This window comes from Macellibacteroides sp., from assembly GCF_050251695.1.
Lineage (GTDB): Bacteria > Bacteroidota > Bacteroidia > Bacteroidales > Tannerellaceae > Macellibacteroides > Macellibacteroides fermentans.
Map to the genome: position 1 here is coordinate 57,672 of NZ_JBFWMI010000001.1, position 45,663 is coordinate 103,334.

Sequence of the window (45,663 nt, forward strand, 5' to 3'; positions counted from 1 at the left end):
AGCATCGGCACGATCTACTTTCCATCCGTTGATGTTGGTATACCATTTACCATTAAACTCCCTGCTTTCTATATCAAAAGAGACGGTAACTTCCTCGCCGGATTGAATGGCATACTGATCGATCTTCTCTCCCCACAAGTTAAAGCATATCTTCTTGGGGTATTGATCATGTGTTTCCAAGATATAATCCTGCTTTTTCCACTCATTTCCACTTTTGCTGGTTCCTCCTTGAATGGGTAGAATAGCAATAATCTTTCCTGATACTTCCATGTTAGTCGCTTTTTATAAATAGGATGCGAATGTACTTATTTTCGCCTTTACGTACTAATTTATTGTCTCCAATTTTTGTTACAGCTTATTCGTTGCCGGGCTGAAGCGCATCAAAGGCCTCTTTTAATTTGTTCAGCTCTTCGCGTATGGCTTTAAGTCTGTTTACAATATCTTCCTGCCGGATAACTGTATCTTTGTTGTCTTTCAGTTTTTGTTTGGCACCTGCCAGGGTGAGTCCTCTTTCCTTTACAAGGTGGTAGATCAGCCGTACGGCATCAATATCCTCCTTGGTATAGAAGCGGGTACCTTTGGCGGTTTTTCTGGGATTGATAATATCAAATTCCTTCTCCCAAAAACGCAGCGTAGACTCATTTACCCCAAAGAGCTGAGCTACCTCGCTGATAGAAGAATAAATCTTGACATCCTTATCTTTTTTAAGTCCCATTTTTGTTTTATTAATCCATTACCTGACCATGATTTTCTGCAATCTGAATCATCCTGTCGTATTCTTCGGGTGTTAGATCCATAAAGTAATACTTGGCAGGATTGTCGTATTTACCACGTACCATAACCTCGTAATGTAAATGTGGACCGGTAGACTTACCCGTGTTTCCAACCGTACCGATAACTTCGCCGCGGGTAACCTTCTGGCCCACCCGGGCCTTAAACTTATCCAGATGGCCGTAAAGCGTCTCGTAACCGAATCCGTGTTTTATAACCAGGCAATTGCCATACCCCTGTTTCCATGAAGCAAAGGTAACCACTCCGTTTCCGGTAGCATACACATCGGTTCCCTTTTTAGCGGAAAAGTCCATTCCTGAGTGGAAACGGGGAGTACGGTAGATCGGGTCGATACGCATCCCGTAGCCCGAAGCCGTCTGCCGTAAGTCTTTATTGGATATGGGCTGGATGGCAGGGATACACTTCAGTCGTTCTTCCTGATTTTTACCCAGATGGATAAGCTCTTCCAGCGAATTGGACTGGATATAAAGCTGTTTGCTTAACATGTCCATCTTTTGAGTGGTGGAAACCACCAGATCCGGGTTGCTTAGCGTAAGCAGATGTTCGTAGCGGTTGGTGCCGCCAAAGCCGGCCTTACGTACCGACTCGGGAATCGATTCGGTCTGAAAGATTGCGCGGTACAGGTTTTCATCCCGAAGCTGAATATCGTTCAATACACTGAGAGCCTCGTTAAGCCGAAGGGATAATACCTCGTATTGTGTTTGAAGCAGCTTGTTCTCCTTTTGCATGAGCGACTCCCTGGGAGACTCCACAGCATATACCATTATAAAGAATATACCTACACCAATCGCGATACCAATGCTCAGATGGCGCAGAACAATAAAAAAGCGATCCTTGGCGGAAGGATAAACCCGCTCGTAATTAAGTGTATTAGGATTATATAAATAGTATGTTTTCCGACTTTTGAATAGTTTCATTGAATATTTATTGCGTGAACTAAGTGCAAAAATAATAATTTATGGTACTTTTGCAAATTGTTTTTCAGAATATTAACGACACTAGAATACAGATTATTGATTATGTTGACAGCAAAAGAAATCCGGGAATCATTTAAATCGTTCTTTGCATCCAAGCAACACCAGATTGTACCTTCCGCACCTATGGTAATTAAGGGAGACCCTACATTGATGTTTACCAATGCAGGGATGAATCAGTTTAAAGATATTATTTTGGGAAATGTGCCCATAAAATATCCCCGTGTCGCGGATTCTCAGAAATGTCTTCGCGTAAGCGGTAAGCATAATGATCTTGAAGAGGTAGGACATGATACGTACCACCACACCATGTTCGAGATGTTGGGAAACTGGTCCTTTGGAGATTATTTCAAGAAAGAGGCAATCAACTGGGCATGGGAATACCTTGTTGAGGTACTTAAGCTGGATCCCAACCGTTTGTATGCCACCGTATTTGAAGGAAGTGCCTCCGAAGGACTGGAGCGCGACAACGAGGCTGCAGGCTATTGGGAACAGTACCTGCCTAAAGACCGTATCATCAACGGAAATAAAAAAGATAATTTCTGGGAAATGGGCGACACCGGTCCTTGCGGTCCCTGTTCTGAAATACACGTTGATATCCGTCCGGACCACGAACGTGCCGAAGTAGACGGATTGACACTGGTTAATCAAAGTCATCCGCAGGTAATTGAAATATGGAACCTTGTATTTATGCAGTTCAACCGTAAATCAGACGGCTCACTGGAATCGTTGCCTGCCAAGGTAATTGATACCGGTATGGGTTTCGAACGTCTTTGTATGGCTTTGCAAGGTAAAATTTCGAATTACGATACCGATGTGTTCCAGCCCATTATTCAGCATATCGCTTCGATGGCAGGAGTTACTTACGGCCAAAACAACCAGCAAGATATTGCCATGCGTGTAATTGCCGACCATATCCGTACCATCGCTTTCTCAATTACAGACGGTCAGCTGCCATCCAATGCAAAGGCCGGCTATGTAATCCGTCGTATTCTTCGTCGTGCCGTTCGCTACGGCTATACTTTCCTGGGCCGTCGCGAAGCATTTATGTATCAGCTGCTGCCTACTCTTATCGAGGTGATGGGCGATGCTTATCCAGAGTTGCAGGCACAGAAAACCCTGATCGAAAAAGTAATCAAGGAGGAAGAAGAATCCTTTCTGCGTACGCTGGAAACCGGTATTCGTCTGCTGGATAAGAAGATTGATGAGGCTAAAGCTGCCGGCAAGAACATTATCAGCGGGGTGGATGCCTTTACACTGTACGATACCTTTGGTTTTCCGTTAGACCTTACCGAACTTATTCTTCGCGAAAACGGGATGGAGGTAAACATCGACGAATTTACAGCCGAGATGCAAAAGCAGAAAGACCGTGCACGTAATGCTGCCGCCATCGAAACAGGCGACTGGGTTATTGTGAAGGAAGGCGACAGTAAATTTGTTGGTTACGATCAGTTTGAATGTGATGCCGAGATTTTGCGTTACCGTAAAATCAAACAGAAAAATAAAGAACTATATCAGCTTGTACTGGATGTAACTCCTTTCTATGCCGAAATGGGTGGACAGGTAGGAGATTCAGGCTGGCTTATCTCGGACGATGAGCAGCTTGATATTATCGATACAAAGCGCGAAAACAACCTGGCGGTTCATCTGTCAGCTAAATTGCCTAAAGATATTACGGCAACCTTCACCGCTAAAATCAATACGGAAAAGAGAATCCAGTGCGAGTGTAATCACTCTGCCACCCACCTGTTGCACGAAGCTTTACGCGAAGTGTTGGGCGACCATGTTGAACAAAAAGGATCTAATGTTTCTCCGGAGTCGCTTCGTTTCGACTTCTCTCATTTCCAGAAGGTGACCGACGAAGAGATCCGAACTGTTGAAAAGCTGGTGTCGGAAAAGATCCGTTCCAACTTCTCGTTGGAGGAACACCGTTCCATGCCGATTGCTCAGGCCAGAGAAATGGGAGCTATGGCATTGTTTGGCGAAAAGTATGGCGACGAAGTGCGTGTGGTTAAGTACGGAAGTTCGGTGGAGCTTTGTGGAGGAACCCATATCCCGGCCACCGGAATGATTGGGGCATTTCGTATTGTATCCGAAGGTGCTGTTGCAGCCGGCGTACGTCGTATTGAAGCAGTTACTGCCCAGGGAGCCGAAAACTACCTGTATGCTCAACAAGATTTAATCCGCGAGTTGCGCGGCATGATGAATAACATTCCGAACCTGGTACAGGCTATTAAGAAAACAATCGATGAAAGTTCCGAACTTAAGAAACAGGTTGGCGAATTCCTGAAAGAAAAGGCTGTTGAACTTAAAAAACGTCTTATCGATGAAGCTACTGAAAGCCTAGGTGTAAAGGTGATTGTATTCCGTGGAGGCGGAAGTTCCGAAATAATGAAAGATGTGGCATTCCAGATCCGTGGCGAGGTAAAGGGTAAATTCCTGTTTGTTGCCGGTGTGGACGAAGGTGCTAAATGCCAGCTTCAGGTGATGATAAGCGACGAATTGGTTGCCGAAGGACTTGATGCAAGCAAGCTGATCAAATCGGGAGCTCAATTCATCAAAGGCGGTGGTGGCGGTCAGCCTCACTATGCTACAGCCGGAGGAAAGGATGTTAACGGACTGGCTGATGCAGTGAATGCCATTGTAGAAGCAGCCGGATTAAATTAAGAACTATGGCGGCTCAGAACGTAATAATATGTAAGAACTTACAGTCGGAGTTACAGAATTTTCTCCAGTCGGTAAAGTATGACAAACTATTCGTGCTTACAGATTCCAATACATTGGAACTCTGTTTGCCGATGCTGAAGGAGGTTCCCCAATTGCAGGGAGCGCCGGTCATTACGGTAGAGGCAGGAGATACCAATAAAAATATTGAACAGGTAACAGCAATCTGGATGCGCCTTTGCAACGAAGGTGCATCCAGAAACTCGCTGCTGTTAAATGTGGGAGGCGGCATGATCACCGATATGGGTGGTTTTGTGGCTGCTACATTTAAACGCGGAATACATTCTGTAAATGTGCCAACTACACTGATGGCTTCCGTGGATGCCGCAGTAGGAGGGAAGACCGGTATAAATTTTAATGGACTTAAAAATGAGATAGGCTCTTTTTATCCTCCGTTGTGCGTGCTGATCGATTCGTCTTTTCTGAAGACGTTAGACCGGGACAACCTGCTTTCGGGTTATGCCGAGATGGTGAAGCATGCATTAATTAGCAACATGGAAACGTATCGTGCCATCCTCTCATTTGATCTGGACCGGGTAGATTATACCCTGCTGAATCAGATGGTAGCTCAATCTGTAGCTGTAAAGGAGCGGATTGTGGAGGAAGATCCTAAAGAGATGGGCATACGCAAGGCCCTTAATCTGGGACATACCGTTGGTCACGCTTACGAAAGTTTATCTTTCAGAAAGGGAAGACCCGTATTGCACGGACATGCCGTTGCCGCCGGTTTGGTAAGCGAGCTATATCTGTCTTACAAAAAGTGTGGTTTCCCCATGGAAAACCTATCGCAGGTGGTATATTATCTGAAGAAATATTATCCCCCGTTTTTCTTTAATTGCGACGATTACGAGGCTTTGTACGAGCTTATGACGCACGATAAGAAAAATGAAGGAGGTATTATTAATTTCACCCTGCTTTCTCAAGTAGGTGAGGTTCAGATCAATCAATCGGTAACAAAAGAAAAAGTACTTGAGTCGTTCGATTTTTACCGCGAAAGTTTTGGCATTTAATAAAAAACCACTACTTTTGCACCCGTAAAGATTACTCGGGGTGTAGCTCAGCCCGGTTAGAGTACGCGTCTGGGGGGCGCGTGGTCGGACGTTCGAATCGTCTCACCCCGACTAACTGAAAATTAAGCACTTACATTAAATTGTAGGTGCTTTTTTTATGCCTTCAAGCAAAATTCTAAGTCCGATTTATGCCTTTTTATTGCTCTTAACGTTACATTCTAGTGCAAATCTAGTGCAAATGTTGTGGATTAATTACTGATAAATCTGCTTCATTTCTTATCTAATCGTCTTACAACCTCCATTGGAAAGAGTTTTTGTCAAAACAATCTGTCATCTGTCATTTTTATGCTCAAAACCCTTTATGGGAGCGGCTTTTGGAAATGACAGATGGTATGTGACGGATCTGTTTCATCTGTCATCTGTCATTCCGGGGCGAAAGCGTCTCGGAAATGTTTTCAAGATACTATCTTGTATGGTTCGACAGACTGTAATCAGACCGTTGAGTACCGCCGTAAGTCCAACTTTAATCTTAAGCGGTAGTTTTAAACGTTTTTCATTCCTGAATCAGAGGTTTTCCCTTAAGGACTTAATGTTTTTCATAACGATGATTAGTCGTTAACCTAAAGTATATTCTTCGTCTCTCATCTGAGTGATCATTGTCCTCCATCTGTGTGACAATGATCACTCAGATGTGTGACTATTGTCCCTCAGTTGGAAGACGAGTAAAGTCTGGAATGAAAACGACTAATCTATGGCATGAACGGAGTTAATCCCTTAAGGGAAAATGTAAAAACAGGAAGGGTAAATCTCGTTTAAAACCCCGGTTGTACACCCGTCTTAGCAGGAATTTCCCCACCAAGGTTTAAGTCGTGTGTCCTTTGGTTATTGCTGCATACTTTTACTGTATGGAGGCCGGTTGTAATCAAGATGTGCTGTTTGAGGGATATCAATAAATATATTAAAAACCGTTATAGTTGATTTGGATATATAAAAAAAGCATATCTTTGTTTATCAGAAATAATTGGAAAATACATATACATGAAAAAGATACTGCTACTATGTTTGGTGATGTTGATGGTGCCTGCTGTTTACGGACAGGTGTCGTTCGGGGTTAGGGCAGGGATCGGTTCTTCCGCTCTTGTCCAGAAGGTGGATGGGTCGCCTGTATCGGGAGCCCGTTTTGGCTTCAGTGTGGCTGGAATGCTGGACGTTCCGGTGTATAAACGATTTTCACTAAGGCCGGAGCTTGTATTTATAAACCAGGGAGGTTCGTACGAGGCTTTCGAAAACAGTACAACGCCTACCGCCCATTCATGCTACTACTATTCCATTCAGGTACCTCTGAATGTGGTTTACTCTATTCCTATCAATGAAGCTAAGCTGGGAATTTCTCTTGGACCGAATTTTAATTATTCTCTTTTCGGGAATATGAAATCCGGACAGGCCGATTATGATATCAAATTCGGACAAACGGAGGAAAATGACCTCAAGCCCTTCGATCTGGGTGTAAATGTTGGATTAAGTGCGATTTATAAAGATGTATTCTTTGGCATACATGCCACCTGCGGAACCTTGGACCGGTTGGCCGAAAAACCTCAGGGAGCCTCTTCCGTTTATCAGAACAATATCACCTTTTCACTAGGCTATTTCTTCCGTTAGGCTTGATTTGCTTTGAGTTGTCTGTTAAAAACATAGGCAAAAGTTTTTTTATTTAAAGAAAAGCCGTACCTTTGCAAGCCGATTATTATCAAATTGTACTAAGAGTTTAATTCTTAGCATGTTGTTACTTCATGTGTCCGAAGGAGCTCATGCAAAAGAATTTGTTTTTTGAATTATTAATTAAATTAATTTTAAGCAAGTGGATACTTTAAGTTTTAAGACCATTTCTGCAAACAAAGCAACTGTAAACAAAGAATGGGTGATTGTTGACGCAACAGGTCAGTCTTTGGGTCGCCTTTGCGCAAAAGTAGCAAAGCTTTTGCGTGGTAAGTACAAACCCAACTTTACCCCTCACGTTGATTGTGGTGATAATGTAATTATTATCAATGCAGACAAAGTCGTTCTTACCGGAAATAAGTGGAACGACCGTGTTTATCTGAGATACACTGGTTATCCAGGTGGACAAATCGAATATACTCCTGCTTCATTGATGAAGAAGGGCGAACGTCGTTTGTTCGAAAAAGTAGTGAAGGGTATGCTGCCAAAGAATCGTCTGGGTGCGAAATTGCTTGGCAACATGTACGTGTATGCAGGCACTGAGCACAAGCACGAAGCTCAACAGCCTAAAGAAATTGATATAAACTCACTTAAATAACTAGTATGGAAGTAGTAAATGCAATAGGAAGACGTAAAGCTGCAGTTGCTCGCGTATTCGTTAGCGAAGGAACAGGAAAGATTACAATCAACAAACGTGATCTTACAACTTACTTCCCTTCAACAATTCTTCAGTTTATTGTTAAGCAGCCTTTGGCAAAATTGAATGTTGCTGAACAATACGACATTAAGATTAATCTTGACGGAGGTGGTTTCAAAGGTCAGTCTGAAGCAGCTCGTTTGGCAATTGCCCGCGCGTTGATCAAGATCAATCCGGAAGACAAGTCTGCTTTAAGAGCTGAAGGCTTCGTTACCCGCGATCCTCGTTCGGTTGAACGTAAAAAACCAGGTCAACCAAAAGCACGCAAGAGATTCCAGTTCAGCAAACGTTAATGTTATTTGTGAGTTTCTTGCAAGTAAGAAGCGTTTAGTATCTAAATTGTTGGGATTTCTTTTGCATGATGATTTGCCGGAGAACTACCTGACGATTGTGTGTTAAACAGAATGTAAACGATTTTAAAAACAAAACAATGTCAAGAGTTAATTTTGATCAGTTATTAGAAGCCGGAGTTCACTTCGGACACTTAAAAAGAAAGTGGAACCCCGCTATGGCTCCTTATATTTTCATGGAGCGCAATGGTATTCATATCATTGACTTATATAAAACAGTTGCTAAAGTAGACGAAGCTGCAGAAATCTTGAAACAGATGGCTAAAGCCGGCAAGAAAGTGCTTTTCGTTGCTACCAAAAAACAAGCTAAACAAACCGTTGCTGATAAGGCTGCTTCTGTAGGTATGCCTTACGTTATCGAAAGATGGGCTGGTGGTATGCTTACCAACTTCCCAACAATTCGTAAAGCCATCAAAAAGATGACTACGATCGATAAAATGACAAAGGACGGTACATTTGATAATCTTTCAAAAAGAGAAAAACTTCAGATCACTCGTCAGCGTGCAAAATTGGAAAAGACTTTAGGTTCTATCGCAGACTTAACTCGTCTTCCTTCTGCTTTGTTCGTTGTAGACGTAATGAAAGAACATATTGCTGTACGTGAAGCAAACCGTTTGGGTATTCCGGTATTCGCTATGGTGGATACTAACTCTAACCCTAACAACATCGACTTCGTAATCCCTGCTAACGATGATGCTACAAAATCTGTAGAAGTTATTCTGGGTGCAATTTGCGAGGCTATGAACGAAGGTTTGCAGGAACGTAAAGCTGAAAAGATTGACACTGAAGCTGCAGGTGAAGGCGAAGCTGCTCCTAAAAGAGAACGCAAAGCTAAAGCTGGTGTTAAGAGAACAAGAAAAGAAGACGAAGAAGCATTGAATGCACGCGTTGTTGGAAAGTTCGTTAAGGATATAGAAGAATAATATATCATCAATACTACAATGTGTCAGTCCTGCCGCTTAATGAATCGCTTCGTTAATCTGCAAGTTGACACATTGTTTTTTTTATAAATCAGAAGATTACATACCAATAAAAATATAAAACTATGGCAGTTACAATGGCTGATATTTCTCACCTTCGCAAAATGAGCGGAGCGGGAATGATGGATTGCAAGAAGGCTTTGGAAGAAGCTGGAAATGATTTCGATAAAGCAATGGAAATTATCCGTAAAAAAGGTCAGGCTGTTGCCGCAAAACGTTCAGATCGCGAAGCTTCTGAAGGTTGTGTACTGGCAGCCGAAAACGCTGGATTTGCTGCAATTGTAGCTTTGAAATGCGAAACCGACTTTGTGGCTAAGAACGAACAGTTTGTTGCCCTTACTCAGGATATCCTGAACGTAGCTATGAGCGTTAAACCAGAAACTGTAGAGGCTTTGTTGGCTTCTCCTTTGGCTGATGGCCGCGCTATTCAGGAACACATCACCGACCGTGTTGGTGTAACTGGCGAAAAGATGGAATTAGGTTTCTATCAGTTCGTAAATGGTGCAAGCTCTGTATCTTATATCCACCCGGGAAACAAATTGGCTACTATTGTTGCATTCAACGAAGCAGTTGATCACACAGTTGCCCGCGACGTAGCTATGCAGGTTGCTGCTATGAATCCGGTTGCTGTACGTGCAGAAGAGGTTCCTCAGAATGTTATCGATACAGAAATGGAAATTGCCCGCGACAAAGCTCGTCAGTCAGGCAAACCAGAAAATCTGTTGGATCGTATCGCTCAGGGTGCTTTGCAGAAGTATTACAAGGAAAATACATTGCTTCAGCAGGAATTTATCAAGGATTCTAAGATCTCAATTGAAGAATACCTTCGTCAGCAAAGTAAAACACTTACAATTCTTGCATTCAGCCGTGTTACATTAAACGTTGATTAATCTTTGTAAGATATACATCAAAATGAAAGGGCTGCCCGTTTGGAGCAGCCCTTTTTTTGCTAGAGTGTGTTGTGTATAGTAAGCTAAAGTTTGATTGGAACGCCGTTGTAGAAATCCAGAATTTTGGCTCTGAAAATATAGTTGTATTTGGCCTGGATCTGTTCAGACAAACTTTGCGAGTATTTTGTTTTGGCTTCACTATATTCGTAAACCGTACTTTTACCTGCGTTGTATTTATCTTCTGCATAGCCAAAGGCCTCTTTGCTGGCAAGCACCGATTTATCCGCTGCTTTGTACTTTTCTTGTGCTGCAGTAGCATTAAAATAGGCCTGCTGTATCTCTTTATAGAGTGTTTTCTTTGAACTTTCCATCATCAGTTCGCGGTTCAAAATCGCAATCTTGTTACTACGTACGCTGTTGCGCACCTGGAAACGGTTGAAGATTGGAATACTTAAACTGAAACCGATGGTCTTACGTTCGTTTTGTTTGATCTGATCGCTAAACGGAGTGTTTACAATATCGTTTCCTCCCGAGTAGTGATAGTATCCGTTGCTGTAGCTTGCGTTAAAGTCCAACTTGGGCAGATAGCCTGATTTTGCCACCTGCAGCATTTTCTTTTGACTTTCCAAAAGGTATTCCTGCTCCTTAATCTGCGGCTTTACGGCAACTGCATTATTGTACACCATGTCCGGAGGCAGTATGCTGTTCATATATTTCTCAATAGCATCTTCCACAACCGGAACGCTGATGTCGAACGATTGTCCGCTACGCTCCAGTTCAAGCATCTGCGCCAGGTTCAACAGCGAAAGATTCACATTGTTTCTGGATTCGGTAAGCGAAACTACATCTTTAGCCAGCTGAGCTTTTATGTCGTACAACTGCGACATAGGAACCTTGCCTGCCTTTACAAGGGCATCGGTACGTGTAACCTGTTCGCTGGTTAGTGCAACCTGCAACTCGGCTACCGTGAGCAGTTCTTTATTATACAAGGCTTCAACAAAATAAGAAGCCACGTTGATGGCCAGGTCTTCTTTGGCTTTATTCAGATTTTCGGTAGAAGCCATCAAATCGAGTTTTCTGGCTTTGATATCGTTCGAAATCTTGAATCCGTCAAACACAGGCATGGATGTCTGCAGGTAAAAAGAGGAGTTGGCCGAGTTCTGATCAACAATCACACCCGTTTTGGATGGCGAACGGCCAAAGTCGAAGTTCTGTCCCACACCGGCATTCAGGTTGGGCAGCCAGCTATTCTTGCTCGTACTGAGGTCTACTTTTTTGCTTTCCTGATCTTGTACCTTTTGTTTAAGATCAATGTTGTGCTCGATGGCGTAGTTTATACACTCCTCGAGCGACCATTTCTTAGCTGGTTCCTGTGCCTGCGCACTCCAGCATAGGAGGAGTGCAGGCAGGTATAATTTGAATTTATTCATCTTAAGTCGTTATTAGATTATTTCTTGTTAGGCTCGATGGCAGCACCACGAATTTTGCTTTTAACGGTAAGACCTTCCGTAATTTCAATCTTAATACCGTCACTTAATCCTACTTTTACATACTTCTTTTCGAACACCTGCTCAGGTTTTTCCTGTTTTACAACCTGTACAAAGGCTGAATCACCGCTGAATTCTACAGTGCTTTCGGGTACGGTTATTACGTTTTCTGACTTTTTAAGTACGATTTCGGCATTTGCACTATATCCTGCACGGATAAATGCATCCCCCGGGATTGATACGGCAGCCTTTATCTCAAATAAGATGGCTCCGTTTTTCTCTACGCCTTTAGGAGATACATATTCCAGCATAGCATCAAATACCCGGCTTTCCATTGCTCCAACCGTCAACCGGATAGGCATTCCTTCGTGTATACGGCCAATTTCGGTCTCATCTACGGTTCCCTTAAAGATCATGTCGTTCATGTTGGCTACCGATGCAATGGTTGTTCCATCGTTAAAGTTGTTGGACTGGATTACAGAGTTACCAACCTTGATGGGCACATCCAGAATCATACCTGTAATGGTACTGCGAACAAGTGTTGTACTGGCTACTTTCGAATTCTTGGCAATACCGTCGCGTATAATCTCCAAAGCATCTTGTGCGTTCTGTGCCTCTTCCTTCGCTTTCTTGTAGTTGGCTTCAGACAATTCGAAATCTTCTCTGGCAATTACACCCTGGGTATGTAGTTGTTTGTCTCTTTTATAGGTCTCTTCAATCTGCGACAGCGTAATTTGCGCAACTTTAACGCGTGATTCGGCACTGTTAAGCTGAACCATTTCCGGTATAACCTTGATTTTTGCAATAATCTCGCCCTCTTTTACCATCTGTCCGGCCTCTTTGTTAAGCTCGGCCACGATACCGCTGATCTGCGGTTTGATAAGTACTTCGAAACGAGGTTCCACATTTCCGGTTGCTACAGTTTTAGTTACAACCGTGTCTAGTTTAGGGGTCACGATTTCATATTGGGTGATTACCGGTTGTGATTTTTTCCACAAGAAATAGAAAGTACTGAGAACGGCTACTCCTACCAACACGAGTAAGAAAGTGCGTAAAATCTTTTTCACGTTGATGCTTTTCATAATCTTTGTTTATTATTTTTATTGTATTAATCTTAATTTATTATTCTTCTCTGATGGCATCTATTGCCTTAATCTGCATGGCCCGCCACGCCGGGATCAATCCGGCAACCATACCGCTTATCAGCAGTACGATTGTGGCATACACGGCTGTGTCTATATCTACTCCCGGATTAATAAAGAATGTCTCTCGGGTAACCTCCTGCGTGGACATGGCTTTATTGATGATATCCAGGATGAATACCCCGAAACTGAGTCCGAGCAATCCAGCCATGGCTGTAAGTGCAAGACTTTCGCTCATAACCTGCGAAATGATATTGTAGGGTTTGGCTCCCAGGGCACGTCTTACTCCTATTTCTTTGGTACGCTCTTTTACAGTCACCATCATAATGTTACTGATGCCGATTACACCTGCCAGCAACGTACCCATACCAACCAGCCAAACCAGGAAGTCGATCCCGATAAACAGCATGTTGAATGTCTCGAACTGCTTGGCGATATTTACAAACTGAATGGCTTGCGGATCGTTTGGTGCAATCTCATTCTGAGCACTCAATATCTTTCTTACATCTTCAATAATGGGTTCGACCGACTGACCTGCATAGGCGCTGAAGCACAACAGGTGAAGTATATCGCCCTGGTTCAGGGTTTGCTGCATGGTGGAGAAGGGCAGGTAAATACTCTCTTCAGAACGTCCCCCCAGGTTTAGTCCGGAGGCCTTGCCTTTTATTACACCTACAATCTGGTAGTATAGTCCGTTTACCCGGATAAACTTTCCGCAGGGGTCTTGTCCCTTAAATAGTTCATCGCACACTTTTTTCCCGATATTGCAAACCTTTCTGCGGCTGTTATGGTCGATGTCGTTCAGCAAACGGCCGAAGAAGATGTCCTGACTTTCAATCTTAAAGTAATCGGGATAGATTCCTTTTACATTGTATGTGCCCGAAACCTGGCCGTAGGCCACGTTCTTGTCCGATCTGTTACCCCAGATAACCGGCGAGATCGCTTCGATTCCCTTTACATTTTTGCGGATACTCTCCACATCTCTGTTGCGCATGTTCCACGAACGGCCTTTGTTAAAGCCTTTGTATGGTTCGCTGGTCTGGTTTGAGAATACGAACACCGAGTTGGTGGCAAATCCTTTTACCCCTTGCATCATGCCGTTTTTTAATCCCGTTCCCGATCCCAGCAGCAATACAAGCATCAGAATACCCCAGAAAACGCCAAAACAGGTAAGAAGACTTCTTGTTTTGTTACGGGTGATGGTAACCCAAATTTCTTGCCATCTGTCTATATCAAACATATTTCTTTTCTGTTTTATATGAATTATTCGGCTCGCATCGCTTCAATGGCTGTGATTTTAACTGCTTTTCGTGCAGGGAAATAGCCGGCCAACACACCCGCAAGGATCAGTACTCCTGTGGATATCAATGCGATGGTAAGACTAACGGTAGGGTCCCTGAACATAGAAATATCGTCTTGTCCGGCGGCTTCACCTGCGCCGGAAGCCTGCATGCCATAGTTGATAAGCTCGGTAAGCCCGATTCCCGAAATCATTCCAACGTATCCGAAGATGGCCGTTATGAGGATTGATTCGAAAATAACCAGTTTCAGGATCGAGATGGGAGATGCCCCTACAGCTTTACGTATACCGAACTCTTTGGTCCGTTCGCGTACGCTGATCAGCATGATGTTACTTACGCCTACAATACCTGCAATGAGGGTTCCGATACCAACAATCCAGACAAAGAAGATAATTCCGTTCATCATACTATTGAACATCCTGAACTCGTTGGCTGTGTTCCACATACCGATGGCACTTTTATCAGTAGGGTCGAACTGATGCCGTCTTCCCATACGCTGACGGAAACGATCTTCGAATGCCGTTGTTTCGTCTTCGGTATTCACTCCAACCACTGTAAACGAAAGCTGATTTAAACCATAACCTGCATTATACAGGGATTGTCCGGTTGAGAACGGGATATAGCAAGGAGCATCGTTGCTTTTATTGTCATCTTTATAAACACCAACCACCTGATACATCACTGTACCTGCTTTAACGTATTTGCCTAGTCCGCTTTCCTTCTTAAACAGGATTTCTTCGATACGGGGACTAATTACAATCACTTTACGTTTTTCCACTATGTCGAGGTTGTTGATAAACCGTCCTTTACCAACCAGCATCTCTACAAAGTTGATTTTGGCATAATCGGGGAAAACGCCGTTCAGGTTACAGTTGTTAAACTCCTTCCCGTAAAACAGGGTGTCTCCATGATTGATGGTGGCCGATTTAAGGTCCACTTCAGAGTGTTCGCGGTTAAGAGCCACATAATCGTCTTCCTTGAAGCTTATCTGGCGGTTGCTTTGCAAACCTTTGTATGGCTTTGATGTAAAGCGTGGCCAAACCTCGATCTTGTTCATAGCCATGTTGCGGAAATTGTACATTACGCCGTTGCGTAAGCCGTTTCCTGCACCAAGCAGCACAATCAGCATAAAGATTCCCCATGACACGGAGAATCCGGTAAGAAAAGTACGAAGCTTATTCTTCTTGATTGTACTGAAAATCTCTCTGAAATTGTCGAAATCAAACATGGCCTTTTCCGTTTTCTATGGATTCAATCTGTCCGTCGCGCAAACGAATGATTTTTTTAGTTACATCGGCTACCGATTGTTCGTGGGTAACAATAATCATGGTCATTCCTTCCTGGTTTACATTGCGAAGCAGCTCCATCACTTCGAGTGTAGTGTGACTGTCCAGCGCACCGGTAGGCTCATCGGCCAAAATAATCTGTGGTTTGGCAATCAGCGCGCGGGCTATGGCAACACGTTGCTTTTGCCCACCGGACATCTCGTTCGGCATATGATCTGCCCAGTCGCGTAACCCTACCATATCAAGGTATTCCATTGCCAGCGCATTCCTTTTTTTCCTTTTCATACCTTGGTAATAAAGGGGTAGTGCTACATTCTCCATGGCATTTTTAAATGATATGAGATTGAAAGATTGAAAAATGAATCCAATCATCTGATTACGAAGCTCGGCTGCACGAGTTTCACTTAAATTCTGGATCAGCTGATTGTTCAGCATGTATTTGCCCGTATCGTAGGTGTCTAATATTCCCAATATATTAAGAAGGGTAGACTTGCCCGATCCGGAAGCCCCCATGATAGAGACCATTTCTCCCTTATCGATATCAAGGTCAATCCCTTTTAATACATGTAAAGGTGCACCGTTATGATACGTTTTGTTAATTCCGTCAAGATGAATCATAGTTGTAAAGTACTTTTATTTATAAGACGTATGGTTTTTAAGATAAGTTACAGAACTCAAACACTTTTTTTTATTGCACAAATATATGCACTGACTGAATACCTTGTATCACATAGTACTGCTAATTAAATAAATTTAACTATTTTATTTGAAATAGTGTAGAGGAATATGCATCCAAATTGTCCATGAATTCTATGATTCTTGTCTTTTATTGGAAATAAATTATCACATCAAGTAGAATTAAGTCAATAAGTTATAAAGCGAATAATCGTAAATTAAATAAATTGGTAGTACTTATATTTTATACTATACCTTTATCTTATAAAAAAATAAGACGGGATTGTTGTCTTCTGTTAAATCTTTAAATAATTTATCAACTATATTCTTCTCTCCAAGTTGATAGAAAATATTCCTATTTGCAATTATATTTGAGGCCCTTTCGTCTACAACAATCATGTCATCTTTGTAACGAGCTTTAGGTACACTAAAAATGCGAAAAAACGGATTACTTAAAGTCCCCGTACAGCTAAAAATTTTATCCTGTTTTTTTGAATAAATAATAAACCTAGACCAATTTTTGTAACGCTCTGAAATATTAATCATGGTTACATCCTTTAACTCTATTATTTCGCCATTAAACATAGGATTATTTTCCGTATATTCATGGTAATATTCGTTAGTCATATCAGCATTAATAATCAGAGGTTTTGTTCTATTCATATTCAAATGATATTCAGGGTGGATTCCTTTTTGAGTTAAATGATAAATAGTGTCTGAAAACGGTGGCGAATAAAAGACTTTATCTTCAAATTTTCGGAGAGGCATCATTGTAGACATCGTAAATTTTTTGTTGTAGTAACTCTTAAAACCAGAATGAAAAACATTCCCTTGTAAATTTGTAATTATCAATTGTGGTTTATATTGACTATTATTTTCTCCGTACAGAGTATTTCCTCCGTCATAATTTCCTGCGATTATCTCATCAGTTATAAATTCACAACTACTAAACCAAAAAGGAGTCTTTTTTGATTTAACAAAATTACCATCTAAACCGAAATATTTCAAGTATCCGCTTCCCATGTCAACAACAACTACCATGGACTTATCTGGAGTTAATGTAACATGTCCTAAATATGCGTATTCTCCCGGACCTTGACCTAATTTGCCTATATTGTTCAGGTATTTTCCCGATTCGTCATACACCGTAATCGTTTTGGAAACATCAAAATCAACAACAATAATTTTATTGTTTACAAACAAAATCTGCGATATCGCCCCAACGAGATTCTCTCCTGTAGTTTCAAGTTTTACAAATGAGACAAAATCCATTAAACTATCGAAAGGTAACGTGTTTTTGTCTAAGTCAATATCAAGCTCTAGCATCTTGCTTTCTTCTGTTTTTGCCTGCATAGAAGATTCTTTGTGGAATTCTTTACAAGAGAACAGGCATATACAATACAAGAATGCAAGCCATAAACAGTATATTTTCATGTGATACATAATTAGGTTAATTCTAAAATTTATTTCTATATTCGATATTTTCTTATTAAATATTATGTTACAGTTGACTGACTAAAACTCAGCATTATTTCTTTGATTCCCTTTTTTGAATACCGAATAACATAGAATGGAAAGTAAGATATTAACTATACATAAAATAATTACCGTAATCTTTTGCATATCTTTAAACTTTTATTTTGTAAAAAAATAAGACCGGATTGCTGTCTTCTGTTAAATCATGATATAGATTGTCAATTAAACTCTTCTCTCCAAGTTGATAAAAAGCGTGTTTTCCTTCTAGTATAAAAGTCGCACGTGTGTCAATGACCACCATATTTTCTTTGTATCTAGCCTTAGGAGCATCAAATAAGTAAAAAAAAGGACTATGTAGAGTTCCATCACAGGTAAATACTTGCTTTTTCTTTTTAGAATAAATAGCGAATCTAAGCCATTTTAAATGAGGTTCAAAAATATGAAATATAGCAGCATCCTTCAATTCAATAATATCTCCATTAAAGAAAGGATTCTTATTTATGTACTCATCCCAAGATTTTTTCGTTGTATTTTCATCAATAACGAATGGAGTCGTATCTTGTATTTTAAGATGATACCTAGCCTGTAATCTGCTTTGAGTTACTTGAAAAATCGTATCAGAAAAAGGAGGTGAATAAAATACCTCCTCTTCAAATTTACGTAGAGGCATTAAAGTCGTGGCAGCAAAGTTTTTACTATAATAGCTCTGGAAACCAGAATTACAAACTTTTTTTTGTAAAGTAGTGGTTACAAGCTGCGGTTTATATTGATTATTATGCCCTGGGAGTAAATTTCCGCCATTGTACTCACCCGCTACTATGTTATCAGTAATAAATTCGCAGTGGCTGAACCAAAAAGGAGTTTTTTCTGATTTTATAAAGCGACCATCAATGCTGTAATATTTCATAGACCTACTACCCATATCAAGAACAACTACCATTGATTTGTCGGGAGTCAATGCAACATGTCTCAGAAAAACATACTCTTCTGGACCTTGTCCTAATGCACCTATTTTGTTTAGGAATCTGCCCGATTCGTCATATACTGTAATGGATTTAGATACTTCCCAGTCTACTATTATAATTTTATTTTGTGAAAATAATATCTGAGAAATTGAGCCAATCAAATTATTCCCAGTAGTTTCTAATTTGACAAATTTTACGAAGGCCATCAGACTGTCATAAGGAAAGCTGTTTTTATCTAAATCAATATTAATTTCTACCATTTCTTTGCACCCTTTTGTGTTCACAGGTAAAGGGTCTTGATGTACCTCTTTACATGATATAAAAAAGATGCATTCAATACTAATTATCAGTAATTTATATTTTTTCATACCAGTTATAAGGAGTAGAATCTCACTATACATTGTTTGCTGATTAAATACATAAGTCAAGATTTGTAAGAAACTAATGCTTTTCATTAGAAAAAGATTTATATAGATCAATAATAGATTTAAGTTGAATGTTTTTTTTGCTTGGCCAAATTTTATAAGATAAATTATAGCCAATCAATCATCCCTATACAGAGGAACAGTTTTTTTTAATTTTACCCTAGTGAAAATAGTATAGAATTAGTATGTTATTTGAATTTGTCTCATTGCGATTTGAATGAGTAGCTAATTAGGCTGAATCCGTTGGACTAATGTTGTATTTCTTGCTTTATGCGAATATCAATTTCCCGATGAATAGCATTGTTTGTAGTAAATATTTTATAACTTCTTAATTGCCTTTTAGCAGAAATATCATCTGTTTCTACTTTTTTAGTAGATAAAGCGTTGATGGTTTTATATATTCATCTTATATTTGCTTCCCTAAATTCATTATTAATCATAAAAATTAGATCATGGAAAAACCTTATGTGGTAGGTATAGATATTGGTGGAACCAATTCTGTGTTTGGCGTTGTGGATGCAAGAGGTACAATCTTGTACAGTGGTTCAATTAAAACAGGTAAGTATGCCGATGTAAACGATTACGTGGCAGAACTTGCTAAGGGCCTTGAAATGGTTATCAACCAGGCTGGCGGTCACGATAAGATCAAAGGTGTTGGTGTTGGTGCTCCCAACGGTAACTATTTTAACGGTTGTATTGAGTTTGCACCAAATCTTCCCTGGAAGGGTAAAATTCCATTGGCTCAGTTGATCAGCGAAAAGCTTGGTGGAATTCCTGTGGCTCTTACTAACGATGCGAATGCAGCGGCAATTGGCGAGATGACTTACGGTGTTGCACGTGGTATGAAAGATTTCATTGTGATTACACTCGGAACAGGAGTGGGCAGTGGTATCGTAATCAACGGTAACCTGGTTTATGGTCACGACGGTTTTGCCGGCGAACTTGGTCACGTTATTATGCGTCGTAACAATGGCAGAATGTGTGGTTGTGGCAGACAGGGATGTCTTGAAGCCTATACTTCGGCTACTGGTGTTGCACGTACTGCACGCGAATACCTCGAGATTCGTAAGGACGAAAGTGTATTGCGTGAAATTGATCCAGACGAACTGACTTCAAAGGATGTTTATGATGCAGCCATGAAGAATGACAAGCTGGCAATTGAGATTTTCGAGACTACAGGAGCTATGTTGGGAGAGGCATTTGCCGATTTCGTGGCATTCTCAAGTCCTGAAGCTATTATTCTTTTCGGTGGTCTTACCAAAGCAGGCGATCTGATCATGAATCCGATCAAACGTTCGATGGATAAGAACATGCTGAAAGTTTTTGAAGGCAAGACAAAATTATTATTCTCTCAGCTAAAAGAAAGTGATGCTGCCGTATTAGGTGCCAGCGCACTGGGTTGGGAAGTGAAAGAATATTGATAAGTCATTCCAGCATATAAAAGGTGGGGAAGTTACCGGATTGTATCTTCTCTGCCTTTTTTATTTTAATCTCCTGTAGTATAACAAAATTTCCAGATCAGAAAAGTCATATCAAATGAAAGCGCTTCTTGTAACTCCTCCGCTTACGCAATTAAATACTCCCTATCCTGCAACCTGTCATCTGTTAGGGTTCCTGCATTCAAGGAATCACGATGCAGAACAGATGGATCTTGGCATAGAACTTATCGGACGGCTGTTTACCGGAACAATGCTGAAACGGATATTCGAAGTGGCGTCTCAATATAGCCGGTTGTCTAAGGCGAATCGAATCATTTTGCAACAGGCCGATTTTTATATCCGGACCATCGACCCGGTGATGCGTTTTCTGGGAGGTAAGGATGCAACATTGGCACAACGGTTTTGCGAGCTTACATTCTGGCCGGAGAGTAAACGCTTACCATCGGATGAAGATCTGGAATGGGGATTTGGCTTAATAGGAAATTACGACAGGGCGACGCATCTTTGTACGCTATTTTTGAAGGATTTGTGTGACTTTATAAATTCGACCATCGACCCTCATTTTGAGTTAATCCGATATGCCGAATCGCTATGCCTGCGTTTACCCGAATTTAGACCCTTGCAAAACGAATTGCAGAAACCGCATACCTTGATTGATACGTTGATGTTGGATATCTTCTCTCAACGTATGGCTTTGTGTAAGCCTGATCTTGTGGGTTTCTCCGTTCCCTTTCCCGGGAATTTGTATAGTGCACTTCGTTGCGCCCAATGGATCCGGCAGAATTTTCCGCAGGTGAAGATTGTGATGGGGGGCGGTTATGTAAATACGGAGCTGAGAAGTCTGACAGATCCGGCTCTTTTTGATTTTATAGACTATCTTGTTTTTGACGACGGAGAATCGCCTTTGTTGCGGATTATGGATGGGGGCGAATTGATCCGCACGCTGTATAGAGATGATGCGGGCGCGATTATAAGGGTGAACTTCGACAGTAAGGAGAATATTCCTTTTGCCGAATCGGGTACACCCAGCTACGAGGGATTGCTGCAGAATAATTATATCAATATGATTGAGCTTACCAATCCGATGCATGCTTTATGGAGCAATGGAAAATGGAATAAGCTGATGCTGGCCCACGGCTGCTATTGGGGTAAATGTGCTTTTTGTGACGGGGCGCTGGATTACGTGAAACGTTTTGATCAGGCTCCGGTTGAGCTGATTGTAGACCGGATGGAGGCTGTGATTGCTCAAACAGGACAAACGGGTTTCCACTTCGTAGACGAGGCTGCACCTCCTGCTTTACTTCGTAAATTGGCTGAAGAGATTATTCGCAGGAAGTTAACCGTATCTTACTGGACCAACGTGCGATTCGAGAAATCTTATACTCCCGAACTCTGTTACTTACTGGCTCAATCGGGTTGCATAGCCATTTCAGGAGGTCTTGAGGTTGCTTCTCCGCGCATCCTCAAAATGATAAACAAAGGGATTACAGTGGAAAGTGCCAGCGAGAGTATGCGTAACTTTACCGAAGCCGGAATAATGACTCACGCGTATCTGATGTATGGATTCCCTACCGAAACGGCCCGTGAGACAATAGACTCCCTCGAGGTGGTGCGCAATCTGTTTGCCAACGGATGGATTCAATCGGCCTTCTGGCATCGTTATGCGATGACAATCCACAGTCCCTCAGGAATCTGTCCGGAGAGCGTCGGGGCAAAGCATGTTGACCAGCCTTTAGCCCCATTTGCCAACAACGAGATCCCTTTCACCACATCTCAGGAAATCGATCTGGATTTTTATGGAAAGGGACTGAATCTGGCTACCTATAATTATATGCAAGGGGCCGGTTACGATATTCCTGTCAAAAAGTGGTTTAACAGTAAATAGTGAATTAGTCTTTCTATCTTTGTAAAAAAAGAGTTTATGCATCCTTTACATCAATTTAAATATTGTCCCAAATGTGGATCGGACGGGTTTGCCGTCAATAATGAAAAATCCAAACGTTGCTCTTCCTGCGGATTTGTCTATTACTTTAATCCATCGGCTGCGGTAGCCTGCTTTATCCGTAATGAGGTTGGTGAGTTGCTTGTGGTAAGACGGGCAAAAGATCCGGCTAAAGGAACGCTCGATTTACCCGGCGGTTTTGTAGATCTGCATGAATCGGCCGAAGAGGCTGTCCGCCGTGAGGTGAAAGAAGAGACCGGATTAAACGTAAAATCAAGCAGGTATCTGTTCTCCATACCCAATATTTATCTTTACTCGGGATTTGAAGTGCATACGGAAGATCTTTTTTTTGAGTGTTATGCAACTACTTTCGACGGACTAATTGCGGCAGACGATGCTTCGGAAATTGTTGTGTTGAAGCTGCATGAGGTGGATGCCAGCTTGTTCGGACTGACATCTGTAAAAGAGGGAGTTGTTAGATATTGTAAAGAGAATTAATTCTTTTTACAAACCTCATAGTTTTTTATTTGGAGCCTATTCTCTATCTTTGCCTATCAGAACATTCAGGCACAATCCTGTGCCTGACCAAAAAGCAAAGGAGTGATGAAAAGAATACTAATTCCACTGTGTTTAGTTGTAGGCTCTCATGCGGCCACCGGGCAACGATCTCATCAGTTTGAGTCGCCCGAACGACTTTTTGTTGAAGGAAAGGAGATGTTTGTTTTAAGGAACTATCCGGGGTGTACAGATAAACTTGAGGCATTCAAAAAGCAATCTACGGATGCCGACCTTATCCAGGAGTCCGATTATATGCTTGCTTGTGTGGCTTTTGAACAAGGCAAGGAGAATGCATCGGAGGTGTTGAAGGAATTTATGGATAAATATCCGGATACGCGTCATAGCGATGAAATCCATTTTTTGATTGCTTCGGCTCACTTCGACCATAAAGAATTTGAAAAAGCGGTATTCTGGTTTAATCAGTCTACCATCGAGATGCTTAGTCCGTCTCAACAGGAAACGTATAGTTTCAGATATGCCTATTCGCTGCTGCAGACCGGCGAAATGGACAAGGCGAGAGGGTACTTTACCCGCCTGAAGCAGATTGGAACAAAATACAACGATGCCGGTGCCTATTACGTTGCTTATATCGACTATGCCACGGGAAAGTACAACAATGCGTTGGTGGAATTCGATCGTTTGAAGGATAAACCCGAATATGCTTTGCAATCTTCCTATTATACGGCTCAGATTTATTTCATCCAGAAAAAATACGACAGAACCATTGCTGAAGGAGAGGCTTTGCTGAAGAATTATCCTCACAGCGAAAACAATGCGGAAGTTCGACGTATTTTGGGTAATTCATATTACCACCAGGGAAATCAGGACAAGGCCATTGCCAACCTGAGCAAGTATGTTTCGGATACCGATGCGCCCCTTCGTGGCGATTTGTACATTTTAGGTGTCTGCTATTTTAATAAAGGGAGTTTTAACAGTGCGGTGGACTGTTTCGGACAAACAGTTCGCGAACAGGATGCTCTTACACAGAATGCCTACCTGTACCTGGGTCAGTCTTACCTGAAGCTGAACGATAAAAACAATGCACGCATGGCTTTCGAGTCGGCGGCGAAGACTTCGTTCGACAAACAGGTGAAGGAGGCTGCCACCTATAATTACGCTTTGCTGATTCATCAGACTTCCTTTACAGGGTTTGGAGAGTCGGTTACTATTTTCGAGAATTTCCTGAATGAGTTCCCCAACTCTGTTTATTCAGATAAGGTGAACGATTACCTGGTTGAGGTGTATCTTACAACCAAGGATTACCGTTCGGCATTGGCTTCCATCGAAAAGATCAAGCGCCCGAGTACTAAAATACTGGAGGCAAAGCAGGATATTTTATTCCAGTTGGGAACGCAATCCTTTACGAATGTAAAACTGGATGAGGCGATCGACCTGTTCAACCGGGCTATTTCTTTGGGTTCATACAACCTGGAAGCCCGAAACGATGCCTATTTCTGGCGTGGTGAAAGTTACTACCGCAAAGGTGAATTTGCCAGTGCCGCCTCCGATTATCGAACCTATCTGAACAATACTCAGGCAAAAAGCGGAGAGATGTATGCGTTGGCTCATTATAATCTGGGGTATTGTTACTTCAAACAGCAACAATATGCCGATGCATTAAGCAGGTTCAGAAGCTATGTTGATATGGAAAGTAACCGTCAGTTGCCTGCCTATGCAGATGCATACAATCGTATCGGCGACTGTCTGTTCCAAAGTCGGCAGTTTGCCCAGGCTGAAGAGAGTTACAGCCGTTCGGCAACTTTACAGCCGTCGGCCGCCGATTATTCGGTATATCAGAAAGGCTTCCTGCTGGGACTTCAGAAGGATTACCGTGGAAAAATCAGTGCGATGGACCGTCTGGTTCGCGAATATCCGGAATCTCCCTATGTGGACGATGCTCTGTTTGAGAAAGGCCGGGCCTACGTTATGCTTGAAAACAGCCAGGGTGCTGCAGAGGCATTCGAAAAAGTGATAAGTCAGTTTCCTCAAAGTACACAGGCACGCAAAGCCGGTATTCAGCTGGGATTGCTTTACTTTAATGATAACCAGCCCGAAAAAGCTGCTGCTGCCTATAAGAAGGTGGTCGACAATTATCCGGGAAGCGATGAGGCAAAGGTTGCTTTGCAAGATCTGAAGTCGGTTTATATGGATCTGAACGATATCAATGCCTATGCCTCCTATGTGAATTCATTGGGCGGATCGGTTCATTTTGATGTAAGCGAGCAGGATTCGTTGACTTATCTGGCTGCCGAAAAGTTATTTATGCGCGGTGATAACGCTGCGGCGAAGAAGAGTCTGACAAATTACCTGCAGTCGTTCCCTAAAGGGGCATTTAGTTCGAATGCCAATTTCTATCTGGGAAGCATTGCTTTTGCAAATAAACAATATGACGAGGCAAAACAGCTGTTTGCATCTGTTCTTTCCAGCGGTGATACTAAGTTTGCGGAAAACGCAACGGCACGTAAAGCCGAAATAGAATACCTGCAGGAAGATTATGCTGCGGCGTTGCTCAGCTTTAAGCAATTACATGCCATCGCCGAAAGTAAGGAAAACAAAGAGGCGGCCAAATTAGGAATGATGCGTTGTGCTCAGTATACCGGTAAACAACAGGATGCCCTTACTGCTGCCGACGAGCTGCTGAAGGATCCTAAACTATCGCCCGAACTGAATGCCGAGGCGCGTTATATAAGGGCTAAAGCATATATTGCCCTGAAGCAGGCCTCCAAGGCATTACCAGATTTGCAGACGATCAGTAAGGATACCCGCACTGTGCATGGTGCTGAGGCTAAATATTTGTTGGCTCAGTTGTACTTTAATAATAAAGAGAATGCCAAGGCCGAAAAAGAGCTGATGAATTTCATTGAAAACGGAACACCTCATCAGTATTGGCTGGCCCGTGGATTTATTTTACTGGCGGATATCTATATTAGTCAGAATGATGATTTCCAGGCTCGTCAATACCTGACCAGCTTGCAGAATAATTACAAAGGTACGGATGATATAGCCGGGATGATTGAAAACAGATTGAGTAAACTAAAGAAATAAGAACTGGGATGAAAGCAATATATAATGTAAAAGCCCTCTGCCTGGTGGTTGCCTTAGGTGCTGCTGCATCGGTACATGCACAGGAAGATAAATCGAAAGAAAAGGAGCTGAACCGGGAGATGACTTTGGAACGGGAATACGATCCGTCGGTTCAGGATGCTTCGAAGGTGAATACGCTGCCAAAGATCAAGGAGCCTGTAGTGAAAAAGATGCCTATAGACTACAGCACATTTGCTGTTCCTACAGATCCACAACAGGAATTATCTTTGTTGGGGTCGGGGAGTGTGATGACTGAGATTCCTTACAGTAAGAAAAGGGGGTACCTGAATCTGGGAGCTGGTAATTACATGAACATCAACGGAGACTTAGGGTATCATATCCTGAATACAGAGAAGGACAAACTGAATGTCTTTTTATCGCATCGTTCTACCAACGGTAATATAGGTTATCTGCAGATGGACGACAAGCAGAAAGCCAAGCTTAACAATAACCTGGGTGGCATTAATTTTAGCCACGAATACGAGAAGCTTGCCTTGAAACTTGGCTTCGGGATAGATCACAGTACATTCAATTACTATGGTTTTGTGGCCGATTTAAGGTTGGTCGATTTGGATGTAATGCCTTTATTCGATTATGATACGAATCAGGCAAATACAAAGATCGGGGGGATGATTGGATTCGAATCAAAGGGTCACGGTCCTTTCGAATATGCCTTGGATCTGGATTTCAAACGATTCACTAACAAGTACGGGATGACAGGAGGTTTGGGTGGTATTGCCGAAAATACGTTTGGAGCATCTTTCGACCTGAACAGTGAGTTTAACGGAGGGATGACCATCGGATTGGAAGGTGAGGTAGAATACTTCAATTACGGTGAGACAGAGCCGGAAACGACCGTTCCCTTCGAACGTAACAATCACCTCGAGTCTACGTTAAGTCCCTATTTAAAGATGAATGGCGAACGTTGGAACTTACGATTGGGTGCCAATGCTATGATCATTACGGGCGACGAGAAAAAGGTGTTCTTGTCTCCGAATATCAATTTTGATGTTGAATTTGCCCCGAAGACTGTTTTTTATGCAACGGCAACCGGTAAAGTCAGCGCCAACAGTGCCTGGGAAATATCGGGAGTAAACAGATATATCAATCCTGATTTGATTCTGGAGGCATCGCGCACCTGGTTGGACGGGATTGCAGGGATTAAAAGCGGAGCGGGTGCCGGCTTCTGGTTCGATGTTTTTGGAGGATATAAAATAACAGACAACGAGCATTTCTTCCTTCCGCAGATATCTATGCTGACCAAGTTTGGTAATGTAAGTAATGTGGCTTATTATAACGCTAAGAAGTTCTTTGGTGGAGCCTCGTTGAAATATAGTTATCAACAACTTTTCAACATATCGTTGAAGGGTGTTTATAACTCATGGTCGGTAAGTGAAATTGAGCGCGAGGAACCTGCCGGTGAAACTACAATTACAGATATCAAAGCTTTCGGTAAGCCTAAAGCAGAGTTGTTTGGAGAAATATCGGTGGTGCCTATGGATAATATCACGCTTTCAATGGATTATTACCTGGGAACAGGAAGATATACCCATGCGAAAGGAACTAATATCAAAATGGATAATATCAATGAGCTGAATATGAAAGGTACTTACCAGCTTAACGAAACCTTTGGTGCTTATATTAAATTCAACAACCTGCTTTTCCGGAAATATGAGCTGCTTTATGGGTATCCGCAACAAGGATTTAATGCCATGGTTGGTATTAATCTGAACTTTTAACGTGTTCTGCAGTCTGTATAATCGGATTACAAATATGAAAGGGGGTACTATCACAGTACTCCCTTTCATATTTATTATATGTTGTTTAACATGTTTTATGGCAAAAAAGCTTGACAAACCCTTTGTGGGATTGTATCTTTGCATCGTGGTTTTTTCATAATAGTATTAGATTTAAGGTTAACAAAGTTGGTTAGGGGATGTCGGGATGACATCCTTTAATTGTTTATAGGGGGAGCTATCTCCCTTTTTTTATTTTGCTGGCTCCATCAGCCAGGCCAGGTTAAACCGGTAATGAAGTCTGCTGCTAACCAGATGGATGGTTTTGTCGGGCGACTGTACAGCAGCCAGGTAGCCTCTGGGTTCGGCATGTGTCGAATCCATTTCGAAGTGGCCTGTCCACGCCCCGCCGTTTAGAAAACGATACGTCCCGTCGGTGAGTAACTTTTTAACCGGCCAGGTTTTCCCTTCGTCGAACGAAAGTGCCGCATACATTCCATAACCCCTGTAAGACTTTCCGGATGCATCCGCAAAGAGCATTCCCCTATTTTCTTTTTTTGTCCGTATCGGATGGTCGGTGAATGAGATTAATAACAAAGGTCCTTCGGACAGACGAAGCAGAACAAGACGTTGTCCTCCGTCAATAGGTGGAAATTCGGACGCGTAATAGGTCCAGCTCTTACCCATATCTTTGGATATACTCATAGGCATACGCAACACGCCGTTGGCATCTGGCAGACTGTTCCCTCTGGCTAGTGCCAGCAGGTCGCCGTTCATCAGCTGTACGATTCCGGTATGTATCCCTGCGATGGTTGATCCGGTTCCATTCGGTTTAAACTCGGCTGGTTGCCCGTCCCACGGATCGGACCAGGTCTTTCCTTTGTCTTTACTGATGTGGATCGCCGCCCCGTCGTGACTTCCCGGTCCGGCATCGCAGGGTTGGATGTACCACCCTTCGCGGGTTTGAATCGTACCTGCTATTACCTGGTGACGCTTGGAATGTTCGGGAGCTATCAGATGTGGGGCCGACCATGTAGCGCCGTTATCTGTACTCTCGCGTTGTATCATGGCTAAGTTCTGCCAGTCACCGGAAGCTTCCACTCCGTTAAGATGAAGTAACCTCCCTTGTCCGTCGTTAAAAAGAGAAGAGCCTGTCATATTTCGATCCGGAACTTTAAAGAATAAAGAGGCTTTTTCCCAGGTTTCACCTCCTTTTCTTAAACGGGAACCCAGAACAACCATTTCGCGTCCGTTTTCTTCATTGGCCGAAAACCAGATGGCCAGCAGGTCGCCGTTAGGGCACCATGTAATTGCCGGCTGGTGATTATGACGATAGAAGGGGATACCCGAGTTACATGCGGGTTCAATTACATAGGGAACAGGAGGAAGAAAGAACGGCTTCCGGGTTACGCCTTTTTTCCAGTTGTATTTTGTCTGCGGAACTTTAACCGGTTGTTCCGCCTGTGCCGATACGGCAAGCGGCTCACTTTCCGGATAGTCGGCCTGAACAATTCTAAATCCTGTCTGCGCATGCTTATCTTCCGGTATCATGGCCATCCGGTTGGATGACCGGAGGTATTTTTCCGGAGTATTATGGCTTCCTCCTCGGGTAACACGATACAAACCATGCTTCATCCCAACCGGATCTGTTTGATCATCGGCAACGTAAGGTCCGTACCAGTCAAGGCACCACTCTTCCACATTGCCATGCATGTCATGTAACCCGAATTTGTTGGCAGGAGTTTCTCCCACCGCCAGTGAGACCGGTTTCATATCGCGCACTATTTGCTGATTCTTATGGAAAATACCCGGCAGTCCGTCATCCATCGAGAAGGTTAGGTAGCTTCCGGCTCTGCAAGCATATTCCCATTCTGCTTCAGTGGGCAACCTATAGGTTTTGCCCTCCTTCTCACTTAGCCATTTACAATAGTTCATGGCATCGTTGTAGCTAACATATACAACTGCTTCATTGTCATGAACAGAGATACCATTCTTTCCACGATACGCTTTGTGCGCCGGGTCGTACGCTTCATATTGTGCGTTGGTTATTTCGGTTACCGACATTTTAAAGGGTTTCGTCAGCGTTACCTTGTGTATCGGAGCTTCGTCGTAGTTGCTTCCTTCGCCATTGCCTCCCATGTAAAAGAATCCGGCAGGAATATCCGCCATTTTTATTTCCGACAATGGGTTCTGACTGTAAAGTAGTGAGTTTGTAAAAAGAAATGAAAGCAGTATCCAGCTTTTAAATGAAGAGCGTATTGTTTGATTCACAATCCTTTAATTAATGGTTATACATGTCTTTATTAAAGAAATTCATAATTTTCATCATCATGGCATGAGCCTGACGAGCCGGACTTTCGGGGTTTATCTCCATAGCTTCCAGGTAATTATTGATTGCCAATTGCATGTTTCCCTTTTTTCGCCAGGCATTTCCCCTTAAATAATAGGCTTCATCATTTTGGGGATCTGCAGCAATAATTTCGTCAAGGAGGCGGATGGCCTCGTCTGCTTTATTGTCTGATATAAGTTGTTTGATTGCTTCCATAGGTTTCTTGTTTCGAGACAAAGATAAAAAAAATGAAGAATATTCGCCACAAAGTACTTTGTTGGTCGCCTGCTGAGCCGATGTAAAAAATGGTTTTTTTATTGATTTAGTGAGATTTCGTAAATAATTATGTAAGTTTGTACCCGATTTCGAACGAGAAAGCAGAAAATATGCATAAAAACCTGGTAATAGTAGAATCCCCGGCCAAGGCTAAGACCATCGAGAAATTTCTTGGAAAAGAGTTTAAGGTGATGTCTAGTTATGGCCATATACGCGATTTAAATCCTAAAGAATTCAGTATTGACACGAAAAAAAACTATCTTCCCAAGTACGTTGTACCTGCAGATAAGAAAAAGTTGGTGTCCGAATTAAAGAGTGAAGCGAAGCAAGCGGAACAAGTCTGGCTCGCATCCGATGAAGACCGCGAAGGAGAAGCTATATCGTGGCATTTATACGAAGTGTTGGGCTTGAAACCCGAAAACACGAAACGAATCGTATTTCATGAAATTACCAAGACGGCTATTTTGCATGCTATTGAGACCCCCCGTGATATAAATCTCAATCTGGTGGATGCTCAACAAGCACGGCGAGTGCTGGATCGTATTGTGGGATTTGAACTGTCTCCGGTTCTTTGGAGGAAGGTGAGACCGGCTTTGTCTGCCGGTAGGGTTCAGTCGGTTGCTGTCCGTTTGATTGTTGAACGTGAACGGGAGATAAACGCTTTTGTGAGCGAGGCTGCTTACCGTGTGATTGCCAATTTTATTCTGCCGGACGGATCTACTGTGCTGAAAGCGGAGTTGAACAAACGTTTGAAGACAAAAGAGGAGGTTATCAGTTTGTTGAACCAATGCAAGACTGCATCGTTCCAGATTGACGATATAACGAAGAAGCCGTTAAAGAAATCTCCGGCTCCTCCTTTTACCACCTCTACCTTACAGCAGGAAGCTGCCCGTAAGTTGGGTTATTCGGTATCTCAAACCATGTCGATTGCTCAAAAGTTATATGAATCGGGGATGATAACCTATATGCGTACCGACTCAGTAAATCTAAGCGATTTGGCATTGGGAACATCCAAAGAGGAAATTGTTAACACCTACGGCGAGAAGTATTATAAATTCCGCCAATATCATACCAAATCTAAAGGAGCACAAGAGGCTCACGAGGCCATACGCCCTACATATATCGATCGGGTAGAGGCGGGAGGTTCCGCTCAGGAGAAAAAATTGTACGAGCTGATCCGTAAGAGAACATTGGCGTCTCAAATGGCTGATGCCGAATTGGAGAAAACAACTATTTCTGTCAGCTTCCCCGGATGGAAGGATAAGTTCCAGGCTACGGGTGAGGTAATCGTTTTCGATGGCTTCTTACAGGTGTATCGCGAAAGCATGGACGATGAGAATGAGAAAGAACAGGAAAACGGACTTTTACCAGCTGTTAACCTGAATGATATTCTTGTGCTGGATGAGGTGAAAGCTACCGAAAGATTTACGCAACGTCCCCCCAGGTATACAGAAGCCAGTCTGGTTAGACGATTGGAGGAGTTGGGTATCGGCAGACCTTCAACCTATGCACCTACTATTCAGACGGTACAAACCAGAGGATATGTTGTCAAGGGTGATAAAGCAGGAGAGGAGCGCAACTTTACTGTAATTTCTTTACGAAAGGAAAAGATTTCGGAAGCACAAAAAAGCGAAACTGTTGGAGCAGATCGTAACAAGCTTATGCCAACGGATATAGGAATTGTGGTAAACGACTTTTTACTTGAATATTTTCCCAATATTCTGGATTATAATTTTACCGCCAACGTTGAAAAGGAGTTCGACTCCATTGCCGACGGCGAAATGGAATGGACACGCGTTATCGATAATTTTTATAAAATTTTCCACCCAATCGTTGACGAGGCAATGACCAGTAAAACAGATCATAAGGTTGGGGAGAGAGAACTTGGTATTGATCCGAAAAGTGGTAAGCCTGTGTTTGTAAAGATCAGCCGGTACGGTCCTTGTGTTCAGATGGGACAAGCATTCCCGGACGATAAAAAAGCACCTAAACCTGCTTTTGCCGCATTGATGAAGGATCAGTCCATCGAAACAATCACTCTGGAGGAGGCATTGAAATTGTTTGATCTGCCCCGTAAGGTAGGCGAATTCGAAAACGAAGAGGTTATAGCCGCAATCGGACGTTTCGGTCCGTTTATCCGTCACAACAATAAATTCGTTACGATTCCGAAAGAGTTGAATCCATATACGATTAAGTTGGACGAAGCCATCGAGCTTATTGAGAAAAAAAGGATACAGGAAGAACAACGATTCATCAAATCTTTCGAGGAAGAACCGGAACTTCAGATTTTGAACGGGCGTTTCGGGGCCTACATTGCTTATAAGAAGAGTAATTATAAAATTCCAAAGAATACCGATCCTCAGAAACTTACGTACGATGAATGCATGAAAATCATCGAAGAAGCCCCGGATAAGAAGACTACAAAGAAAAAGGCAACACGAAAGAAAGAATAATACAATGTTATATATACAAAAGAGGCGCTACCATTGGAAGCGCCTCTTTTGTATATATAACATTGAAAAAGTTACATTCTTTCCGGAACTTCGATTCCAAGCAAGGACATACCCTTTTTAACCACCTTGGCAACATTGGCCGATAGAACCAGACGAAATACCTTAACATCCTCATTCTCTTCGCGCAAGATTGAAAAATCATGGTAGAACTGATTGTATTCTTTAACCAGGTCGTATACATAGTTGGCTATGATAGCCGGACTGTATTCGTTTCCTGCATCTTTAACAACCGATTCGAAATCTGATGTGAGTTGGATAAGTCCCTCTTCTTTTTCAGAAAGAGCGATATTCGCCGCCAGCTGGTTTGGCAGAGTGATCCCTTGTTCGGCAGCTTTGCGAAGAACCGAACAGATACGGGCGTAAGTGTATTGTATGAACGGTCCGGTGTTTCCATTAAAATCGATGGATTCTTTCGGGTTGAATGTCATGTTCTTACGCGGATCAACCTTCAGGATAAAGTATTTCAGGGAGCCAAGTCCTACCATTGAAGCGATCTTCTCGGCCTCCTGGGTTGTTAATCCGTCCAGTTTCCCTAATTCCTGAGATATTTCACGTGCTGTGGAGATCATCTCTTCCATCAGATCGTCGGCATCTACAACAGTTCCTTCACGGCTTTTCATTTTTCCTTCAGGCAGTTCAACCATGCCGTAAGAGAAATGAACCAACCCTTTACCAAATTCAAATCCCAATTTATCCAATAGGATAGAAAGTACCTGGAAGTGATAATTTTGTTCGTTACCCACAACGTATATCATCTTATTGATAGGGTAATCGTCAAATCGAAGTTTGGCGGTGCCGATATCCTGTGTCATGTATACAGAAGTACCATCTGCTCGGAGCAAAAGTTTTTCATCCAGTCCGTCGCCCGTAAGGTCGGCCCAAACCGAACCATCTTCCCTGCTATAGAACACACCCTTCTCCAAACCTTCAAGCACTTTCCCTTTCCCTTCCAGATAGGTCTGAGATTCGTAGTAAATCTTGTCGAAGTCAACCCCCATCCGTTTGTATGTTTCATCGAACCCGGCATAGACCCAGTTGTTCATCATCGTCCATAAGTCAACCACCTCTTTATCGCCGGCCTCCCATTTAAGCAACATCTCACGGGCTTCCGCCATCAATGCCGACTTAGCTTCGGCCTCTTCCTTCGAGAGTCCGCTTTCCTGAAGTTCAGCAAGTTCCTGTTTGTATTTCTTGTCGAACAAAACATAAAAATCGCCAATCAGATGGTCCCCTTTTTTCCCTGCAGATTCAGGAGTAGCTCCCTCACCCCACTTTTTCCAGGCAAGCATCGATTTGCATATATGAATTCCTCGGTCGTTTACAATATTAGTTTTAACTACTTTGTATCCGTTTGCCTTCATAATTTCAGCAAGGCTATAGCCAAGTAAATTATTGCGTACGTGACCCAAATGCAGAGGCTTATTTGTATTAGGCGAAGAATACTCAATCATCACCAATGGCGAAGTCTCCGTAGCTTCAACGGTCCCAAAGGAGGGGCTGCTGTGGATTGTGTTTAATAGCTCGATCCAGCAAGAAGCCGAAATCGTAAGGTTCAGGAAACCTTTGATAACGTTAAAGTCGGCAACGGCAGGTTCATTTTCAAGAAGATACTTTCCCAAATCCTGTGCCGTTTGTTCGGGAGATTTTCTGGATATTTTTAAAAAAGGAAATACCACCAGCGTAAGGTGTCCTTTAAACTCCTTTTTTGTTTTTCCAAGCTGAATCTGAGCTCCGTCTATTTCTGTTCCGTAGAGCTCTTTTATCCCGGATACAATTGTACTCGCAATCTGTTGTTCGATGACCATATGCTTCTGTCTATATGTTCGTTATTTTTCCTGCAAAGATAACACTTTACAGAGAGGTATAAAAAAAAAGGATGCAATTCCTATTGCATCCTTTTTTTATCATACGAAAATTTCTTACTTGATCTTGTCGGTTAGTTCAGCACCAGCCTTAAATTTCACAACTTTACGAGCAGGAATGTCGATAACTTCTTTCGTTTTAGGATTAACTCCTTTACGTGCGGCTTTTTCAGTAGTTGAGAACGAACCAAAACCAAGAAGGGAAATTTTTCCACCTTCTTTCATTTCGTTAGAGATTGTTTGGATGAAAGCCTCAACAGCTTTCTTAGAGTCAACTTTGCTTAATCCCGATTGCTCAGCAACGGCATTAATAAATTCTGTTTTGTTCATGATGGTTTGATAGTTAATATATTAAACAATGGACCGATAGCTTATTGTCGGCTTCAAAGTTACCTTTATTTTAAATATAACAAAAGATTTATAAACTTTTTTTGACTATGAGCTATTTTTTCCTTTTATTAAGGGCGTTTTTTTGATAAAAATGGCCTTTAAAAGGCCTGTTTTCTGTGGGAATAGGAGATTGTGCCTCTATAAAATGCCTACGGGTATGGCTGGCTATATAGAAAATAATTTTACCTTTGCCGTAAATATTTGCTTATGATAAATCAAGAAGGATCAGGATTCCTTAGCAGGATTCCGGTAGTAACGAAAAATATTATAATAATCAATCTGCTTTTCTGGATGGCAAGCATTGTTTTGCCGCGCATTGGGATTGACCTTATTCATATAGGAGGATTGCATTTTCCGTGGGCAACCGATTTTTATGCTTTTCAGTTTATCTCTTATATGTTTCTTCACGATACAAGTTCGTTGTCGCATGTTTTCTTCAACATGTTTGCCGTATACATGTTTGGCCGCGTACTTGAAAATGTGTGGGGACCTAAACGTTTTTTGATATTTTACATCGTATCCGGACTGGGTGCTGCGGTAGTGCAGGAGGCCGTATGGTTCTTCAATCTACGCGAACTTGTTTTTGCTTCGCAGGATTACATTAATCTGAATGGCGAACAGATCATATCCAAGAGCGAATACATGAACTATTTTGTGACAATTGGCGCATCCGGTTCTGTGTTTGGTATTTTGCTTGCATTCGGGATGTTATTCCCCAATGTCCCCCTGTACCTGATGTTTATTCCCGTACCCATTAAGGCTAAATATTTTGTAGTTTTTTACGGACTTGCAGAGCTGTTTATGGGTGTGGCTAACTTCGGCGGAGATAACGTCGCTCATTTTGCCCATTTGGGCGGAATGCTTTTCGGATACTTCCTGATTCGTTACTGGAGAAAGAATGACAATGACAATGGACGATTTTATCTCTAAAATAAAATATAACTTCAAGCAGGGCAGCATCCTTTCCAAGCTGATCTATATTAACGTTGGACTGTTTCTGATTGTAAGATTACTGTCGGTTGCATTCATCTTGTTTAATATGAATGCAGACACTGTGCTCTTCTGGTTGCAGGTGCCTTCGTCTCCAATTCAGTTGTTGTATCGCCCCTGGACGTTGTTGACCTATATGTTCACCCATTTTGACTTTCTGCATATTATATTCAATATGCTATGGTTATATTGGTTCGGCGGACTGTTTCTGAACTTTTTCAGCGAACGTCAGCTGGGTGGTTTATACGTAATTGGGGGTTTAGCTGGAGCTTTATTGTATATCGTTTCGTATAATTTCTTTCCCTATTTCAGCAATGTCGCTGCTCATAGCACTTTAATGGGCGCTTCGGCTTCGGTTATGGCAATTGTGTTTGCAGTCTCCTTCTATAAGAAAGACATGGAGATCTCTCTTTTGCTTATCGGCCGGATCAAGCTGATCTATCTTGCCTTGTTTACTTTGGGAATCGATTTGCTGGCAATAACGTCCGACAATGCCGGAGGTCACATCGCACATATAGGAGGAGCCCTTGCCGGCATTCTCTATGCTTCGCAATATCATAAAGGAAAAGACCTTACCGCTCCGTTCAATAAAATAATCGATTTTGTTGTAAATCTGATGCGACGTAAACCCAGAATGAAAGTCACACACCGACGGAGTGAGACGGATCGGGATTACAATGCCCGCAAACATCAGGAACAAGAGGTGATTGATGTCATTCTGGATAAGCTGAAACGGTCCGGTTACGAGAGTTTATCGGATAATGAGAAAAAGCAATTGTTTGATGCCAGTAAAAAATAGCCCACAGAAAGTATGAAAACATTCAAGTTGTTGTTGCATGTGCTTTTTGGAATGGGACATTTTCTGGTTGCATTCCTGTTTCTTTTATCCGCTTTCTCCGACCGCATCTCGCCAGAAAAACACTTGGTTTTCTCCTATATCGGATTGGCATTCCCTGTATTCATGGTGCTGAACTTCCTTTTTATCCTTTATTGGCTGGTTGTTTCAAACTGGAAGTCGGCTTTGATAGGGGTAGCCTCCTTTATTATCGCATGGGGACAAGTAACCTCGTATCTTCCTTTTCATAGCATGAACACTCCACTGCCTGAAGAATCATTGAAGGTGCTTACCTATAATGTGATGGGTTTTGCTTATAAAAATCATACAGCCGATTCTCCCAACCGGATAATCGAATACATTGCCGATTCGGGAGCCGACATTGTTTGTCTGCAGGAATATTCGACCAGCAGGCATGGGAATGGATTAACCACCCGGAAATTAAATAAAGCCTTGAAAATGTATCCCTATCGTTCGGTAGTGGAACTGAATGCCAATAAATATCAGAGCATCGGCATTGCCCTGTTTTCCAAATACCCCATTGAGAAGAGCCGGCGTATAAAATATAAAAGTGCCTTCAACGGTTCGGCAGTACACGAACTTACCGTAAAAGGGAAAAAAGTAACCCTGATAAACAATCACCTGGAATCATTCAAGCTTACGATGGAAGACCGTTCCAAGTACTCGCAGATAATCGGGAATCTGGGATCCGAGGGCTTGTCGGAATTGAAGGGCTCTTTGCAGCAAAAGCTGGGTACGGCATTTCAGATCAGAGCCGGACAGGCTGAAATGGTGGCAAAAGAGATAAAGGAGGCTAAAGGAGAGTATGTGCTGGTATGCGGAGATTTTAATGATACTCCTATTTCCTATGCCCACCGCACCATTCAAGGGAACCTGGTCGATGCTTTTGCTGCATCGGGAAGAGGATTGGGGATAAGCTATAACCAAAACAAGTTCTGGTTCCGCATAGATAATATCCTGCACTCTTCCAATATCAAGTCCTATCGTTGCACGGTGGACAAAGTACGTTATTCGGACCACTATCCTATGTGGTGCTACATAACGCTGGAATAGAAATTAGTTTTCAACCGCGTCGTAAACATCCGCAAACAGCGACTCTACAAAGAAATAGGTGGCGTTGCAGAATAAAACAGGGTCTTTAATGGCCGTAACCGTATTACCCTTTCCATTTCCCATAATAACATCTTCGGCCGGATATGTTTTCGCCTTAGCTTCTCCACCCGGGCTATATTGATAAGAAATGTCGGTAACCTCAACAGAATACCCGTTGTCCTGACAATTAATCCTCATTTTATATTTGACGATTGTCTTTTCCGAGTCGTTCAGCAGTAATTCAACCTTGGATCCAATGAAGAGGGTCCCTTTGTTTTTATTGGCTGAAACACTGGATATGAATACATCCTTGCCATAATTTTCTTTCGCCCATGCATGGATGGCCTGAAATATTTCTTGTCGGTCGGAATCCTTAACCTCTACCTTGTCGCTGTATAATACCTTGCCCTCGCGGGTAGGGGCGCAAGACTCCACAGTCCCTTTATGCCCCTGGGCAGCAACTATCATTGGTAAAATGGAAAACAGTAATAAAAAAAATCGTTTCATATGCAGTGTTTTATTTAATCCATACATTTTGTATTTCACCTAAAAGAATTTTGCTTCCATTTGCCGGAGCTCCTGCCGTTCCGTTTTGTTGCGACAAAGAGATTTTCTTACATTCGATAATCATCCATGCTTCAGAAAAAGCCTTGTTGCCGTTGGACGTAGTAATAAGAGTAAGTCCCGAGTTTTGAATTCTATCCGGATCTTTGCTCCGGTTATCCTTGTTCTTGTCAAGAACATCTCTGTAGGCTTCGGTATAGAACGAAAGCGTATAAGACGAAGCCGATTCGATCAGCGAGGCGATATGTTTACCGGATTCGGTGATACAGAAGGCAACCGGCTTGCTAAACGCATAACCTACACCTCCCGAGCTAAGTGTGGCAAAATCTGTTTCCTGTCCGTTGGAAACCGTAATCATCATCTGGTCGTTCTGCATCATCCGGATGATATTGCCCGGAATTTTATCTGCAGCCACCGCTTTGTATCCGGCAGGTACATTGGCCTGAACAGGTAAAACTTCGGGTTGAGCCTGTGCAGCGGCAGTAGTTGTTGCAGCAATAAGCGGTGTAGCGGCAACAACCGGAGCAACGGGAACAACCGGTGTAACCACCGCAGTCTGAGATGTTACAGCCGGAACAGCAGCCGCTGTAACCGGAGCTGCAGCCGAGGCACTTGCCGATACCAGCCCGTTAATTTTATTTGTCGCATCAACAAAAAGCTTGTCTATCAAATCGATTGTGCCTTTTCTGAACTTTCCCGGTATCCGAAGCAACTTGTTATTCCTAAGTGCAATCTTGTCGGTTATCCACTCTTCAGCCACATACTTTTCGGGTTGTTTCTGGTAAGAAACATTGTATTCGTATCGTATACCGCTTATCTCCAAATCGCAACGCTGGTCAACACATACAATACGCATCAGGTAGTTGATCGTAGTCCTGTCGAGCGACAGAGCCGAGCTGCTGAATACGATATATTCGTTACCGAGGCAAGCAATTGCACCTTCTTCGGGCTTCTGATATACTACTCTGTTTTTTTCTCCGTTATAATAATCGCCTGCCCAGGATAACATGGCTTCGTAAAGCTGTTCCTGAGATAGGGAAGGGGCTTTGATTGTTTTAGAAAATACAACCTTTCCGTCCACTTCCGGGACAGCACCAGCCAGATAGTGTTCTTCTTTTTGAGCAAAGAGAATGCCCGGCATTAATAAAAAAAGAAAAAATAGACGTTTCATTATGCGTTAGATTTATTTTATGGCAAACCTACTTAAAAAACTTCGATTATTAACGGATACGTGTCAAAAAATGGCTGATCGTTGTTCTTTTTAGGATTGTTTGCAATCGACGTTAAGGAATGTATTTGAGTGTAAATTGTTATTTTTTGAAACTGAAGTGATTGAATTCCAAATAAAACCGGTTAATTTTGAGATTTCAAGCCATTTTGTCTTTCAAATAAAGCCTGTGATACGCAAATTATTAATTGATTTAGTCGCAGTCATTGAAAAAAAATCATATATTTGCACCCTGTGAAAAAATCGAAAAATATATAATGTAATAACATAAAAATAAGATTCAAATGCAAAACAAAGGATTTGTAAAGGTCTTCTCTGTGTTACTTACCCTGGTTTGCTTGTTCTATCTGTCGTTTTCTTTTGTGACCAGATACTATTCAAGTAAAGCAGCAGAGTACGCAGCTGGGGATCCGGCAAAAGAGAGTCAGTTTATCGACTCACTCTCTACTCAGAAGGTATGGCTTGGCTATACCCTTAAGCAGTGTCGTGAAATGGAAATTAGTTTAGGTCTCGACTTAAAAGGAGGTATGAACGTAGTTTTGGAACTGAATGTGGCTGATGTGCTTCGTTCACTTTCAAATAAAAACACGGACGAGAACTTCAACAAAGCGCTTGATCTGGCTTATGCCCGTCAGAACACCAGTCAGAAAGACTTTATTGATCTTTTTGCCGAAGAATATAAAAAACTTGATCCGGGAGCGCGTCTTTCTGCTATCTTCAGTACTTTCGAACTGAAAGACAGAATTACTCCTCAAAGCACCGATGCACAGGTTATTTCTGTAATCCGTGAAGAGTTGAAGAGTGCTATCGACAATTCATTCAACGTATTACGTACCCGTATCGACCGTTTCGGTGTGGTTTCTCCTAATATCCAGCGTCTTGAAACTGCCGGCCGTATCCTGGTTGAATTACCGGGTGTTAAGGAACCGGAGCGTGTTCGTAAGCTTTTACAAGGTAGTGCCAATCTTGAATTCTGGGAAACATACGATTTACCCGAAATTTATCAACAGCTGATTGCTGCAGACAATGTACTTGCAAAATTAGATCTGTCCAAACTTGATGCCGCAGCAGCAGAAGCTCCTGTAGCAGATTCAGCTTTAGTGGCAACAGATTCTACAGCTGCAGTAACTGAAGAGGTTGCCGAAGCTGCCGATTCTGCAAGTGTAGATACGCTTCTTGCCAAAATCGAGCAGAAACAACCCGATACACAGTCTTCTCAGTCAATGGAAGAGTTTGCAAAACAACACCCGTTGTTTGCCCTTCTGCAGATCAATCAATATAACGGTCAGCTTGCAGGTGGTCCGGTTGTTGGTGTTGCTCATGTAAAAGACATGGCTAAGATCGACGAATACCTTAACATGAAACAGGTAAAAGACGTATTGCCAAGAAACCTTTCTTTGAAATGGGGTGTGAAGGCAATCGACGAAAAAGAACAATTCTTCCAGCTATATGCTATCAAGGTTACCAACCGCGACGGAAGTCCGGCTTTGGGAGGTGATGTTGTAACAGACGCACGCGACGACTTCAACCAACAGCCCGGCCGCGCCGAATCTGAAGTAAGCATGACGATGAATGCCGAAGGTGCTAAAGCCTGGGCTCGTCTTACAAAAGAAAATATCGGTAAATCGGTTGCCATCATTCTGGATGACATGGTTTACTCAGCACCACGCGTAAACGACGAAATCACCGGTGGACGTTCATCTATTACCGGCGACTTTACACCTGAAGAGGCGAAAGACCTTGCCAACGTGTTGAAGTCAGGTAAGATGGCTGCTTCCGTTCAGATTGTACAGGAAGATGTGGTTGGTCCGTCTTTGGGACAAGAGGCGATCACTGCTGGAGTAATCTCTTTCGTTATCGCATTGGTGTTGCTGATGTGCTACATGTGTGCAGCTTACGGTTTAGTACCGGGTATGATTGCTAATGGAGCCTTATTGATAAATATATTCTTTACAATGGGTATCCTGGCCTCCTTCCAGGCGGTGCTTACTTTAGCCGGTATTGCGGGTATGGTATTGACCTTAGGTATGGCAGTTGATGCGAACGTATTGATTTACGAACGTACAAAAGAGGAATTACGTGCCGGTAAGAATCTTAAGAAGGCATTGGACGATGGTTACAAGAATGCATTCTCTGCTATCTTCGACTCCAACCTTACTACAATCATCACAGGTATCGTGTTGTTCTACTTCGGAACAGGTCCTATCCGAGGTTTTGCAACGACCTTGATTATAGGTCTTATCGCCTCATTCATCACAGCCGTGTTCCTGACCCGTATCGTTTATGAGGGACTTATTGCTAAGGAAAAAATTAAAACACTTCCGTTTACTACTTCATTTACCAAAGATTTACTTGTAAATCCGACCGTAAATTTCTTAGGAAAACGTAAAACAGGTTATTTAATCCCATTGGCACTTATCCTTGTGGGTATGGCATCTTTATTAACTATAGGATTAAATAATGGTATTGACTTCACAGGTGGTAGAAACTATATTGTACGTTTTGATCAACCGGTTCAAACCGATAATGTTCGTGGAATGCTTAGCGACCAGCTAGATGGAGCTGTAAGTGTTATTACAATTGGTTCTGCCGATCAGGTACGTATTTCTACTAACTATAAGATCGCTGATTCAAATGCAGAGGTTGACCGTGAAATTGAAACTAAGCTTTATGAAGGATTAAAACCTCTTTTGAAGGATGGTACTACGCTGGATCAATTTGTAGATACTAATATTCAAAGTTCTCAAAAGGTTGGACCAAGTATGGCAGACGATATCAAGAATAGTGCTTATCTTGCTGTATTGTTCTCCATGATCTGTATGGCAGCCTATATCTTGCTACGATTTAGAGATGTATCATTCTCTGCCGGAGCATTTGCTTCTGTTGCTGTAACAACATTCAGTATTATAGCATTGTATTCTTTGCTTTGGAAGCTTATGCCATTCTCAATGGAAGTAGACCAGACGTTTATTGCGGCAATCCTTACTATTATCGGATACTCTATTAACGACACCGTGGTAGTATTTGACCGTATCCGTGAAACGATTGGTCTTTATCCCAAGCGTGACCGTTACCAGGTTATCAACGATGCATTGAACTCAACTCTTTCACGTACGTTGAATACAACGTTGACTACGTTCGTGGTTGTTCTTTGTATCTTTATCCTGGGTGGTGATACAATCCGTAGCTTTACTTTCGCAATTGCAATCGGTATCATCTTAGGTACTTATTCTACTCTGTTTGTTGCAACTCCAATTGCATACCAAATTCAGAAAAGAAGCCTTGCTAAGAAAGCTGCCAAAGAATCGGCTAAATAATAATAGACTTATTCTATAGATAGAAGCGAGGTTCCTCAATCAGGAGCCTCGCTTTATTTTTTTAAAGACTGCTTATCTGTACAAATAAAAAGAGGGTGCTCATACAAGTGAGTACCCTCTTTCATTTTATAGCGTAATGTAACCTTAATGCTTTCTGGTAGTGGTAACTTCCACCCTTTTTGTAGGAGCAAGGTTCTCGTTCCGGTAGTTAAGCTGAGCCACCATATTCTCGGCAAGCTGCTTAAAGGCCATCCCTGTAAGTGAATCTGTATCCAGTGCAACCGGTTTACCGCTGTCGCCGCCTTCGCAAATGCTCTGTACGATGGGTATCTGACCGATTAAGGGTATAGACAGCTCTTCGGCCAACTTCTTGCAACCCTCTTTGCCGAATATATAATACTTATTTTCGGGTAACTCGGCTGGGGTAAACCAGGCCATGTTTTCGATCAATCCAAGTACCGGCACATCAATCTTTTCGCCGGTAAACATGCTGATTCCTTTACGCGCGTCTGCAAGGGCCACCTCCTGAGGTGTACTTACAACCACGGCTCCCGTAATGGCCAGGGTTTGTACCAGTGTAAGATGAATATCGCTTGTGCCCGGAGGAAGGTCCAGCAGGAAGAAGTCCAGTTCTCCCCAGTTGGCATCCGCAATCAGCTGTTTAAGGGCGTTGCTGGCCATACTGCCTCTCCACAAGACTGCATCCTCTTTACTTACAAAGAAACCGATAGAGAGAAGCTTTACCCCATATTTTTCGATGGGCTTGATCAGTTCGCGTTCTCCAACCGTTTCCATATAAGGACGTGCATCTTCCACATTGAACATCTTAGGCATGGAAGGTCCGAATATATCCGCATCCAATAAACCCACCTTGTAGCCCAGCTGAGCTAATGCAACGGCCAGATTGGCGGCAACTGTACTTTTACCAACCCCACCCTTACCGGAAGACACTGCAATAATGTTCTTAACCTGAGGCAACAGCTTGTCCGGTTCCGGACGTGCCACCTGTTTTGTTTTTACCTGAATGTTTCCTTTAATTTCCACTTCCGGACCCACATAGGTGTTTATGGCGGTCTCGGCAGCTTTTACGACCGACCGGATAAACGGATCGTTCGGTTTCTCAAAAATCAGCGAAAAAGTAACTTTATTGCCATCAATACGGATGTCGTCCTCTACCATTTCGGCAGAGACAAGATCCTTTCCTGTACCCGGGTAACGCACCTTGGAAAGTGCGTCCATAATTAGTTTAGGATATATAGCCATTTTCAGTAATTATTTATGTGCATATTTATTTCCCTGAAGCCAAAGCGCTGCGTTTGCTACGGTTGAAACTCCGGTAGGGATCCAGTTCAATCTCCACCTCCGGCTCCGTCAGCGACTCTCTCTCTTCACAAACAAATTTAATATACTTGATGTTCAAACCCCTGTCCAGCCATTGCTGTTCGTAGTAGGTCCTGATGCCCAGAATATCGTCTGCCATGCCCGAATGATACAGGTCGTCTGTACTGCAAAGAACCGGGTAATTATTGGCCTTAACCATTTCGCAGGTATATTGAAACATGAAGTTGCTGTCGGTCTTCAGATGAACAATCCCGTCGCCGGCCAGCAGTTCGCGGTATAGTTTCATGAAGCGGGTGGAGGTAAGCCTTTTGCTCACCTTCTTCATCTGCGGGTCTGGAAATGTGATCCAGATTTCGGAGACTTCGTTAGCCGCAAAGAAGTGAGAAATCAATTCGATGTGTGTACGCAGAAATGCCACGTTGGTCATTCCCTGTTCCATCGATTCCTTGGCACCACTCCACATCCGGGCCCCTTTGATGTCTATCCCGATAAAGTTCTTGTTGGGGAAAAGCTTTCCCAAACCAACGGTGTATTCACCCTTACCACATCCCAGCTCCAAAACGATGGGGTTGTTATTCTTGAAAAAACGTTCATTCCAATGACCCTTCAGATCGAAACCTTTCTCCTGCAAAGTGGCAAATGGAAATTGGAATACGTGCGGATAGCCCGCCATATCGTCAAACTTAGCTAATTTATTCTTTCCCATGCTGCAAATATACGACATTATTTCTTTTTAGAATTCGGATTATCAAGCCATTTACCGACCGTTGTCTTTGGTTATAATTTATGTCGAAATGATCTGTCATCTATCATTTTTGTATGTTAATAAACTCAATATCTTAACAGAATAAAAACCTTCTATACGATAAACTATTATTTTCATAATGGAGAACTATTCGTTTGGCATTTGTCTGCTTTGCGTTTGACAATTGTTGAATGCAAAGTAGACATATGGGTAACTTGCGTTCAACAATTGTCAAACGAATAGTTTGTAACTATGAAAACAATTAATCTATACCATGAACGGAGCTAATGATGGAGTGTAAGGAGTTAGTATCTCCCCTCAATCCATGGATACGTCTATACGAATTGTTGATTGCTTACGGGACAAATATTTAATATGGTACTGTTGGATCACCGACAAAAGTTGGGTCTAAATTTAAAATGATTTATCTTTGTGTTCCTAAATAAGATTAAATGGACAAGGATATCAATCAATCATTATTAGAGTTAATATTACCCGAAGGGATACTTGA

At 42.4% G+C, this 45,663-nt stretch carries 35 protein-coding genes and 1 tRNA gene (1 of these 36 cut by a window edge); 18 read left to right on the forward strand and 18 right to left on the reverse strand.

Annotated elements, in window-relative coordinates; translation table 11 throughout:
* The 3 genes from AB7E53_RS00230 to AB7E53_RS00240 all read right to left on the reverse strand — a co-directional run.
* Nucleotides 1-270, reverse strand: the 5' portion of a protein-coding gene (locus AB7E53_RS00230; protein WP_068186514.1) for a DUF3127 domain-containing protein. Its footprint begins 111 nt before the window's first position; 270 of the gene's 381 nt are visible here — the first part of the coding sequence; it begins with the start codon at nucleotides 268-270; the stop codon falls past the left edge of the window.
* Nucleotides 271-355: 85 nt separating this feature from the next.
* Nucleotides 356-715: a MerR family transcriptional regulator gene (locus AB7E53_RS00235; RefSeq protein ID WP_068186516.1), complete on the reverse strand. Its 360-nt coding sequence runs from the start codon at nucleotides 713-715 to the stop codon at nucleotides 356-358.
* A 10-nt stretch (nucleotides 716-725) separates the two neighbouring features.
* Nucleotides 726-1,709, reverse strand: a complete 984-nt coding sequence (locus tag AB7E53_RS00240) for a M23 family metallopeptidase (protein ID WP_079682641.1) — start codon at nucleotides 1,707-1,709, stop codon at nucleotides 726-728.
* Between the two features lie 102 nt (nucleotides 1,710-1,811).
* Here AB7E53_RS00240 and alaS point away from each other — a divergent pair, with 102 nt between their 5' ends.
* From alaS to tsf, 8 genes are all read left to right on the forward strand, one after another.
* Nucleotides 1,812-4,433: an alanine--tRNA ligase gene (gene alaS / locus AB7E53_RS00245; protein WP_446773514.1), complete on the forward strand. Its 2,622-nt coding sequence runs from the start codon at nucleotides 1,812-1,814 to the stop codon at nucleotides 4,431-4,433.
* Between the two features lie 5 nt (nucleotides 4,434-4,438).
* On the forward strand, nucleotides 4,439-5,500 hold the full coding sequence (aroB, locus tag AB7E53_RS00250) for a 3-dehydroquinate synthase (protein ID WP_371689518.1): 1,062 nt from the start codon (nucleotides 4,439-4,441) through the stop codon (nucleotides 5,498-5,500).
* Between the two features lie 36 nt (nucleotides 5,501-5,536).
* Nucleotides 5,537-5,611, forward strand: a tRNA-Pro gene (locus tag AB7E53_RS00255).
* A gap of 927 nt (nucleotides 5,612-6,538) precedes the next feature.
* Nucleotides 6,539-7,159 (forward strand): porin family protein, encoded by a 621-nt coding sequence (locus AB7E53_RS00260; protein WP_350456420.1) that lies wholly within the window; start codon nucleotides 6,539-6,541, stop codon nucleotides 7,157-7,159.
* A 199-nt stretch (nucleotides 7,160-7,358) separates the two neighbouring features.
* Nucleotides 7,359-7,814 (forward strand): 50S ribosomal protein L13, encoded by a 456-nt coding sequence (rplM, locus tag AB7E53_RS00265; RefSeq protein ID WP_079682637.1) that lies wholly within the window; start codon nucleotides 7,359-7,361, stop codon nucleotides 7,812-7,814.
* Between the two features lie 5 nt (nucleotides 7,815-7,819).
* Entirely contained in the window at nucleotides 7,820-8,206 is a 387-nt protein-coding gene (gene rpsI, locus AB7E53_RS00270; RefSeq protein WP_079682636.1) for a 30S ribosomal protein S9, read from the forward strand.
* A 137-nt stretch (nucleotides 8,207-8,343) separates the two neighbouring features.
* Entirely contained in the window at nucleotides 8,344-9,186 is an 843-nt protein-coding gene (rpsB, locus tag AB7E53_RS00275; RefSeq protein ID WP_079682635.1) for a 30S ribosomal protein S2, read from the forward strand.
* A 122-nt stretch (nucleotides 9,187-9,308) separates the two neighbouring features.
* The gene (gene tsf, locus AB7E53_RS00280; RefSeq protein WP_079682634.1) at nucleotides 9,309-10,133 is read left to right on the forward strand and encodes a translation elongation factor Ts; all 825 of its coding nucleotides are present in this window, start codon (nucleotides 9,309-9,311) and stop codon (nucleotides 10,131-10,133) included.
* Between the two features lie 83 nt (nucleotides 10,134-10,216).
* Here the strand turns inward: tsf and AB7E53_RS00285 are convergent, their stop codons facing one another.
* The 7 genes from AB7E53_RS00285 to AB7E53_RS00315 form a co-directional block, all read right to left on the reverse strand.
* Complete coding sequence (locus AB7E53_RS00285; protein ID WP_446773515.1) at nucleotides 10,217-11,563, reverse strand: TolC family protein; 1,347 nt, start codon at nucleotides 11,561-11,563, stop codon at nucleotides 10,217-10,219.
* A 17-nt stretch (nucleotides 11,564-11,580) separates the two neighbouring features.
* The gene (locus AB7E53_RS00290) at nucleotides 11,581-12,702 is read right to left on the reverse strand and encodes an efflux RND transporter periplasmic adaptor subunit (protein WP_446773516.1); all 1,122 of its coding nucleotides are present in this window, start codon (nucleotides 12,700-12,702) and stop codon (nucleotides 11,581-11,583) included.
* 40 nt (nucleotides 12,703-12,742) lie between these two features.
* Nucleotides 12,743-14,002: an ABC transporter permease gene (locus tag AB7E53_RS00295; protein ID WP_079682631.1), complete on the reverse strand. Its 1,260-nt coding sequence runs from the start codon at nucleotides 14,000-14,002 to the stop codon at nucleotides 12,743-12,745.
* Nucleotides 14,003-14,025: 23 nt separating this feature from the next.
* Nucleotides 14,026-15,291, reverse strand: coding sequence for an ABC transporter permease (locus AB7E53_RS00300; protein WP_179399657.1), 1,266 nt, complete (start codon nucleotides 15,289-15,291; stop codon nucleotides 14,026-14,028).
* Nucleotides 15,284-15,967: an ABC transporter ATP-binding protein gene (locus AB7E53_RS00305; protein ID WP_079682629.1), complete on the reverse strand. Its 684-nt coding sequence runs from the start codon at nucleotides 15,965-15,967 to the stop codon at nucleotides 15,284-15,286. Before AB7E53_RS00305 ends, AB7E53_RS00300 begins: the two co-directional genes overlap by 8 nt.
* 306 nt (nucleotides 15,968-16,273) lie before the next feature.
* The gene (locus AB7E53_RS00310; RefSeq protein WP_446773517.1) at nucleotides 16,274-17,377 is read right to left on the reverse strand and encodes a 6-bladed beta-propeller; all 1,104 of its coding nucleotides are present in this window, start codon (nucleotides 17,375-17,377) and stop codon (nucleotides 16,274-16,276) included.
* Between the two features lie 274 nt (nucleotides 17,378-17,651).
* Nucleotides 17,652-18,920: a 6-bladed beta-propeller gene (locus AB7E53_RS00315; protein ID WP_446773518.1), complete on the reverse strand. Its 1,269-nt coding sequence runs from the start codon at nucleotides 18,918-18,920 to the stop codon at nucleotides 17,652-17,654.
* Nucleotides 18,921-19,342: 422 nt separating this feature from the next.
* Here AB7E53_RS00315 and AB7E53_RS00320 point away from each other — a divergent pair, with 422 nt between their 5' ends.
* The 5 genes from AB7E53_RS00320 (at nucleotide 19,343) to AB7E53_RS00340 (ending at nucleotide 27,652) form a co-directional block, all read left to right on the forward strand.
* A complete protein-coding gene (locus AB7E53_RS00320; protein ID WP_079682628.1) occupies nucleotides 19,343-20,311 on the forward strand; it encodes an ROK family protein in 969 nt (322 codons plus the stop codon).
* Between the two features lie 115 nt (nucleotides 20,312-20,426).
* Nucleotides 20,427-22,214 (forward strand): B12-binding domain-containing radical SAM protein, encoded by a 1,788-nt coding sequence (locus AB7E53_RS00325; protein WP_446773519.1) that lies wholly within the window; start codon nucleotides 20,427-20,429, stop codon nucleotides 22,212-22,214.
* Between the two features lie 36 nt (nucleotides 22,215-22,250).
* Nucleotides 22,251-22,769, forward strand: coding sequence for an NUDIX hydrolase (locus tag AB7E53_RS00330; protein ID WP_446773520.1), 519 nt, complete (start codon nucleotides 22,251-22,253; stop codon nucleotides 22,767-22,769).
* Nucleotides 22,770-22,874: 105 nt separating this feature from the next.
* The gene (locus AB7E53_RS00335) at nucleotides 22,875-25,874 is read left to right on the forward strand and encodes a tetratricopeptide repeat protein (protein WP_371689991.1); all 3,000 of its coding nucleotides are present in this window, start codon (nucleotides 22,875-22,877) and stop codon (nucleotides 25,872-25,874) included.
* Between the two features lie 8 nt (nucleotides 25,875-25,882).
* The gene (locus tag AB7E53_RS00340; protein ID WP_446773521.1) at nucleotides 25,883-27,652 is read left to right on the forward strand and encodes a TonB-dependent receptor; all 1,770 of its coding nucleotides are present in this window, start codon (nucleotides 25,883-25,885) and stop codon (nucleotides 27,650-27,652) included.
* Between the two features lie 249 nt (nucleotides 27,653-27,901).
* Here the strand turns inward: AB7E53_RS00340 and AB7E53_RS00345 are convergent, their stop codons facing one another.
* Together AB7E53_RS00345 and AB7E53_RS00350 are read right to left on the reverse strand one after the other, a co-directional pair.
* Nucleotides 27,902-29,818, reverse strand: coding sequence for an SUMF1/EgtB/PvdO family nonheme iron enzyme (locus AB7E53_RS00345; RefSeq protein ID WP_446773536.1), 1,917 nt, complete (start codon nucleotides 29,816-29,818; stop codon nucleotides 27,902-27,904).
* Nucleotides 29,819-29,930: 112 nt separating this feature from the next.
* Nucleotides 29,931-30,194 (reverse strand): tetratricopeptide repeat protein, encoded by a 264-nt coding sequence (locus tag AB7E53_RS00350; RefSeq protein WP_446773522.1) that lies wholly within the window; start codon nucleotides 30,192-30,194, stop codon nucleotides 29,931-29,933.
* A gap of 170 nt (nucleotides 30,195-30,364) precedes the next feature.
* On the opposite strand from AB7E53_RS00350, the gene topA reads away from it, so the two are divergent.
* A complete protein-coding gene (gene topA, locus AB7E53_RS00355) occupies nucleotides 30,365-32,707 on the forward strand; it encodes a type I DNA topoisomerase (protein WP_446773524.1) in 2,343 nt (780 codons plus the stop codon).
* A gap of 71 nt (nucleotides 32,708-32,778) precedes the next feature.
* Here topA and argS read toward each other — a convergent pair whose 3' ends face one another.
* Complete coding sequence (argS, locus tag AB7E53_RS00360) at nucleotides 32,779-34,572, reverse strand: arginine--tRNA ligase (RefSeq protein WP_446773526.1); 1,794 nt, start codon at nucleotides 34,570-34,572, stop codon at nucleotides 32,779-32,781.
* Nucleotides 34,573-34,686: 114 nt separating this feature from the next.
* Complete coding sequence (locus tag AB7E53_RS00365; RefSeq protein ID WP_079682620.1) at nucleotides 34,687-34,959, reverse strand: HU family DNA-binding protein; 273 nt, start codon at nucleotides 34,957-34,959, stop codon at nucleotides 34,687-34,689.
* Between the two features lie 267 nt (nucleotides 34,960-35,226).
* Between AB7E53_RS00365 and AB7E53_RS00370 the strand changes: the two genes are divergently transcribed.
* The 3 genes from AB7E53_RS00370 to AB7E53_RS00380 all read left to right on the forward strand — a co-directional run bounded on the left by AB7E53_RS00370 (nucleotide 35,227) and on the right by AB7E53_RS00380 (nucleotide 37,918).
* Nucleotides 35,227-35,949, forward strand: coding sequence for a rhomboid family intramembrane serine protease (locus tag AB7E53_RS00370; protein WP_179399650.1), 723 nt, complete (start codon nucleotides 35,227-35,229; stop codon nucleotides 35,947-35,949).
* Nucleotides 35,930-36,808 (forward strand): rhomboid family intramembrane serine protease, encoded by an 879-nt coding sequence (locus AB7E53_RS00375; RefSeq protein ID WP_446773528.1) that lies wholly within the window; start codon nucleotides 35,930-35,932, stop codon nucleotides 36,806-36,808. The genes AB7E53_RS00370 and AB7E53_RS00375 overlap by 20 nt, the downstream gene beginning before the upstream one ends.
* Before the next feature lie 288 nt (nucleotides 36,809-37,096).
* Nucleotides 37,097-37,918, forward strand: coding sequence for an endonuclease/exonuclease/phosphatase family protein (locus tag AB7E53_RS00380; RefSeq protein ID WP_371689578.1), 822 nt, complete (start codon nucleotides 37,097-37,099; stop codon nucleotides 37,916-37,918).
* A 3-nt stretch (nucleotides 37,919-37,921) separates the two neighbouring features.
* Here AB7E53_RS00380 and AB7E53_RS00385 read toward each other — a convergent pair whose 3' ends face one another.
* Nucleotides 37,922-38,464, reverse strand: coding sequence for a DUF4468 domain-containing protein (locus AB7E53_RS00385; protein WP_446773530.1), 543 nt, complete (start codon nucleotides 38,462-38,464; stop codon nucleotides 37,922-37,924).
* Between the two features lie 10 nt (nucleotides 38,465-38,474).
* On the reverse strand, nucleotides 38,475-39,692 hold the full coding sequence (locus AB7E53_RS00390; RefSeq protein WP_446773532.1) for a DUF4468 domain-containing protein: 1,218 nt from the start codon (nucleotides 39,690-39,692) through the stop codon (nucleotides 38,475-38,477).
* 341 nt (nucleotides 39,693-40,033) lie between these two features.
* Between AB7E53_RS00390 and secDF the strand changes: the two genes are divergently transcribed.
* Nucleotides 40,034-43,066, forward strand: coding sequence for a protein translocase subunit SecDF (gene secDF / locus AB7E53_RS00395; protein WP_446773534.1), 3,033 nt, complete (start codon nucleotides 40,034-40,036; stop codon nucleotides 43,064-43,066).
* 144 nt (nucleotides 43,067-43,210) lie between these two features.
* Here secDF and AB7E53_RS00400 read toward each other — a convergent pair whose 3' ends face one another.
* Together AB7E53_RS00400 and trmB are read right to left on the reverse strand one after the other, a co-directional pair.
* On the reverse strand, nucleotides 43,211-44,329 hold the full coding sequence (locus AB7E53_RS00400) for an Mrp/NBP35 family ATP-binding protein (RefSeq protein WP_068183169.1): 1,119 nt from the start codon (nucleotides 44,327-44,329) through the stop codon (nucleotides 43,211-43,213).
* A gap of 25 nt (nucleotides 44,330-44,354) precedes the next feature.
* A complete protein-coding gene (gene trmB, locus AB7E53_RS00405; RefSeq protein WP_079682613.1) occupies nucleotides 44,355-45,113 on the reverse strand; it encodes a tRNA (guanosine(46)-N7)-methyltransferase TrmB in 759 nt (252 codons plus the stop codon).
* Nucleotides 45,114-45,663 lie beyond the last annotated feature (550 nt).

Excerpts from the sequence above, each read along its gene's own strand:
- AB7E53_RS00235 (WP_068186516.1), bottom strand. The coding sequence starts at position 715 with ATGGGACTTAAAAAAGATAAGGATGTCAAGATTTATTCTTCTATCAGC.
- AB7E53_RS00240 (WP_079682641.1), bottom strand. The coding sequence starts at position 1,709 with ATGAAACTATTCAAAAGTCGGAAAACATACTATTTATATAATCCTAAT.
- alaS (WP_446773514.1), top strand. The coding sequence starts at position 1,812 with ATGTTGACAGCAAAAGAAATCCGGGAATCATTTAAATCGTTCTTTGCA.
- aroB (WP_371689518.1), top strand. The coding sequence starts at position 4,439 with ATGGCGGCTCAGAACGTAATAATATGTAAGAACTTACAGTCGGAGTTA.
- AB7E53_RS00260 (WP_350456420.1), top strand. The coding sequence starts at position 6,539 with ATGAAAAAGATACTGCTACTATGTTTGGTGATGTTGATGGTGCCTGCT.
- rpsI (WP_079682636.1), top strand. The coding sequence starts at position 7,820 with ATGGAAGTAGTAAATGCAATAGGAAGACGTAAAGCTGCAGTTGCTCGC.
- rpsB (WP_079682635.1), top strand. The coding sequence starts at position 8,344 with ATGTCAAGAGTTAATTTTGATCAGTTATTAGAAGCCGGAGTTCACTTC.
- tsf (WP_079682634.1), top strand. The coding sequence starts at position 9,309 with ATGGCAGTTACAATGGCTGATATTTCTCACCTTCGCAAAATGAGCGGA.
- AB7E53_RS00285 (WP_446773515.1), bottom strand. The coding sequence starts at position 11,563 with ATGAATAAATTCAAATTATACCTGCCTGCACTCCTCCTATGCTGGAGT.
- AB7E53_RS00290 (WP_446773516.1), bottom strand. The coding sequence starts at position 12,702 with ATGAAAAGCATCAACGTGAAAAAGATTTTACGCACTTTCTTACTCGTG.
- AB7E53_RS00295 (WP_079682631.1), bottom strand. The coding sequence starts at position 14,002 with ATGTTTGATATAGACAGATGGCAAGAAATTTGGGTTACCATCACCCGT.
- AB7E53_RS00300 (WP_179399657.1), bottom strand. The coding sequence starts at position 15,291 with ATGTTTGATTTCGACAATTTCAGAGAGATTTTCAGTACAATCAAGAAG.
- AB7E53_RS00305 (WP_079682629.1), bottom strand. The coding sequence starts at position 15,967 with ATGATTCATCTTGACGGAATTAACAAAACGTATCATAACGGTGCACCT.
- AB7E53_RS00310 (WP_446773517.1), bottom strand. The coding sequence starts at position 17,377 with ATGCAGGCAAAAACAGAAGAAAGCAAGATGCTAGAGCTTGATATTGAC.
- AB7E53_RS00315 (WP_446773518.1), bottom strand. The coding sequence starts at position 18,920 with ATGAAAAGCATTAGTTTCTTACAAATCTTGACTTATGTATTTAATCAG.
- AB7E53_RS00320 (WP_079682628.1), top strand. The coding sequence starts at position 19,343 with ATGGAAAAACCTTATGTGGTAGGTATAGATATTGGTGGAACCAATTCT.
- AB7E53_RS00325 (WP_446773519.1), top strand. The coding sequence starts at position 20,427 with ATGAAAGCGCTTCTTGTAACTCCTCCGCTTACGCAATTAAATACTCCC.
- AB7E53_RS00330 (WP_446773520.1), top strand. The coding sequence starts at position 22,251 with ATGCATCCTTTACATCAATTTAAATATTGTCCCAAATGTGGATCGGAC.
- AB7E53_RS00335 (WP_371689991.1), top strand. The coding sequence starts at position 22,875 with ATGAAAAGAATACTAATTCCACTGTGTTTAGTTGTAGGCTCTCATGCG.
- AB7E53_RS00340 (WP_446773521.1), top strand. The coding sequence starts at position 25,883 with ATGAAAGCAATATATAATGTAAAAGCCCTCTGCCTGGTGGTTGCCTTA.
- AB7E53_RS00345 (WP_446773536.1), bottom strand. The coding sequence starts at position 29,818 with ATGGCGGATATTCCTGCCGGATTCTTTTACATGGGAGGCAATGGCGAA.
- AB7E53_RS00350 (WP_446773522.1), bottom strand. The coding sequence starts at position 30,194 with ATGGAAGCAATCAAACAACTTATATCAGACAATAAAGCAGACGAGGCC.
- topA (WP_446773524.1), top strand. The coding sequence starts at position 30,365 with ATGCATAAAAACCTGGTAATAGTAGAATCCCCGGCCAAGGCTAAGACC.
- argS (WP_446773526.1), bottom strand. The coding sequence starts at position 34,572 with ATGGTCATCGAACAACAGATTGCGAGTACAATTGTATCCGGGATAAAA.
- AB7E53_RS00365 (WP_079682620.1), bottom strand. The coding sequence starts at position 34,959 with ATGAACAAAACAGAATTTATTAATGCCGTTGCTGAGCAATCGGGATTA.
- AB7E53_RS00370 (WP_179399650.1), top strand. The coding sequence starts at position 35,227 with ATGATAAATCAAGAAGGATCAGGATTCCTTAGCAGGATTCCGGTAGTA.
- AB7E53_RS00375 (WP_446773528.1), top strand. The coding sequence starts at position 35,930 with ATGGACGATTTTATCTCTAAAATAAAATATAACTTCAAGCAGGGCAGC.
- AB7E53_RS00380 (WP_371689578.1), top strand. The coding sequence starts at position 37,097 with ATGAACACTCCACTGCCTGAAGAATCATTGAAGGTGCTTACCTATAAT.
- AB7E53_RS00385 (WP_446773530.1), bottom strand. The coding sequence starts at position 38,464 with ATGAAACGATTTTTTTTATTACTGTTTTCCATTTTACCAATGATAGTT.
- AB7E53_RS00390 (WP_446773532.1), bottom strand. The coding sequence starts at position 39,692 with ATGAAACGTCTATTTTTTCTTTTTTTATTAATGCCGGGCATTCTCTTT.
- secDF (WP_446773534.1), top strand. The coding sequence starts at position 40,034 with ATGCAAAACAAAGGATTTGTAAAGGTCTTCTCTGTGTTACTTACCCTG.
- AB7E53_RS00400 (WP_068183169.1), bottom strand. The coding sequence starts at position 44,329 with ATGGCTATATATCCTAAACTAATTATGGACGCACTTTCCAAGGTGCGT.
- trmB (WP_079682613.1), bottom strand. The coding sequence starts at position 45,113 with ATGGGAAAGAATAAATTAGCTAAGTTTGACGATATGGCGGGCTATCCG.